We start from the raw sequence: 57,671 nt of genomic DNA, 5'->3' as shown, positions 1-57,671 counted from the left end.
TACCTGCAACCCACACACAAACATTATCCGGTAGCCGAATATATTACTCCCGAACAATTTGCACTCTACAAAAAGAGAGGATTGGAAAAAGGATTTCAGCAAGTGGAAAGCGCTCCATTGGTACGCTCCTCTTATCATGCGGAAAAACAGATTCATTTTATACAAAAAAAAGAAGTAAAATAGAAAACATTTAAACCTGCCAGTTGTTATGATGTAAACGACAAAATCATAATACGGATAATGAGCCATCAAAGAATTTTATCGTCAAGATTCAATATGTCACTGGGATTCATCCCAGTTATAATATCCATCATATTATGCGAGTTTATAACGCAGGACATGTCCATCTACATCGGTGCAGGCGCAGGACTTTTATCTAGCATCCATTCAATAAGGCATAGAGAGACGCATGTTCCGCAAATCATACTTTACTGTACTACAGGAATGTTACTGCTATTGTCGGCAACAAGCCTATTCCTCGTAAACTACTGTCCCCGTTTCATGCTTCCGTTCACGCTGGAAATCAGCGCCATCATCCCCCCGTTCATCATCTACCTCAATAAGAGAAGGTTTCTGGACTACCACATGTCTCAGACACATAAATGCTGTAAGCAGCTTTTTGCACAAGGGGCAGAAGCCGCCATCGTATCCGCACGCGTAATTCTTATCATAAGCTTGCTGCATTTTCTGATTATCTTCCTGGCGATTCTGATTAGTTACCCTTTGGGAGACACTACCCGCCACATTCTGTTTTATGTGGCACCTCCCCTCGTCTTTATATCAGGCATTCTGTTCAACCAGTTCGGCATCTTCTACTTCAATATGGTGATGAACCACACGGTTTTCGTACCGATAGTGAACACCAAAGGAGATGTCACGGGGAAAGCCATCGCCTCAGAAACCATCAACCGGAAAAACGACTATATCAATCCGGTCATCAGGATTGCCGTTGCCTCACACGGCATGCTGTTTCTCCTCCCTCGCCCCCAATGCAACGTTTTCGAGAAAAACAAAATCGACTTGCTGATAGAGGGATACCTGATATACGGAGAAACACTGGAACAGGGTGCACACAGAATATTACGGCAAACGCTTCCCACCGCTCCATTAGATTATCTGCACTTCAACCTCATGTATCATTTTGAGAATGAAGCCACCAACCGTCTGGTCTATCTCTTCACGCTCGACCTGAAGGATGACTCCATCCTATGCAATAAGAATTTCAAGGGTGGAAAGCTATGGACGTTCCGGCAAATTGGACACAACCTGGGACGAAACTTCTTCAGCAGTTGCCTGGAATATGAATTCGAGCATCTGGAAGCTATTATTTATACAAGAGAAAAATACAAGGAATCTTAGAAAGGTCGGGGGTCTTGCCCTGCCACTCCCTCACTGTCTTGGTTTTGATATACTCCCCTTCACAAGTAATGTTCGCTGCAATGCAGAGCTTGGTCTGCGGACGGCAGTTATGAAGAATATCCTCTATCATCTTATTATTGCGATAAGGCGTTTCAATGAAAAGCTGAGTCTGATGTTCATTGTAGGCGCGCTGTTCCAGCATCTTCAGCTTTTTGGCACGCTCTGCCGGTTCAATGGGAAGATAACCGTGGAAGGCAAAGCTCTGTCCGTTGAAGCCGGAACCCATGACAGAGAGGATAATGGAAGAGGGTCCCACCAAGGGGACCACTCTCAAGTTTTTCCGTTGTGCAATAGCCACTACGTCTGCGCCCGGGTCGGCCACGGCCGGACAACCAGCTTCGGAGATTACGCCCATCGGCTGCCCCTCCACCAACGGCTTCAGATAGCCGGAGATGTCTTCGGGTGACGTGTGTTTGTTCAACGTATAGAATGTCAGCGCATCAATATCCATTCCCTTGTCCACCTTTTTCAGAAATCGGCGTGCCGAGCGCACATCCTCCACAATGAAATGGCGGATTCCCAGTATTATCTCCTTATTATAAGGCGGCAACACCGTTTCAATAGGCGTATCGCCCAGGGTGACTGGCAAAAGATAAAGAGCGAGTTCCATTAGCCGTAGATGATATTTCCGTTTTCATCCTTATACTCATCCAAGCCCTTTTCATAGGTAGCCATGGCGCGAAGACTCATACCTACGCTGGAGAAACCTCCATCGTGGAACAAGTTCTGCATGGTGACCTTGCGGGTGAGGTCGGAGAACATCACGATACAGTAGTCTGCACACTCGTCGGCAGAAGCATTGCCAAGGGGAGACATGCGGTTGGCGAAGTCGAACAACTTGTCCATGCCCTTCACACCGGAACCGGCAGTGGTCATCGTAGGAGACTGGGAGATGGTGTTGACACGAACATGGTGTTCGCGTCCGTAGATGTAGCCGAAGCTGCGGGCAATGGATTCCAGCAGCGCCTTGGCATCTGCCATATCATTGTAACCGTAGAACGTACGTTGCGCAGCCACATAACTCAGAGCCAGAACTGAGCCGTAGTCGGCAATGGCGTTGAGTTTCTTGGCTGCTTGTATCATCTTGTGGAAAGAGACAGCGGAAATATCCAGTGTCTTTTCCAACATATCGTAATCCAAATCATCATATGTACGTTTCTTACGCACATTGGGAGACATACCAATGGAGTGCAGCACGAAGTCAACCGGGCCGCCCAATACTTCCATAGAACGTTTGAATACATTTTCCAAATCTTCTACACTTGTAGCATCTGCAGGAATCACCTCGCAATTCAGTTTCTCCGAAAGAGCCGACACTTCACCCATACGCACGGCAACCGGCGTATTCGACAAAGTGATTGTTGCACCTTCTTCTACTGCTTTTTCTGCTACTTTCCAGGCAATGGACTGCTCATTCAGAGCACCGAAAATAATGCCTCTTTTTCCTTTCAACAAATTGTAACTCATACCTATTTTTAGTAAAATTCGGCTGCAAAGATAGGAAGTTTTTGCATAAAAAGCCCGAAAGTGTGCAAAGAAAAGGAAAGAACGACAAAAAATACCACTGCAAAACTACTGCAACGCTTGTGCAGTGTCACTGCAAAGCAGTTGCAGTAATGCTGCAAAGCAGTTGCAGTCACGCTGCAAACCTATTTGCAGTAACGCTGCAACCTATTTGCAGTACTACTGCAAAAAGCATACAGCAGGAATGCAGTAATAATACACTGATTATCAATCAAGAACTTCCTATCCTGCAAATACCTGATGAAAACCGGAACTGCATTTGAACATGAGCGCAAAAAGCCCTATATTTGCAGCAAACTAAAAATAGAGAAAGCAATGAAGAAGTTGATTATATTTGACCTGGACGGAACTTTACTGAACACAATAGCCGATTTGGCACAAAGCACAAACCATGCCTTGCAAGCGCTCGGCTATCCCACTCACCCGGAATCGGCCTATAACTTCATGGTTGGTAACGGAATCAACAAACTGTTCGAGCGCGCCCTTCCGGAGGGGGAAAAGAGCGAAGAAAACGTCTTGCGCGTCCGCAAGGAGTTTGTGCCTTATTATGACGTGCACAATGCTGATAAAAGCGGCCCCTACCCCGGCATCCCCGAACTGCTGGAACAGTTGCAGGAGAAAGGGGTGATATTGGCAGTGGCTTCCAACAAATATCAATCGGCTACCGCGAAACTGATTTCACATTATTTTCCCCGCATACGTTTTACCGCCGTCTTCGGACAGCGGGAAGGGGTCAACGTGAAGCCCGACCCAACAGTGGTGCATGACATTCTGGACATCACCCGTATATCACGTGAAGACGTGTTATATGTGGGAGACTCCGGAGTGGATATGCAAACGGCCGCCAATGCCGGAGTCACCGCCTGCGGGGTCACCTGGGGATTCCGTCCCCGCACAGAACTGGAAGAGTTTCATCCGGCACATATCGTAGACAATGCTACGGACATTGCCGTTATCGCCTCTCTTTGAGAGGGCACTCCCTCCCCCAGTTATCCGAAAGCGCATATTTACATTATGATATTTTTTAGGCGCGGATTACGCGAAAAACGCGGAGTTTTTCTTTGTTTCTCCGTGAAATCCACGTACTTCCACGCCTAAAAAATAATCAGAAAGAAAACAGCCTCAGAACAATTTCCGCATCGCTCCTTTATCTCCCACCACAAGATAGGTATTCCCGTCAATCAGTAAAGCGCGCCCACGTTTCTTCTTTCGGTTTTCCTCGTTATCCACATTCACTCCAATCACCCGTCCATCATAGAAAGTGGAAATGTCCTTAAAGATGGTATGCCCCACAATGATATGTTCGACGTCATAACGTTTCAACATCAGTTGCAGGGAGTCTTGTGCCAATGGATGGTATTTTGCATCCGTCCGTACCAATCCACGATACCAGATAGGGCCGCTATTACCATATAGGAAAGCCGTGAGAGGCGATAGGGCCTTACGTTCCTTCTTGCTCATGAACAATGCACGGCTCATTTCCTCATTTACTGTGGGAATATTCAAGTCACGGTCATAAAACTCCTTTCCCAAACCTGCATGTACATACAGATTAGGTCCGATGGTCTGCATCGTATTACGGGTACCAAGCCATCTGCCAAGTTCTGTGTCCGGACCGAACAATGCCGGATAATCCATACCCAGTTTTCGAGCCAATGTCTTGTACTTTTCTTTGGTATAACGCAAATCATTTGCCGTCACAAGCGGTTCATGGTTACCCAACAGAAACGAGACATGACCACCTGCATCCGCCGCCTCCTTCTCTAATTTATAGAACAGCCAAAATATCTGCGGCACATCTTTGCCACGGTCAAATATATCACCGATAACCACCAGATGGTTGGTTCCAAAACTCCAATGGTAGTCTTTATCAATGACATTGTTGCCCCGCAGCAAGCTCATCACGCAATTCAACTTGCCATGGGGGTCAGACATCACAAACACTTTATCCGGTTGTCTGTATTGCCATTCCGGACGTTTGACCGGATGCAGCTTCACATCAAACGGATAACGCCCTTTGTGGTCCGTGACATGAAGGGTGAAATCCTGAGGAAGTACCGTATAAGCCGTATCTTCTATCTGCCCCCGGGCTGTAACGCTTATGACGCGCACCTTGCCGTCCGGTTCATAAATCACATAAGGTCCGTCTGCCGACAATTCCTCCTTCCTCTCCTTATCCTTCTTCTTACCGTCTAAACCAAGAGTTCCGGCACTTAGGCCGGAACTGATGAAGGTTAGAATAAATACAGTAAAAATTGATTGTCATCCATGACATGGGGTACAGAAATATCCTGAAGTGCAAAAACCAATATCAGCACCGGTGCAATAAAAAGAGCAACGTACCGTAACAGTTTCAAATGTCTCCTTCTGAGCTCCATCCTCTTGATACGTACTTCGACACCTCTCCATCCAGCCTGCGAATCAAACTCCATTTTACGAATTTCGTGCTGTGCATAATGTTCATCACTACAAATCTTTTGGCAAAGCTGCTCATGGCTTTTGCTCTCTTTGCGCCATTTATCCAAAAAACGGTTTTCTTCCGGTGTTACTTCACCGGATAGGTGCCTGGAAATAAGATAAGCTATATGAAAGTATTCTTTTATCATAATCCGGCATGTTTTAGTCTATCTTTAATGATAATACAAGCCAAAATGAAAACATGGTGAATCGATAAAGACTTTTTTTTGAAAAAATAGAAAAAAATGTGCTTTTAGATAAATAACAGAAGGCAATAATAATAATAATCGGTAAGGAATGCACGGAGCTTTTTATAAGCCACTTTTTTAAGAGTATGTACCGTTTCAGGAGAGACATTGAGACGCTCTGCTATTTCTGCATTCTTTTTACCTTCCAGAGCCAACTGCATGATAGCTCTCATTTGGGTAGGAAGTTTCTCTATAGCTTCTGACAGAATCCGGAAAGTCTCTTCTTCCACAATCGCATCACGAAAAAAAGCATCTGTCTTTTTGGCTATAATCTTTTGCTCGTATTCATGAGCTACCTTCGAATGCTCAAGTTCGTTCAAGGCATGGTTACGTACGGCCGTATAAAGAAAAGCTTTCACCTGATGAAGATAAAAGAAATCGTCTCTTATCTGCCACAACTTGGCAAATACGTCTTGTACTATATCTGCTGACATATCCGCATCCTCCATGTATTGGAACGCGAAGGAACAAAGCGCCGCATAATATTCCTTAAAAATATTATGAAACTCTTGCTCATCCAGCTTAATGCTTACAACAGAACGAGACTTATCCTTTTTTATCAGATTTAGCGCCATATTTATGCTTTTCGGGCGCTAATATAGTTAAATTCTCAGAATATAACCAATATAACTATCAATCCTCTAAATCTTTTTCCCATAAATCAATATCGGATGGAGTTTTCCATAAGCTCCACCCGAATGTGTTGTTTTTCATTCCTTCATTTCTATATTCCGTCAGCGTCATTCCCATTTTCCACTTGAAGCATCCCCACACTGTGGGCGGGAGAGAAAGGCACGTACATGAGGGTCAGTTCCCTCCTCCCCCCCGACTCTCGTAATCGACATAAATGCTGATATAATAAATTTACAAATTAAATTCATCTTCATGTCGTCATTCATTTTTTGGCATAAGACCGGTTTCATTTCCAAGAACAAAAGTAATGCTTTCTTTCTAAACGGACGTATGCTTTTCAATGCAGAGGGTGTATTATCCGGTTTTCGTGTACGGAAACGAGCATTTTTGTGCACGATAACGACCAATTTCGTCCGAAATCATTCCATTTACTAATAATTATGCTTTTCAAGTTTGATTAATTGAGAAAAGGTCTTATTTTTGAGCCCGTTTTTTAATTCATACTATTGCAAAACATTATCAATTATCTAATTAAATCACAAAAAATGGAACAAGTTTTCGGTTATATCATCGGCTTAGGAGCAGCAGTGATGATGCCTATAATCTTTACAATTTTGGGATTATGCATCGGCATCAAGTTCAGCAAGGCATTAAAGAGCGGTCTGTTGGTAGGCGTCGGCTTCGTAGGTCTGTCAGTAGTCACTGCGTTGTTGACCAGCAGCCTCGGTCCTGCTCTGAGCCAAGTCGTTGAAATTTACGGTCTTCAATTGAAAGTATTCGACATGGGATGGCCTGCGGCTGCAGCTGTAGCCTATAATACATCAGTGGGTGCATTCATCATTCCGGTATGTTTGGGAGTAAATCTTCTGATGTTATTAACGAAAACAACCCGTACGGTCAATATCGACCTTTGGAACTACTGGCATTTCGCATTTATCGGCGCAGTTGTTTATTTTGCCAGCGACAATATCTGGTGGGGCTTCTTCGCCGCTATCATCTGCTATATCATTACCCTGATCATGGCCGACTATACCGCCGACAAATTTCAGGGATTCTACGACAAGATGGAGGGTATCTCCATTCCCCAGCCTTTCTGCGCAGGTTTCGTTCCATTTGCCGTAGTCATCAATAAAGCATTGGACAAAATCCCCGGTTTTGACAAATTGAACATCGATGCGGAAGGCATGAAGAAGAAATTCGGGCTGCTGGGTGAGCCTTTGTTCCTGGGAATTCTGGTAGGTTGCGGCATCGGTGCCTTGTCTTGCAAGAACGGTCAGGAACTGGTAGACAAGATACCTTATATATTAGGTTTGGGTATCAAGATGGGCGCCGTGATGGAACTGATTCCGCGTATCACCGCTTTGTTCATCGAAGGCTTGAAGCCTATCTCCGATGCTACCCGCGAACTGATTGCCAAGAAATTCAAAGGTGCTGTCGGTCTGAACATCGGTATGAGTCCCGCATTGGTTATCGGCCATCCTGCAACGCTGGTAGTTTCCCTGCTGCTGATTCCCGTAACCATACTGTTGGCTGTCATCCTGCCGGGTAACCAGTTCCTGCCTTTGGCGTCGCTGGCCGGAATGTTCTATCTCTTCCCGTTAGTACTGCCCATCACGAAAGGGAATGTAATAAAGACGTTCATCATCGGACTGGTTGTACTGACCATCGGCCTTTATTTCGTAACAAACCTCGCCCCCTATTTCACACAAGCAGCCCACGATGTATACGAAAAGACACAAGATGCTGCCGTAAATATTCCTGCCGGCTTTGAAGGCGGTGCACTGGATTTCGCATCCAGCCCCTTTGCTTGGGTCATTTTCCACCTGACCTACTCGCTGAAATGGATAGGTTCCGGTATCCTTGCATTATGCACATTGTTCCTGATGATTATGAACCGTCGTGCTATCATCAAATACCAGAAATCAATCAAAAATTAAAAGTTAAAAATTAAATAGTAACGCAATTATGAAAAAGTTAGTACTTGCATTTATGATGGGAGCAGCTGCCATGGCAGCCAATGCCCAAGTGAATTACAAAGTGCAGACCGCCTGCCATCCGCAGGACGTGAAGCATTATGACACGGAACTGCTGCGCAGCAGATTCATGATGGACAAAGTGATGGCTCCGGATGAAATCAACGTAACCTACACCCTCTACGACCGATTGATTTACGGTGGCGCTATGCCGGTGAACAAGACATTGAAGTTGGAAGTGTTCCGTGAACTGGGTCCGGAAATCACTTACTTCCTCGAACGTCGCGAACTGGGTGTCATCAATACCGGCGGTGACGGAGTAGTAACCGTAGACGGTAAGGAATATCCCATGAAATATAAGGAAGCCCTTTACGTAGGCTGCGGAAATAAGGAAGTAACCTTCAAGAGCAACGACGCCACCAATCCTGCCAAGTTTTACATCAACTCGGCTCCGGCCTACAAGCCCTACGTCACCCAGCTGATTACGACCGATGCCAAGCTTCAGAAAGCCAACCCCAAGAAATATGCACTGGGTATCTCCGACCATTATGGAAAAATGGAGGACAGCAACGACCGCATCGTAAATCAGCTGATTGTGAAAGATGTATTGGAAAGAGTGAAAGACGGTGGTACCAACCAGTTGCAGATGGGACTCACGGAACTGGCTCCCGGCTCCGTATGGAATACCATGCCTGCCCACACGCACACTCGCCGCATGGAAGCTTACTACTACTTTAACCTGAAACCCGGCAACGCTATCTGTCACCTGATGGGCGAACCGCAGGAAGAACGTCTGATATGGCTGCACAACGAACAAGCCATCACTTCTCCCGAATGGTCTATCCACGCTGCTGCCGGAACCAGCAACTATACTTTCATCTGGGGTATGGGCGGTGAAAACCTGAAATACAGTGACAAAGACGAAATCAAATACAACGATATGAAATAAAGTTGCCCGTAACACCCGATAGGCATGGACTAAGTCCATGCCTATTTTTGTCATTTTCTACATCCTTTTTACCCGATATTACACCTCGAATAACACACAAGCCCCTGCATTTGCATCAAAATATAAATCTATTATCATGAGTACATTTCAAAACACTACGGGGCGGATGACCAATTACCGCTGGATTATCTGCGCCATGCTATTCTTCGCGACAACCGTCAACTACCTCGACCGCCAGGTTCTTTCATTGACCTGGAAAGATTTCATCTCCCCCGAATTCCACTGGACTGATACACACTACGGCTACATCACGGCTATCTTTTCCATCGTCTATGCCTTAGGCAACCTGTTTGCCGGACGTTTCATCGACTGGATGGGAACGAAGAAAGGATATTTATGGGCCATTGCCGTATGGTCTATCGGCGCTTGTATGCACGCCCTCTGCGGACTTGCCACAGAAATAACCCTCGGCATTGAAAATGCCGCCAACATGATTAGCGCTACCGGTGCATTGGCCTCTACCATAGCCATCACCAGCGTTTATTACTTCATTGCCACCCGTATCATACTGGGCATTGGTGAAGCAGGAAACTTTCCTGCCGCCATCAAGGTGACAGCCGAATATTTTCCCAAAAAAGACCGCGCCTTCTCCACTTCCATCTTCAATGCCGGCTCTACTATCGGAGCACTGATAGCCCCATTGTGTATCCCTACCCTGGCCCGCTACTTCCAACGCATGGGCGTGGGCAACGGCTGGGAAATGGCTTTTATTGTTATCGGCGGATTGGGTTTCATCTGGATGGGACTGTGGATGTTCATGTATAAGAAGCCTGATGAAAATCCACACGTAAACGCTGCTGAACTGACGTATATAGAACAAGACAAAGACAACGAGGAGGATAAAAAAACAGCTACTCCGGCAACCAACGACGAAAAAAGCATTTCTTTCCTGCAATGTTTCAAATATCCGCAGACTTGGGCTGTATTTTTCGGCAAGTTCATGACGGACGGTGTATGGTGGTTCTTCCTCTTCTGGGCACCCGCATACATCTCGGACGTTTACGGATTCTCCTCAGATACTCCCACAGCACAGATGCTTATCTTCATGCTCTATGCCATCACAATGCTGTCCATCTATGGCGGGAAACTGCCCACCATCATTATTAACAAGACTGGCAAGAACCCCTATGCCGCACGCATGCAGGCCATGTTCATCTTCGCACTGTTCCCACTATTGGCATTGTTTGCACAACCATTGGGCAATAAGGAGGTATTCGGCGAACAAGCCTATTGGTTCCCGATTATCATCATAGGTATTGCAGGCGCGGCCCATCAGTCTTGGTCGGCCAATATCTATTCTGTAGTAGGTGATATGTTTCCCAAGAGCACAATTGCCACCATTGTGGGAATCGGAGGTATGGCAGGCGGCATCAGCTCATTCCTCATTAACATGAGTTCCGGTTTGCTGTTCGACTATGCCGACAAGACACAAATGGTATTTCTTGGATTCCAGGGCAAACCTGCCGGATACTTCATCATCTTCTGTGTGTGTGCAGTGTCCTACCTGATAGGCTGGTGCATCATGAAGGCACTGGTTCCGAGGTACAAACCGATTATAGTGGACTAATCAGAAGTCTTTTTATAGATATTCAGAGCCATGCAGAGTTTGCAAAGTGCATTACATGCCTTGCAAACTCCGCACAAAAAAAGCCTTTTCTCACGAAATGGCTTTTCTTCGTTCAATTACAGTCAAAAACAAAAAACTGTAAATGGAACACAATTTAAGATGAAAAAAAGGGAAGTCTCACGACTTCCACAATTCTTCTAACCTTAAATCTAAATCTCTATGAAAAAAACGTGATGCAAAGATAATGGTTTATCTCACACAGCGTTATTAATAAACTATATAAAGAAGCTGAAAATATTTAAAATTTACTAAATAGCGCAGTTGTCAATGACAAACTACCGACAAAAGCTCGGCATAAATAGGATTAAGTTTCAATAGTTGCGGCACTCCTGTCATAAACATCTGCTTACGGGCACGAGTAAGGGCAACATTCAATTTCCGGTCAATCCAAGTACCGTTTTCCTCCGTCATATTTGCCAGAAACTTCAACTGATAGGCCCGATTCACACAGAAAGAGTAGATAATGACATCCCGTTCGCTACCTTGGAAGCGTTCCACGGTGTCTACCAATATATCCTCCAAAGGAGCAATACCCAAAGTGGCAATCTCTTTCTTAATCAAGGCTATCTGACTGCGATAAGGAGTAATTACACCTAAAGTGACAGCCGGATTGAAACCGGAAACAGCAGCATACTGCCGGTAGATGGCCGCTGCCAACCGTGCCACAATCCGCGCCTCCGAATGGTTCATCTTGGCCGACTGTGCCGGCGGTTCGACTGCGGAAGGCAGAAAAGCGACACGACGAGTCAACAAATCGGCAAATTCACAATCACACAACTCAGGAGCAAGGCTCAGCTCGCCCTGCTGGTGTGGCAGACCAACCGGCTCCAGCAGACCACCATAAAAAGCCTGGTTAGGAAACAAAGCTACTTCGATATTCATGCGCCCCTGACGGCAGAGCATGTCATAAGAGGGATGAGGGATAAGGGATGAAGAACGAGAGGTTGATGCCTGGCGATTGACACCCTCTCTGGACAGGTTTCTATAAAGGCGTTCGAAAAGGGAATCTTTCAAATTATACAATCCGATGGCCTGCAATGCTTCGTCACACACTTCCGACTGTTGGGACGACTGCAAGACCACTGCAGGCAGCTGCTTATGGTCACCTATCAAAATAAATTTGCCAATGGCATCCGCACCTGCGGGATTGCGGGTACAGAGCACCCCCAGCAGTTGTGGTTCCAAAATTTGGGTAGCCTCATCCACAATCGCTACATCAAAAGTCTTCAACCGAAAAAGCTCGGTCTTGGAAGAAAGCGTGGCAACCGTACCGACAAAAACACGGCAACGGGCAATGCGCTCCTGCACCTGCCGCCGAGTGGCACAAGATTCCAGCACATTCTCAATCAGATACGGACGGAATGACTCGTCGCAAGACAACTCACTGCCTAGACGGATAAAGTATATTTCCGGCTCAATGGAAGCCAGCGCCTTACTGATTTCGTCTACGGCGCGATTGGTATACGAAAGCAGCAGAATCTGTTTCCCCTCCCGGTAAAAGGCTTCTACCATGCCCCGCAACGCACGGGAAGTCTTGCCGGTACCCGGAGGACCAATTAAAAGGAAATAGTCGCGGGCAGCCTGCGCTTTCAAAGTAATCCGCGAAAAATCATCCGGAGCGGTCGCAATACTGGCATCCAAAGAAGCATCGAATTCGGGAGGGCGCTGCCCCAACAACAAGTCACGCCGTCTTTGGGTGGCAGAAAGAAAAGCGGAAAGTCCCAGATACATGCTACGGAAGGAGGTGTCCATATAGTCGTGCTCTATGGCATAGAGACTAGCAGCAGGCAATACCCCCGCATTCTGCTGCGTGGCACGAAGACGGATGCAAACTTCGTCATCGGATATGCGCTCTATATTGCCTTTAAACACCATCTTGTTGGTAACGTTGTCGGTATCCTTATTCCGTTCATAAAGAACCACCGCATCACCCTGACGGAAATTGGGAAGAACCCGCTCCTGCCGGGAAACAACAGTTTGCTTCGTTCTGAGTGACAAATACGGCTTATGCGCATCTGCCGCATGATTCTCGCAAATAGTCAAATCGTACAGAATTTCACCTGCCTCACATTTCTCAGCCAGAGTGGAAAGCCAGAGGGCGGCAGCACCGGTACGTCCTTCATAATCTACATCTCCAGATTTGGAGGTATAGAGTTCCTTAGTTATAAAGTTATAGAGCGTATAGAAATAACTTTGCTCTAACGACGAAAGAGAACAAATGCGTTGTGCTACAGCATCGATAGAGGGATAAAGGAAACGTTTCCACAAGGTATTGTCCAAACCACGCTCGTTCAAGGTGTCCGGACGAATGTCTTTCAGGCGCTCTGCCGTATACTGCGGGCTATTCCGTAACTGGATGCCATATTCATTGGCTACAATCCGGTTACGCACATCCATCACGCGGCGCACCATTGCCCACGAAGGACGCGCCGGATAGAGCAACGGATAACGGGTATAGAGCAGATAAGCCTTTACACACCGGTGGTCCATTCCCATAGAATACTCCAACACAGCCTGATAGAGCAACATCTGCACCTTATTATTTTCTTTAGGCTCCACCTTGCCCCGAATGGAATACTCGTCCGCCTTGCCTGACTTCATTTCAATGAACGAGGTCATATCCCGCTGCATATAGTCCAGACGCCCTTGCAAGCCCAATGCTTCACAAATGTAAGAGGGTTCCAGCACGGCATCAGTCCTATCGAGCTCATAGCCGGATGCACGGAATGTTTCTGTCACTGTCTGACAGATATTGTCGAAATGGCGCTTGCAATCAGAAAAGAATTCAGCTTCTTTCTCCCGGTCGCGCAGGTCGCCACATGCTGCCAGTTCGATAGGGTAAGAACGGAAGGCCTTCTTCATGCATGCCAGATAATCGGGTACCTCCTTGGCATGAATCCATTCGTCCAGAAAAAGGTTGGCAATATTACCCAACAGTAACGGACGGGTATTGTCCGGCGACTGGAGCCGCGCCAGGATATAGTTAGCCGGATGATGCCCATAATCCTTGAAACATTCGGCAAGCGAACTGATGTCTATCAAGTAATCGGGCTCAAGTATAATAAAGGAAGGAGTGAGTATGCCGGCTTCGTCCACCGCAACATCCAGCAGATTGATCTGGGCATGCCGCCACAGAATCCGGCAGGTTTCTGCAAACTCTTCATTAATTTGAGGTACATTGTAACGGACACGCAACGGCTCATCGGCCACAGTATCTACAGGTAATACATACAAACAGGTATCATCGGCATACTGAAAACAGACACGCATGCGCTTTATCCGCTCTTTGGCGGGCGGCGCCACTATATAGGTGGCATCCGCACGGGGTAACAGGCGATAGAGATCCGCAGGTATCTCCTCCCCCGTCAAGCGCTTTACAAAGAATGCCAACGTTTTGGCATCACGCAGCAATTGTTCACGTTGCGGCTCTGCCTGGCGGTTCAGGATAGCATTGGAAGTCAGCCGGAAAGTATGCAGACGATTTTGCTCCACGGTGGAAAGCCCAGCCTTCGAAGCCACGAAACTGATACGTGCAGAAAGGTCTGTCATCTGCAAACTGCTGTCAGGCATCTGTGTACGGCACAAACGCTCCAACAACTCGCGCAATTGCCGATAGGCCACGTCCAAGGAGATTTCCTCACCGCGACAAGCTTCCAGCAATATACTAAAATATTCCTTTACTTCACAATCCATCATTCGTCTGTCTCCACTTCTTCCACTTCATCAGTCTTTTTATCCTTTATCATCAGGATACTCAACTCATAGAGCAGATAAAGCGGCACCGCCACTACTGTCAAGGTAAACGGGTCACCGGTCGGAGTAATGATGGCCGAGGCAATAACAATAATGACAACAGCATGACGGCGGTATTTCCGCAAGAAACTCTTGTGTACCAGTCCCAGCAAGGAAAGTAGCCATGTCACCAGCGGCAGTTCGAACGCCAGTCCCATGCAAAGCACCAACATCATGAAATTGTCGATGTACGAGTTCAGGGAAATTTGATTCTCGATGGCTGCACTCAACTGATAGGTGGACAGGAAACGCAAAGTCAGCGGATAGACCATAAAATACCCCAGCAACACCCCCATGAAGAACATCACCGTACCTATACCCAGCGCTTTCCTCACCCCTTTGCGCTCGTTTGGATAGAGGGCTGGACTCACAAAGCGCCAAATCTCATAGAAAATATAAGGAGCAGCCGTTACCACCGACATCCAGAAAGCGGTAGACATGTGGACAAAGAACGGTGCGGCAAGATTGATATTGACAAGCTTCACATGAAACTCCTGAGTAAAAAAATCATCCTGCAAATCCAGTTTCTGCCCAATCCAACGCAGCAAGTCATAGAAAATGAAATCATTATGGCAAGGAGCCAGTATCACATTGTCAAACAGATAAGGCATGGCAATAAAATAACCGATAGCCAATACAAACCACACACCGAGTACACGGAACAACACTCGGCGCAACTCGTCCAAATGGTCCCAAAAGGTTAGTTCTTTTTCTGCCATAAAACTAATATATTTACGATTTGCGATTTATGATTTACGACTTAGGCACGCAAGATGAAAGGCAACAAGTCTGTACATACTCCTGAAGTTTACAGAGTATCAAATCGCAAATTGTAAATCGTAAATCTTTTTATTTCTTCTCAGCCGGTTTATCCAAATCTTCCTGAGCCTTGCTTATTTCTTCTTTGGCTTCGTTCACACCATCTTTAAAGCTCTTCACTCCCTTGCCTAAACCACGCATCAGTTCAGGAATCTTCTTACCACCAAATAACAGCAAGATAACCAATGCAATGATTATCCATTCGGAACCGCTGGGCAGAAAGCCTAATAAAAGTAAGTTTGTCATAGTTATATCGGATTAATTATAATGCAAAGATAGGAAAATTAAGGATTAGGGGTGAAGGATTAAGGATTAATTTTATCACAATCCTTCACCCCTAATTCTCAATCCTTCCCTATCATCCTCTATTTCAGTCTTGATAATAAACACGTTTCACCCGAGTAGAGATGCTTGTCAGCACCTCATAGGGAATCGTATCGAGTGCATCAGAAAGAACGGTTATAGGCAGATGGTCACCAAAAATTTCCACACTGTCCCCCTCCTTGCAATCAATGTCCGTCACGTCAATCATACAGACATCCATACAGATATTGCCTACATAGGCTGCCCGTTGGCCGTTTACAAGACAATAGGCATGCCCGTTTCCAATATGGCGGTTCAGGCCGTCGGCGTAACCGATGGGAAGAGCCGCTATACGCGACGGACGGGTGAGATGCCCTTTCCGGCTATAGCCCACCGTATCCTCTTCAGGAACATCACGTATCTGAAGGATGGTAGTCTTCAATGTGCTTACATTATTCATAATAGAATTGTCTATGGGATTGACACCATAAAGACCGATACCCAGACGCACCATGTCGAATTGCGCTCCCGGGAAACGTTCGATACCTGCAGAATTACAGATATGGCGAAGTATCTTATGCGAAAAAGCTCCTTGCAATTCCATGGACGCTTTTTCGAACATTTCTATCTGCCGACGTGTAAAACTGTCGAATTGCTGCGAATCGCTCCCTACCAAATGCGAGAAGACGGAACGGACAATCACGGCATTCTGTCCCTTCAGCCGTTCTATCAGCCGGGGCATATCCTCCGGAGCAAATCCCAGACGGTGCATACCGGTATCCAGCTTTACGTGGATGGGGAAGTTTGTGATACCTTCCTTTTCCGCTTCTTTAATCAGAGCGTCCAGCAGATGGAAGCTATATACTTCGGGTTCCAACTTATAATCGAACATAGTCTTGAAAGCAGTCATCTCAGGATTCATAATGATGATGCTCGCAGTGATACCCGCTTTGCGGAGTTCGGAGCCTTCGTCGGCAACCGCCACGGCAAGATAATCGACATGATGTTCCTGCAAAGTCTTGGCTATCTCATAAGAACCTGCACCGTAAGCGGAGGCTTTCACCATGCAGACCAACTTTGTTTCCGGCTTCAGCTTGCCACGATAATAGTTCAGATTGGCAATCATCGCTCCAAGATTAACCTCCAGAATGGTTTCGTGCACCTTCTTCTCCAATACTTCCGTCAAGGAGTCAAAACCGAACTTACGCGCCCCCTTAATCAGGATAATCTCGTTTTCAAGGCGAAGTTCCCCACGCTGAATGGCGTGTATCAAGGCCGCTGTATCCGGATAAAAGGTTTTCTCTATATTAAAGCGTGCAGCGCAGGAAGATATTTCATTTCCTACACCTATGATGTGTTCAATGCCACGGCTACTTACCAGCTGTGCCACTTGCCGGTAAAGTGCCGGTGTATTCTGACCGGTCTCCAATATATCCGAAAGTATCAAAGTCCGCCTCAATCCCTTACTTTGCGAACGGCGGTAAAGAAAATCGAGTGCAATATCCAATGAGCCAAGGTCAGAATTATAACTGTCGTTAATCAGCAGGCAGTTGTTTTTTCCCTCTTTGACTTCCAGACGCATGGCAATGGGTTCCAGCCTTTCCATACGCTCCGTAATCCGTTCGGCAGGAAGCATCAGATAGAGACATGCGGCCAAACAGTTCAGCGAATTCTCAATGGAAGCATCATCTATGAACGGTAGAGTAAACGTATTGTCCATATCCAGATAGCGGTAGGAAATGACAGTACAGTTATCCTGTTTCTCGACCTTACTTATATATAAAGGACGTTCCATATCTTTCCGGCTCCACGCAATCTCACGTGCAGAAAGCATGGACTTCGCCACACAGTTGCTGACGAACTCATCGTCACCATTATAAATCACTACATCACAATTCTTGAAAAGCGTCAGCTTCTCCATGCATTTCTCCTGCAACGAGAAGAAATTTTCCTGATGAGCCCCTCCTATATTGGTCAGGATGCCTATGGTAGGCTTGATGATGTTCTGCAAAGCTCGCATTTCCCCCGGCTCGGAAATACCGGCTTCAAAAATAGCAAGTTCGGACTGTTCGTTCATCTGCCACACGGACAAAGGCACTCCAATCTGGGAGTTATAACTGCGGGGAGAACGGATAATGGCGCGTTCCGGACAGAGCAACTGGTGCAGCCATTCCTTCACAACAGTCTTGCCGTTGCTTCCCGTAATACCGATGACCGGTATCTGGAACTGATTCCGATGCTGTTCCGCCAGTTTTTGCAGGGCTTTCAGCGGATTGGAAACAACAAGGTAGTTGACAGTGGAAGATTGAAAATGGATAGCGGGTTGCTGCGCATCATTATCAATTTTCAATTCTCCATGCTCAATTAATCTAAAGCTTTCTTCGCTAAGCACAAAATTACGTACTCCACGGGCATATAAATCTGCGATATAGCGCGCACCGTCATTCCTCTTGGTGGTCAAGGCAAAGAATAATGTTTCCTCAGGAAAATTCAAGGAACGGCTGTCTGTGAGCAGCCAGTCTATCGTAGCCGGCGCGTTTCCCACACGCCGTGCGCCAATACTTTCGGTTATGCTTTCAATCGAATACGACATATTTCTCTCTCTTTTTGGAAATCTAAGTACGGGTATTTTCCGTTAAGTTGGTCTATTTTTAACACAATTTGTCCTAAAAAACGCTTATACTCTTCTGAAGCGGGATAAAATGGTTTATGCGACAACATCTTACGGATATTTTCACTTTCTTCCATAATCCGTAACGCATCGGCAGAGATGCAGGAATGCACGAATCGCTCCCAGACATAATCGACAGCAAGCTTAGAAGGATGCGCCATATCGTCGGCATAAAAGCGATAGTCACGCAATTCGTCGAGCAGCAGCTCATAAGCCGGAAAGTAAAAAGCATGTTCCGGAAAAAGTGTCTGAAGTTGCTCGACAGCCAACAGCAAAGTTGCTTTACTTAGGTTATTGGCATGCAATCCATCGCGGACATGACGGATGGGACTAACGGTAAACAATACTTTCAGCTTAGGGTTTCGCAACAGTACATCCGACAACAAGTTCCTATAATCAAACACAATTTCATCCACAGAAAGCTTACGACGTGTAAACTTTGCCTCCGGTTGTTTGTGGCAGTTGGATACCACACGTCCACTCTCTTTGGACTCATAAACCCACGCCGTACCAAAAGTAAGCAGAAGGTAGTCCAATTGAGAGAAGGCAGCATGTGCCTCCCGTAGTCGGGTGTTGATGTTTTCCAACACTTTTTCCTTATCAGAAGAAGAAAATTCACCATGGTGCATAGGGCTATGCCAAAGTTCACGAAAAAGGAAAAGTTCCTCTGTTCCATAACTCTTCCCGGCTTCTATCTCCCGCAATGCGACAGAGATGGAAAGTGGATTATAAATCACCCCGTACGGGTTAACGTTACAACGGAATTTAATGTTCAGCAGCCTTTCCCCCATTTCGGCAGCAAAACAAGAACCGAGCAGCATCAAGTGGTCGGCATGCTTCATCCGGAACAATCCGGCAGGCAGTTCAACTGGGGTACGTAAGTTCATATGTCTTCACTACATTTTATGAGTCGTCATTTCAAGGCAACAAAGATAATGAAAGAAAGCCATGAAATAATTACAAAACGTAATCATTTTATGCTTGCAAACAGCCAAAACAAGAAAAGAACAGACTTATCCACACGAGCAAAATCGGTAAGTTTGCCTACAAGCTTTTGTTCATCTTGCGAACAATGAATTTCATTGATGCGTTCAAGAGAGATTTTCACATCTTGCATGACATTGTGAGGCAAGCAATTCCGCACTGCATCGCATCCCGTTGACGAACCAATGGAAAACTCATGATTCACATGCCGTATTTGCAGCGAGTTTCTCCACGCCTTCGTAGATGTTCAACGGGGCAACAGCATTTTTGATAGGCACCAAATAGGCCAAGTCGGGTGTGCGGGGAGTTATCAGGTAGCTCAACTTGATGTTTTGCGTGGATTGCGCCCCCATAAAGGGGTCATCTTTAAAAGCGAAACTATACACCATCTCTGTCCATGAAGCCAAAGCGAACGAAGCCGTGTTGCGGTTCACACAATGATGCTTGCCGCCACGTCGGTAGTCCAATGACTGATCGAAAATATAGACTTGTGGAGTTACTATAAAAGAAAAGCGTTTCGTCCAGTGGCTTATACGTACTGACAGCTGATGTGTGTTGTCCCGGTATCGCGAAGTAAAGCTATTGTCAGCATCAAGCACAGAATGATAACCAACAGGCAGTGAACCGAATACACCTTCCTCTTCCAGCCTATCGAGCAAATAGCGGTGAGAATCCTTATCCTGAGTTTTGTGCGTAAAATTATATTCAGGCTGAATATAACTATATTCATTCATATAGTATGAATAGCCTACGTGAGTACCCAACACATAAGTTTTATTCGGTTGATTATAGTATTCGTTCTGAAGTATTTGTTGAATACTTACTTTGGAACGCATATCCGCAAGCTTGATTTCACTTTTTTATTGCATGTACCCACAGCTTCCTTAAATGAAAAAGCCGTGTATTTACTTCATCTTTTGACAACAGCCAGGCAAACTTTTGCCAATAAGTTGGCAAAAGTTTGACCGCATGTTGGCAAGACATTGCCAACATATTGGCAGTAATCTGCCCGCTCACAGCTTTTTCATTTACAGGAGCTATCACTTCTCTCCGTTAGGAGTTAAAGATGTCAGAACCGATACCCTTGCGTATGTATTCACAGAAGTATCGGCTTTGGATACTGAACCCGAAGGGCAATCCCCCCTCTTAAACTCCTCCAATAAATGAAAAAGCCATGGAAGATGCGCGATTTTTTCCTTGAAAAGCAAATAGCATCCGTTTTCTTTTGCTATTTTTGCATCTTGTAATCTTCAGATTAGAAATGAGAACAGAACCAACAACATATAACTTGCTTAACACCATTACATTTCCCGAGGATTTACGACAACTCAGCGTAGAAGAGCTTCCTGAAGTCTGTAAAGAATTGAGGCAAGACATTATAAAAGAGGTTTCGTGTAACCCCGGACATTTCGCAGCCAGCCTGGGCACGGTAGAGCTGACCGTTGCCTTGCACTACGTGTTCAACACTCCGCACGACCGCATAGTCTGGGATGTGGGCCATCAGGCGTATGGACACAAGATACTGACCGGACGCCGCGAAGCATTCTCCACCAACCGTAAATTCAAGGGAGTCCGTCCTTTTCCTTCACCGGAGGAAAGCGATTATGACACATTCGCCTGCGGACATGCGTCAAATTCCATTTCGGCGGCTCTCGGCATGGCGGTAGCCGCAACCAAGAAGGGAGAAAAAGACCGGCGCGTAGTTGCCGTCATCGGTGACGGAAGCATGAGCGGCGGTCTGGCTTTCGAGGGACTGAACAACGCTTCGTCCACCCCCAACAACCTTCTCATCATTCTCAACGACAACGATATGTCGATAGACAGAAGTGTAGGTGGCATGAAGCAGTACCTTTTCAACCTGACTACCAGCAACCGCTACAACCAGTTGCGCTTCAAGACATCCAGACTGCTATTCAAAATGGGACTCCTGAACGAAGACCGCCGCAAAGCACTAATCCGCTTTGCCAACAGCCTGAAATCAATGGCCGCCCGGCAACAGAATATCTTTGAAGGGATGAACATCCGCTACTTCGGCCCCATCAACGGACACGATGTGAAAAACATAGCCCGTGTCCTGCGGGACATCAAAGATATGCAGGGACCGAAAATACTGCATCTGCACACCGTGAAGGGAAAAGGCTTCGAACCTGCCGAGAAGAATCCGGACATCTGGCACGCACCGGGCAAGTTCAATCCGGAAACCGGAGAACGCCTCAAGACAGATACCAGCAACTTGCCTCCGCTTTTTCAGGACGTGTTCGGGGAAACACTGGTAGAACTGGCAAAGGAAAATCCGAAAATCGTCGGAGTAACCCCCGCCATGCCCACCGGCTGCTCCATGAACAAGCTGATGGACGCCATGCCCGACCGTGCCTTCGATGTGGGTATTGCCGAAGGGCATGCCGCCACTTTCTCGGGCGGTATGGCCAAAGAGGGAATGCAGCCTTTCTGCAATATCTACTCTTCCTTCATGCAGCGGGCATACGACAATGTCATCCATGACATCGCCCTGCTCCGCCTCCCCGTCGTGCTTTGTCTGGACCGCGCCGGACTGGTGGGAGAAGACGGACCGACACACCACGGAGTTTTCGACTTGGCCTATTTCCGTCCGATTCCCAACCTGACCATATCTTCACCGATGGACGAACATGAATTGCGCCGCCTGATGTACACCGCACAGTTGCCGGACAAAGGTCCGTTCGTCATCCGCTATCCCCGCGGACGCGGCGCATTGCTGGACTGGAAATGTCCGCTGGAAGAAGTACCCATAGGCAAAGGGCGTAAACTGAAAGAAGGCAAAGACCTGGCAGTCATCACCCTCGGCCCCATAGGAAATGTAGCCGCTCGTGCCATAGAGCGTGCGGAAAAGGACAAAGGACTCTCCATAGCCCACTACGACCTGCGTTTTCTCAAGCCGCTCGACGAAGCCCTGCTGCACGAGGTAGGACTCAACTTCCAGCATGTCGTCACCATAGAAGACGGCGTCAAAAAAGGAGGAATGGGCAGTGCCGTACTGGAGTTCATGGCAGACAATGACTATATTCCCCATATCAGACGTATCGGTGTACCCGATGCCTTTATAGAACACGGTACTATACAAGAGTTGCATCATCTTTGCGAGATGGACGAAGAGGGAATCTATAATATATTAATTAAGGACGATGATTGACGAATGAAAAGTCCGGCTACACCCATACAGCCGTCCGTAAGGAAACTCTTCATTCTTCATTCTTCATTCTTTATTCTCTAAAACATTGTGAAAATAATTATTGCAGGTGCCGGCGCAGTAGGCACACACTTGGCTAAATTGCTGTCCCGCGAGAAGCAGGATATCATTCTGATGGACGATAACGAAGAAAGGCTGACTTCCCTAAGTTCCAACTTCGACCTGATGACCGTCGTGGCATCTCCCACCTCTATCAAAGGTCTGAAAGAAGTGGGAGCGGGAGAAGCCGACCTCTTCATAGCCGTCACCCCCGACGAAAGCCGCAACATGACCGCCTGCATGCTGGCCACCAACCTGGGAGCGGAAAAGACCGTGGCACGCATTGACAATTACGAATACCTATTGCCCAAACACAAGGAATTCTTCAAGAAATTAGGCGTGGATTCACTTATTTATCCTGAAATGCTTGCTGCTAAAGAGATTGTATCAGCCGTACGCATGAGCTGGGTACGGCAATGGTGGGAATTCTGCGGAGGTGCCTTGGTACTGATAGGTACCAAGATGCGCGAAAAGGCCGAAATACTGAACATTCCCCTCCACGAACTGGGAGGACCGGAGATGCCCTACCACATAGTGGCCATCAAGCGAGGCAGCGAAACAAAAATTCCGCGAGGTGACGACACTATCCGCCTGCACGATATCGTCTACTTCACTACCACCCGCAAATACATCCCCTACATACGCAAGATAGCCGGTAAAGAAGAATATGCCGACATACGCAACGTGATGATCATGGGCGGCAGCCGCATCGCCGTGCGTACCGCCCAATACGTACCCGACTACATGCAGTTGAAAATCATTGAAAACGACTTATCCCGTTGCAATCGCCTGACCGAACTGCTGGACGACAGTACCATGATTATCAACGGTGACGGACGCGACATGGATCTCCTTGTAGAGGAAGGGCTAAAGAACACGGAAGCTTTCGTGGCTCTGACCGACAACTCGGAAACCAATATCCTGGCCTGCCTCGCCGCCAAACGCATGGGAGTTGCCAAGACCGTGGCCGAAGTAGAGAACATCGACTACATCGGCATGGCCGAGAGCCTGGATATAGGAACCGTCATCAACAAGAAGATGATTGCCGCCAGCCACATCTACCAGATGATGCTGGATGCGGACGTCAGCAACGTGAAATGCCTGACCTTTGCCAATGCCGATGTAGCGGAATTTACCGTTAAGGCCGGCTCGAAGATTACCAAACATCCGGTAAAAGACCTCGGCCTCCCGAAAGGAGCCACCATCGGCGGACTTATCCGTCAGGGGGAAGGCATCGTGGTTATGGGTAACACCCTGATACAGCCGGGTGACCATGTAGTGGTATTCTGCCTGAACATGATGATTAAGAAAATCGAAAAATACTTTAACTAATTGAGAATGAGTAGTTGGTAAATGATTAACTTCAAGACAATCATACGGATTATCGGTATTCTGCTATTGCTGGAAACAGTCATGTTTCTGGTCTGTTCGGGCGTGTCCTTCTACTACAGAGAAAGCGATATGCTCGACTTCTGGAAAGCAGGAGGCATCACAGCAGGGGTAGGCTTATTGCTGGCGGCTCTCGGCAAGGGAGGTGAACGGCAACTGACGCGCCGTGACGGATATGTACTGGTCAGCTTTGCCTGGGTGGCATTCTCTCTTTTCGGAATGCTGCCTTTCTATATAGGCGGATACATACCCGACATTGCCAATGCATTCTTCGAAACCATGTCCGGTTTCAGCAGTACGGGTGCCACCATCTTGGACGACATCGAGTCACTTCCTCATGGAATACTGTTCTGGCGCAGTATGACACAGTGGATTGGCGGCTTGGGAATCATCATGTTCACCATTGCAGTGCTTCCCATCTTCGGAGTCAGTGGCCTGCAGGTGTTCGCCGCCGAGGCAAGCGGCCCTACACATGACAAGGTTCATCCCCGTATCGGTATCACCGCCAAATGGATTTGGAGTATCTATGCCGGCATAACCGCTCTGCTTGTCGGTCTGCTGATGCTTGGAGGTATGGACTGGTTCGACAGTATCTGCCATGCATTTGCCACTACCGGTACCGGTGGCTTCTCCACCAAGCAGGCCAGCGTTGCCTACTACAATTCTCCTTATATAGAATATGTCATCTCCATTTTCATGTTTATCTCCGGCATCAACTTCACCTTGCTATTATTGTTCGTCAACCGGAAATTCAAGAAGTTCATCGGCAATGCCGAGCTGAAATTCTATTTCGGTTCAGTTGTGCTCTTCACTGCCGTCATAGCCATCGTGCTTTACTATACCAGTCCCATGGGGATGGAAGAATCCTTCCGCAAATCCTTGTTCCAGGTAATCTCCCTCCAGACCTCCACCGGTTTTGCGACAGATGACTATATGCAATGGACACCCGTCTTGTGGGGGCTGCTTACCATCATCATGCTGATGGGAGCGTGTGCAGGCAGTACCACCGGAGGCTTGAAGTGTATACGTATGGTAATTCTTACCAAAGTCTCACGAAACGAGTTCAAACACATCCTACACCCCAATGCCATACTTCCGGTACGGATAAACAAGCAGGTAATCTCTCCCTCCATTGTCTCCACCGTACTGGCTTTTTGTTTTATTTATATCTCCATTATAGTCATCGGCACACTGCTCATGATGGCTATGGGTGTCGGGGCTGAAGAATCAATGGGCTGCGTCATTTCCAGTATCGGTAATATGGGACCCGGATTGGGTGAAACCGGACCTGCCTATTCGTGGAATGCCCTGCCCGATGCAGCTAAATGGCTGTTATCCTTTTTAATGCTTCTGGGTCGTCTTGAGTTATTTACCGTACTGCTGCTTTTCACACCGGATTTCTGGAAACGGAATTGATTTAGGATAAAAAGTGTAAAAATAATCATTTTTTGTTATGCGGGGATAGCAAATTGAACAATACTTATTATATCTTTGCGTCCTTGAAAGAGAGAATTGTGGTATGAAGCAATGCATTAAATACTGTTTAATCATAATCTTTGCAGCCCTATTGCACGACAGTGCAACCGGAGCTGCAGATATTTTGTGCGTTCCTGCCACCCGACAAGCAGAATGCTGTACGCTGTCACAAGCTCCTACCACCCAACAAGCAGTCCAGAAGTTCTACGACTTGTTTTCACCAAACTCCCTCTGCATAGAACATGTAGACCATACGCAAGTACCAACCAACAAAAGCGTACTCCTGCGCATGTACATCTACAAGATGCAGCAGCATGCCTATGCACCGGAATGCGACCGTTTGTTGAATCTGTCTCCTCATCCCGTACCCGACGCGAATTATTACGTGTTCGGGCTAAGAAAGATTATCATTTAGAAGGCCTGCAAGCGCAGACGCTTGCCCCTGACCTCGCCGGACAACAAATCAGAGGTTTTGTCCTCCGGTGCGATGTATCTATTATTATATATCTAAAATCTTATCAGGTTTATGAACTTTACTTTGTTAGTGGTCGTCTTATTGACGGCAATCGCTTTCGTGGGTATCGTCATCGCGCTCTCCAATGCGATAGCACCCCGTTCGTACAATGCACAGAAGATGGAGCCGTACGAGTGTGGTATCCCTACCCGCGGTAAATCGTGGATGCAATTCCGGGTAGGTTACTATCTGTTTGCCATCTTGTTCCTGATGTTCGAAGTGGAAACGGTATTTCTGTTCCCTTGGGCAGTCATCACCCGTGAGCTTGGTGTGGCAGGACTTTTCAGCATTTTATTTTTCCTGATTATATTGATTCTGGGCCTTGCTTATGCCTGGAGGAAAGGAGCTTTGGAATGGAAGTAACAAAGAAACCGAAAATCAAATCTATCCCTTATGAAGAGTTTACAGACAACGAAACGTTGGAGAAACTGGTTCGGGAACTTAATGCCGGAGGCGCCAATGTCGCCCTTGGCGTACTGGACGATTTCGTCAACTGGGGACGCAGCAACTCGCTGTGGCCTCTTACGTTTGCAACCAGCTGTTGCGGTATCGAATTCATGGCTCTCGGTGCAGCCCGCTACGACATGGCTCGCTTCGGGTTCGAGGTAGCCCGCGCCAGCCCGCGCCAGGCAGACATGATTATGGTTTGCGGAACAATAACCAATAAGATGGCTCCCGTTCTGAAACGTCTTTACGACCAGATGGCCGACCCCAAATATGTAATAGCCGTAGGCGGCTGTGCCGTCAGTGGAGGCCCGTTCAAGAAATCCTATCATGTGGTGAACGGTGTGGACAAGATTCTGCCTGTAGATGTCTACATTCCCGGTTGCCCTCCCCGTCCGGAGGCATTCTACTATGGCATGATGCAATTGCAACGTAAAGTGAAAATCGAGAAATACTTCGGTGGAGTAAACAGAAAAGAAGAAAAGCCGGAAGAGGAAATACTAATGTGATAGAGTAGTAATGTGACAACATTATCACCTTACAACGTTACCACCTTTTTTTATAATTATGGAAATAAAATACATAGAACCCTCAGCCCTGCACGACGAGATGCTGCGTCTGCGAAAAGAGGAACAGATGGACTTTCTGGAATGCCTCAGCGGTATGGACTGGGGAATGCCCGATGAAAAAGATGCACCGGACACTCCCCGTGGACTTGGCGTGGTCTACCTGCTGGAGTCTACTGTTACCGGCAAACGGGTAGCAATACGCACCGCCACTCTGAACCGGGAATGCCCCGAACTTCCTTCCGTCAGCGACATTTGGAAAGCTGCGGATTTTAATGAACGCGAAGTTTACGATTTCTACGGCATCGTCTTCATCGGCCATCCGGATATGCGCCGCCTCTATCTGCGCAATGACTGGGTAGGCTATCCCATGCGCAAAGACAACGATCCGGAGAAGGACAACCCGTTGCGCATGGACAACGAAGAAACTATTGATACCACCACGGAGTTGAAACTGAACCCGGACGGTAGCGTTAAAAATAAAGAGCTACAACTATTCGGTGATGAAGAATATGTTGTGAACATCGGTCCCCAACACCCTGCCACACACGGTGTCATGCGTTTCCGCGTGTCATTGGAGGGTGAAAACATCAGCAAGATTGATGCCAACTGCGGCTACATCCATCGGGGTATCGAGAAGATGTGCGAAAGTCTGACTTATCCGCAAACCTTGGCCTTGACCGACCGTCTGGACTATCTGGGCGCACATCAGAACCGCCATGCCTTGTGCATGTGCATCGAAAAGGCAATGGGCGTGGAAGTAAGCGAGCGCGTACAGTACATACGTACCATCATGGACGAATTGCAACGAATAGACTCCCACTTGCTGTTCTATTCTTGCCTTGCCATGGACCTGGGGGCATTAACCGCCTTCTTCTACGGTTTCCGCGACCGCGAAAAGATACTCGACATCTTTGAGGAGACTTGCGGCGGACGCCTCATCATGAACTATAACACCATCGGAGGTGTGCAGGCAGACATCGCTCCCGGCTTCGTAAAGAAAGTGAAAGAATTCATCCCCTACCTTCGCGGTATCTTGCACGAATATCACGATGTATTCACCGGAAACATCATTGCCCGGCAACGTCTGAAAGGCGTAGGCATACTCTCACGGGAAGACGCCATTGCCTTCGGAGCCACCGGAGGTACGGGGCGTGCCAGCGGATGGGCGTGCGACGTGCGCAAGCGGATGCCGTATGCCGTATATGACAAGGTGGACTTCAAAGAAATCGTCCGCACCGAAGGCGATTCATGGGCACGCTACCTTATCCGTATGGATGAGATTCTGGAAAGCTTGAAGATTATCGAGCAACTGATAGACAACATCCCGGAAGGAGCCTATCAGGAAAAGATGAAACCAATTATCCGAGTACCGGAAGGCACTTATTATGCAGCCGTGGAAGGCAGCCGCGGTGAGTTCGGCGTCTTCCTCGAAAGCCACGGCGACAAGATGCCTTACCGCCTGCATTTCCGCAGTACGGGCTTGCCATTGGTATCGACCGTAAACACCATTTGCCGCGGAGCTAAAATCGCCGACCTTATTGCCATTGGCGGAACATTGGATTATGTAGTACCAGATATTGATAGATAGTATGTTTGACTTTAGTATAGTAACCAACTGGATACACCAGTTGCTGACTTCCCTGATGCCGGAAGGTCTGGCGATATTCCTCGAGTGCGTGGTGATTGGCGTATGCATCATCTTGATGTATGCCGTGCTTGCCATCATCCTGATTTACATGGAGCGTAAGATATGCGCCTTTTTCCAATGCCGCCTCGGTCCGATGCGCGTAGGGAAATGGGGATTGCTCCAGGTGCCTTGCGATGTCATCAAGATGTTGACAAAGGAAATCATTGACCTGAAATTCTCTGACCGGTTCCTCTACAACCTGGCACCGTTCATGGTAATCATCGCTTCTTTCCTGACATTTGCCTGCTTGCCCGTCAACAAGGGATTGGAGGTATTGGACTTCAATGTAGGAGCCTTCTTCCTGCTGGCTACGTCGAGCATCGGCGTAGTGGGTATCCTGCTGGCAGGCTGGAGTTCCAACAACAAATTCTCGCTGATTGGCTCCATGCGAAGCGGTGCGCAGATTGTCAGTTACGAATTGTCCTGCGGATTGAGCATACTGACAATGGTGGTATTGATGGGAACCATGCAGTTCTCCGAAATCGTAGAAGGACAGGCTGACAGCTGGTTCATCTTCAAAGGACATATCCCTGCATTGATAGCCTTCATCATCTACCTCATTGCCGGAAATGCGGAAACCAACCGTGGTCCCTTCGACCTGCCCGAAGCCGAGAGTGAATTGACAGCCGGATACCACACGGAGTACAGTGGTATGGGCTTCGGCTTCTTCTATCTGGCAGAGTATTTAAATCTGTTTATCGTAGCTTCCGTGGCCGCCACCATCTTTTTAGGAGGCTGGATGCCGCTCCACATCGCAGGCCTGGACGGCTTCAACGCAATGATGGATTACATCCCTGGATTCATATGGTTCTTCGGAAAGGCCTTCTTTGTCGTCTTTCTGCTGATGTGGATAAAGTGGACCTTCCCCCGCCTGCGTATCGACCAGATTCTGAATCTGGAGTGGAAGTACCTGGTACCCATCTCCATGGTGAACTTGATTTTGATGGTATTAATTGTAGTATTCAAGTTGCATTTCTAACCGGTGTAGCACCGGAGCAAGATTTCCTTACGGACAATTTCAATAAAGATAAAAATAATGAAAGACAATCACTCTTATATCGGCAGACTCATACATGGCATCACCTCTCTGCTGACAGGCATGAAAACCACCATGATCGTATTCTGCCGCAAAAAGACCACCGAACAATATCCGGAAAACCGCGCGACATTGAAACTCTCCGACCGTTTCCGTGGCACGCTGACCATGCGCCATAATGACGAAAATGAGCATCGGTGCGTGGCTTGCGGCTTGTGCCAGATGGCTTGCCCCAACGATACCATCAAGGTGACCGGAGAGATGGTTGAAACGGAAGACGGCAAGAAAAAGAAGATACTGGCAAAGTACGAGTATGACCTCGGTTCGTGCATGTTCTGCCAACTCTGTGTAAATGCCTGCCCTCACGATGCCATCACGTTCGACCAGAACTTTGAGCATGCAGTGTTCGACCGCACGAAACTGGTCATCACACTGAACCGTCCGGGCAGCCACGTAGAAGAAAAAAAGAAAACAACCGCTCCCAAAGAAGAGACAACAAAGTAATTCGTAAATAGTAATTTGTAATTAAACAACATGGAAATAACTCTTGAAACAGTAGTATTCTACTTCCTTGCGGCTTTTATCACCGTATTTTCCATTTTGACGGTAACGACTCACCGCATGGTGCGCTCAGCCACCTACCTGCTGTTCGTGCTTTTCGGTACGGCAGGCATCTACTTCCTGCTGGGTTACACCTTCCTCGGCTCCGTGCAGATTATGGTCTATGCAGGCGGTATCGTGGTACTTTACGTCTTCTCCATACTACTTACCAGTGGCGAAGGCGATATCATTGAAAAGTTAAAGCGCAGCAGATTCCTTGCCGGACTGGGTGCCACCGTGGGCGGTGCCATTATCGTAGTATTCATCACTTTAAAGCATAAATTCATTGCCACCACCGACGTGGAACCTTTGGAGGTGAACATCAAAACCATCGGCCACCACATGCTGAGCGGTGACAAATATGGTTATCTGCTTCCCTTCGAAGCTGTCAGCATACTATTGTTGGCATGTATCGTAGGCGGATTATTAATAGCACGTAAAAGATAGGAATTATGATACACATGGAATATTATCTGATAGTTTCGGCTATCATGTTCTTCGCAGGCATCTACGGATTCTTCACCCGCCGCAACACACTGGCGATACTTATCAGCATCGAGCTGATACTGAATGCCACGGACATCAATTTCGCGGTGTTCAACCGTTTCTTGTTTCCCGGAGGCCTGGAGGGATATTTCTTCTCTTTATTCTCCATCGCCATCTCGGCCGCCGAAACGGCTGTGGCCATTGCCATCATGATCAACATCTACCGTAACATCCGCAGCATCCAGGTGAACAAACTGGATAAGATGAAATGGTAAGAGCAAAAGCCGTCAAGCAATGTTTCTTGAATAGTAATAATTGATAAACATAGTATATATGGAATATACAATATTAATCCTTCTACTCCCTTTCCTCTCTTTCCTCGCTCTGGGGCTTGGAGGTAAATGGATGTCACACCGCACTGCCGGACTTATCGGAACTGTGGCATTGGGTGTGGTCGCAGTGCTTTCCTATCTCACCGCAGGAATGTACTTCAGCGCTCCCCGCCTTGCCGACGGTACGTACGAGACACTGACGCCCTATAACTTCAAATGGCTGCCCTTCACAGAAAGCCTCAGCATCGACATGGGCATTCTGCTCGACCCGATTTCGGTCATGATGCTCGTGGTCATCAGCACCGTTTCGCTGCTGGTACACATATACTCTTTCGGCTACATGAAGGGCGAACGCGGTTTCCAGCGCTACTACGCCTTCCTATCACTCTTCACCATGTCCATGCTCGGACTGGTAGTTGCAACGAACATCTTCCAGATGTATCTTTTCTGGGAGTTGGTGGGCGTATCCTCCTATCTGCTGATTGGCTTCTACTATACGAAGCCCGCAGCCATTGCCGCTTCGAAGAAAGCGTTTATTGTTACCCGTTTTGCCGACCTGGGGTTCCTTATAGGCATCCTTGTCTATGGATATTATGCCGGTACATACACCTTCAGCCCCAGTGAGATGGCGCTGGCAAAGGGGGGGGCGGCAATGATTCCGCTTGCCTTGGGACTGATGTTCATCGGTGGTGCCGGAAAGAGTGCCATGTTCCCGCTGCACATTTGGTTGCCCGATGCCATGGAAGGCCCTACGCCGGTCAGTGCACTAATTCACGCCGCTACAATGGTAGTTGCAGGTGTCTATCTGGTGGCACGCATGTTCCCGTTGTTCATAGAATATGCTCCCGGCGTGCTGCACATCGTGGCATACGTAGGAGCCTTCACGGCATTCTATGCCGCCAGTGTGGCATGTGTGCAGAGCGACATCAAGCGTGTACTGGCATTCTCCACCATCTCCCAAATCGGCTTCATGATGGTGGCGCTGGGGGTATGTACATCAGCCGACCCGCACGAAGGAGGACTGGGCTACATGGCAAGCATGTTCCACCTGTTCACACACGCCATGTTCAAGGCATTGCTGTTCCTCGGAGCGGGCAGCATCATCCATGCCGTACACAGTAACGAGATGTCTGCCATGGGCGGACTGCGGAAGTATATGCCCGTCACGCATATCACATTCCTCATCGCGTGTCTCGCCATCGCAGGCATCCCGCCGTTCTCAGGATTCTTCTCCAAAGATGAAATCCTGACGGCCTGCTTCCGGTTCAGTTCCACCATGGGATGGATTATGACAGTGATTGCAGGTATGACAGCATTCTATATGTTCCGCCTCTACTACGGTATCTTCTGGGCCGGCTCGGAGCCGGGACAAAAGTCGGCAAGCGGAGGCTTAGCGCCCGGGCAACAGTCGGCAAGCGATGTAAGCGACAGCCACGTGCCTCACCCCCACGAGAGTCCGCTGGCGATGACCCTGCCCCTGATGCTCTTGGCTGTAGTTACGATAGTCGCCGGTTTCATTCCTTTCGGCCACTTCATCTCTGCCAACGGCACGACATATAGCATCCATCGGGATTGGAGTGTGGCAGGTACGAGTATTGTCGCAGCAGTGATTTCCATCGCCATCGCCACCTACATCTATGCAGGTAGCCGGCAGCCCGTTGCCAATGCGCTGGCACGCCGTTTCAAAGGCTTGTGGACGGCTGCTTACCACCGCTTCTATCTGGACGAGGCCTACCAGTTCGTCACCCACCGCATCATCTTCGGCTGCATTTGCCGCCCCATCGCCTGGTGGGACCGCCATGTGGTGGACGGCTTCTTCAACTTCCTTGCCTGGAGTGCCGAGGCTATCAGTGACGAGATACGCGGTCTGCAGAGCGGACGCATCCAGCAATATACATTTGTATTCTTGCTGGGCACGCTGGCACTGATACTGTTGCTATTGCTATAACCCGAGATTTTTCAATCGTAAATCGCAAATCGTTAAATCGTAAATATAAAGATGAACTTTTTATCATTATTTGTTCTCATCCCCTTGCTGATGTTGCTGGGTCTTTGGCTCAGCCGCAACATCGCACAAATACGTGCGGTGATGGTGACCGGTGCATCGGCTCTGCTGGTTCTTTCTGCGGCATTGACCGTGATGTACCTCCATGCACGCCACGCCGGTGCCACGGACGAGATGCTGTTCCGTGCCGACATGGTCTGGTATCCTGCACTCAACATCCACTATTCGGTAGGTGTAGACGGTATTTCGGTAGCCATGCTGCTACTTTCGGCCATCATTGTCTTCACCGGAACATTCGCCTCCTGGAGGCTGCAACCGCTGACTAAAGAATATTTCCTTTGGTTCACCTTCCTTTCCATCGGTGTGTTCGGATTCTTCATCTCGATAGACCTGTTCACCATGTTCATGTTCTACGAGGTTGCCCTCATTCCCATGTACCTGCTTATCGGCGTATGGGGGTCGGGGCGCAAGGAGTACTCTGCCATGAAGCTGACTCTGATGTTGATGGGCGGCTCCGCCTTCCTGCTTATCGGTATTCTGGGTATCTACTACGGTGCCGGAGCCACCTCCATGAATCTATTGGAAATAGCACAGATGCACAATATCCCCATCGAACAGCAACGTATCTGGTTCCCTCTCACCTTCTTGGGTTTCGGTGTGCTGGGCGCTCTGTTCCCGTTCCACACATGGAGCCCCGACGGTCACGCCTCCGCACCGACTGCCGTTTCCATGCTCCATGCCGGTGTATTGATGAAGTTGGGAGGTTACGGATGTTTCCGCATAGCCATATATCTGATGCCCGAAGCTGCGCAGGAACTGGGATGGATATTCCTCATTCTTACCGGAATCTCCGTGGTATACGGTGCATTCTCCGCTTGTGTGCAAACCGACCTGAAGTATATCAATGCCTACTCTTCCGTCAGCCATTGCGGCCTGGTGTTGTTCGCCATCCTGATGATGAACCGGACGGCTTGCACGGGCGCCATTCTGCAGATGCTCTCTCACGGACTGATGACAGCCTTGTTCTTCGCCCTTATCGGTATGATATACGGACGTACCCATACGCGTGACGTCCGCGAGCTCTCGGGTCTGATGAAGATTATGCCTTTCCTAGCCGTCTGCTATGTAATTGCCGGTCTTGCCAATCTGGGATTACCCGGGCTCAGCGGTTTCATTGCCGAAATGACCATCTTCACCGGTTCGTTCCAGCATCCCGATACGTTCCACCGTGTGTGGACAGTCATTGCATGCAGTTCCATCGTGATTACGGCAGTCTATATCCTGCGACTGATAGGAAAGATTCTCTACGGAACCTGCACCAACAAACATCACCTCACCCTGAGCGACGCTACCTGGGATGAACGTACAGCGGTCATTATCCTCATTGCATGCGTTGCCGCTCTCGGTATGGCACCATGGTGGATTAGCGGCATGATCGGAGACAGCGTATTGCCGATAGTCAATGCACTGTAAATTGTAAACAGAAAATTGTAAAACAGTAAATACATAGTCATGGATTATTCTCAATTCCTCCTGCTCAAAGAAGAGCTTTCGCTGATATTGGTCATCGTCATCCTTTTTGTCGCCGACCTCTTCATGAGTCCGGATGCACACAAGAATGACGGCAAACCGTTGCTGAACACAATGCTGCCAGTTGTTCTGCTGACCATACATACACTTATCACCATCGTTCCCGGTCCTGTGGCCGATGCCTTTGGCGGCATGTATCACAACCAGCCGATACAGAGCATCGTGAAATCCATCCTCAGTATAGGTACACTGATTGTATTCCTGATGGCCCACGAATGGATGCGCCTTCCGGACACTGCCATCAAACAAGGTGAATTCTACATTCTGACACTTTCCACCTTGCTGGGCATGTACTTCATGATTTCCGCCGGTCACTTCCTGATATTCTTTATCGGACTGGAGACAGCAAGCATCCCAATGGCAGCACTGGTTGCCTTCGACAAATACCGCCACCACTCTGCCGAGGCCGGTGCCAAGTATATTCTCACGGCACTGTTCTCCAGCGGATTGCTGCTATACGGATTATCTTTGATTTACGGTACGGTAGGCACCCTCTACTTTGCCGACATACCGGCACGCCTCACCGGCGACCCGTTGCAAATCATGGCATTCGTATTCTTTTTCTCCGGCATGGGATTCAAAATATCACTGGTGCCTTTCCATCTTTGGACAGCAGACGTCTACGAAGGTGCTCCAAGCACAGTGACAGCCTATCTGAGTGTCATCTCCAAAGGCTCTGCCGCCTTCGTGCTGATGACTATCCTCATCAAGGTATTCGCTCCGATGGTGGAGCAATGGCAGGAGGTACTGTACTGGGTCATCATCGCTTCCATCACAATGGCCAACCTCTTCGCCCTGCGCCAGCAGAACCTGAAGCGGTTGATGGCTTTCTCCAGTATTTCGCAGGCGGGTTACATCATGCTGGGTGTCATCAGCGGAAGCGCACAAGGTATGACGTCGCTGGTGTACTACGTGCTGATATATATGTTTGCCAATCTTGCCGTGTTTACGGTCATCACCATCGTGGCATTGCGGGCGCATAAGTTCACGTTGGAGGAATACAACGGTCTGTACGTCACCAACCCGAAAGTGACGTTCCTGATGACGCTGGCCCTGTTCTCTCTGGCAGGCATCCCGCCGTTTGCGGGCTTCTTCTCGAAGTTCTTCATCTTTGCGGCAGCCTTCGAAGGCGGTTTCCATCTGCTGGTATTTATTGCCCTTGCCAATACAATCATCTCGCTTTATTACTATCTGAGGATTGTAAAGGCGATGTACATCAACAAGAGCGACGAACCGATTGCGGCATTCCGCAGCGACTACTATACACGTGCCAGCCTGGCCATCTGTACGCTGGGTATCGTGATACTGAGTATTGCAAGTGCGGTATATCAATCCATCGACAAGTTCTCATTCGGATTATAGCCGGAGGGCATCATCACTCGCCACATGTCACGCAGATTGACACAAAGAATCTTTAGAAGTACTGATAATCAACGACTTTTTCTTGTGTCAATCTGCGTAATTCGTGTTGAGTGTATATTCTGACACGTGCCCGATAAGTCTTCGCGTATCATTTTACCGGAATGTCATGCAAGGACATTCTATCCGATTATCCGGGAAATGCGATGCCGCAAGGCATAATTATCCCAACGGATTCTCGCCTTGGTCACCGTCATTGCCGCCGTCGGGATTGCCGCCGGAAGAATTGCCGCCATTGGCAAGTTTCTCTATATCCGTCCAGTCCACATCTACATCCACCATAGAGCGGGTGGTTATCTGCTTGCTGCTACTGCGTTTCACTTCGGGAATAAAACGTACCCGTATGCCATTAATCTGTGCGGAATTTACTTCAGCAGACGTGGCTACGCCTTTCTTGTTCGTGGCGGTGGTATAATAGAAAGTACCTACCCCTTCAATCTTCACGGTACGTCCCATAGCCATATAGTCGGCCATTACGCCTCCCAGGTTCTTCAGCACGGCATACGTGTCACCGCGGGTAACGGTAGAGAGCAAGGAGAGCTTGTCCGCCACCTTGTCCGTAGCAATAGGCGTACCGATGGTAATTGCTTTCGGATACCACAAATCGTTCAGCTTCGATTGGAATTTCTTGTAAAATGCCATAATAATAATGTTTTAAATGATTAATAATATATAGTTGATTTCTCTTGTCTCACCCGAGAAGCAGAAGTCTTCACCGCGAGGCCTCAGCGATTCAGCCCTCTGCTTTTCTCAAATTCGATGTCGCAAAGTTAGGGTGGAAAAGAAGGGAAAACAAGGAAATGGCATCTACAATCTGTTTTCATAAATCACTAATAAACAAGCTTTTGCAAAACAGTCATCTCTACAAGGGGAAGAGAAATACAAGAGGAACATGGCAGCAATCTCTACAAGCGAGAGGCGCAAATGGCTGATAATGAGACATGACTTTCTAATGAATCTCTACAACAACCGTCAAAGCCGTTCTTCGTTCTACCCTCATGTCACGCCCCTTTCGTTTAAAGGAACAGATTTTATCCGCATATTTTACCATCTGTGACTCTCGTCAACGGAGTTTCCTCCCACCCCCTCCAGAACACCTTCCGGGAGGGGGTACAATGAGTCAGGGAGTGAAAGGCATTCAGTCCCTGAGTGAAAGGCTTTCAGTCCCTGACTGAATCAGGTTCCTTCAATGAGCGAAACGGAAAACTTCCGCAAACGAAGTTTTTCTGAAGATATTTGTAAAAAAAAGCACAATTATCCGCATGGAAGATAAAGCTTCCAATGTCTTTTTCCCCCTACTCTACTTCTCCGAACGCCCTTCGGAAATCTCTGCCCGAGGGCAACTGGAACACCTGCAAGTCGAATTCGGGGATAATCGCCAGCACATGGTCGAAGACATCGGCCTGCACTCCCTCGTATGGCACCCAGTCTTTCAGGGCACAGAAGAAATAAAGCTCCATCGGAATGCCGTGGTCGGTAGGCTGTAGCTGGCGCACCATGCAGGTCAGCTCTTGGTTTACGTCGGGAAGACTTTTCAGATAAGCCGTCAGATAGGCACGAAACACACCCAGATTGGTCTGGCGGCGTCCGTTGACAAGGATGGAATTATCAATGCCGTTTTCCGCATTGTACTTTTCAATCACTACTTCCGTCTGTTCCACATAATCTTTCAGCAGTTGTATCTTGCGATATTTCGCCAGCATCTCCGGTGTGCAGAAGCGGACACTGGTCATGTCGATATTGATGCTGCGCTTCACACGCCGCCCGCCACTCTCGAGCATGCCGCGCCAGTTCTGGAAGGAGTCGCTGACAAGCAGGTAAGGAGGGATGGTGGTGATGGTATTGTCCCAGTTGCGCACTTTCACGGTGTTCAGTGTCACTTCTATCACCGTGCCGTCGGCACCATACTTGGGCATGGCAATCCAGTCGCCCACCTTCAGCATGTCGTTTGCCGAAAGCTGCACGCCGGAGACAAAGCCCATAATGGAATCCTTGAACACCAGCATCAGGATGGCAGCCGAAGCACCCAGTCCGGCAAGCAGCGAAAGCGGGTCGCGGTCTATCAGCTCGCCCACAACCACAATGCCGCCCACCAGCCACAGAATGACCTGCATGGTCTGCAACATCCCCTTCAGGGGGCGGTCGCGGAACTGCTCTCTCTCGCTGTACACACAGTAAACGGCTTTCAGGAAAGAGTTGACGAAGCTCAGGAATGTTATGATAATGTAAATAAGGCAGATGCGACGGATGAAATCCATCGTGGAGGAGGTGGACTCGGCAAATGCCACCGGAACAAATATATAGATGATGATGGGAGCCACCATACGGCTGAGGTGCACCATCACTTTGCGGTCGAACACGATGTCATCCCACGTAGCCTTGGTCTTCTTCACCAGTTGCGCCACTACCTTCAACAGAATCTTCCGGCACAAGGCATCTGCCAGAAAAGCGATGGCAAGTACCAGTGCAAAGGCAATGAACGAGTCGAGCATGTCGGCACTGGAAGGGGATATGCCCCAAGAAATCAAAATATCGTCTATTTTCTTCAGTATTTCCATAATGTAGCCTCTCCCCCCGGCCCCTCCCCCGCAGGGATAGAGGGACGGGGGATACTTTTATTGTGTATCAACTATTATTCTATTCTCTCTTTATGCCGTTCTCCCTTCCTTCTCTCCCTACAGAGTCGGGAGAGAGGCTTAGGAACTCCTGTATATCTTCCTTTAACCACTGATAAAGATAAAGGTTCTTGTAGCCGCTGTTTTTTTTCAGCATCACGGACACATTGACCTGGCTGTTCTCATAACCCGCCAGTTCGTTGCGGAACTGTTCGTCATGCCCTGCCAGGCGCTTTATCTCCTGCTCGCGCTCGCGACGCAAGACGGTACATACCGGGATGAGGAGTTTCAGCACCACATAGTCCATGATATGATGCCCCTGGATATAGAGATAGGTATTGTCCGGAGTCAGTCCCAGACGTTCCAGTTCCGTCCCCAGTTGCTCCACCCGGTCGATATGATGCGGAAAACGGGTTTGCAGTTCGGACAGCTTCGCCGATACCGTCTTTTGCATCTCCTCCAGACTGCGGTAAGGATGGCGCAGGTTTATCTCCTGCAGGCGCACGCAGACGTTGAAGTCGTACATCGGGAAGGTATGCGTGTCGTGCCGGCGATAGAACCAGATATTCCACAGAAACAACGGATAGGCAATCTGCGAATAACGCTTCAGGAAAGCGGAAAAGTCCAGAATATGCCGGTCGTTCAGCGTTGCCTGCACACAGACCTCATGCAGGCTGTCGGCAAAGCAGTGAAAGTTCTCGATGGCATAACCGTACGTCTGGAAGATATAGGGACTCTTGTTTATCTTATGCGATACTTTGGTGGCACCTTGAAGCAGGAAGTCGTAGTCGCTGTCTACACACGCTATCAGGCTGCGCCCCAGTTCCGATGTGTTCAACGTATTCATCAGCACCATCTTCTTGCCCTTTGTCAGAGAGGTGGCAGACGGAAGCATCACCTGGAAATAGCGTTCCTCATTCTCGAACTCGGACAACAGTGTCCGCCAGAAAGCGATGTCGTCATAGCTCTCCACATAGGCCACTATGCGCCTGCGTGCACTCTTGGGAGACAACTTGCGGGCGGCATCCAGATAGGCGGAAGTCAGGTTATGTTTTAAAGAAGTAGACACTTTTGCAGGGATTAGGGATTAAGGATGAGGGACTAAGGATGATATCTCGCTGACTTCGGTGACGGCATCCAGCCAGCCCTCCATGATAACGGCAGGCGAATGGGTGGTGAGGATAAGCTGCACATTGGGATTCAGATTGCGTATCATGCCGATGAGCTTCTGCTGCCATTCGATGTGCAGGGAGGCTTCCGGCTCGTCCATAAACAGCACGCAGTGGTCATCGTCACGCACCAGCACAGTCAGCAGGATGACCAGCATCTGCTTCTCGCCCGAAGACAGTTTGTAGGGCAGCAGGCGTTCACCGTTCTGATAGAAAACGATGTCATTGCTTTTACGGTCTATCTTCTTATGGGTATAGCTGAAAAGCTCGTCAATCATATCCTGGAATTTCCGCTTGGGAAGAGAAAGGGAAGGAGCCAGGCTGCGCTGTTCTTCGTCACCGCTAAGCAATTCTATCATTTTGTTGCCGATGTTCACCTGATAGTCCAGATAACGGCGCTGGAGCAGATAGAGCTGCCAGTCCAGTTCCGACTTCACGTTGGCATCGGCCATGCGTGCCGTAAAGTCGCCCATGATGAGGGGGCGGTCGTAGCTACGGATTACATCATAGGGAATAAAGGTGGCGGCGGAATTGTCGAAGTAGACGCGTACCCCGTTCTTCTCGTCACTCTTCACTTCACCCGATGTCTGTTCCAGATAGTTGACCGAACGGTTCAGGATAGTGGTCTTCCCCACTCCGTTGATGCCGGAAAGAATATTGACGTCAGGACGCAGGTCCCAGGCAATATCGTACCGATGCCACAATCCGTGTATTTCGATACGCTTGATGTAATTGGCTTGTACTTCCATGGTTTCTTGCTTTAACTAAAAGCAAATATACACGATAATCTCTTATTTCCACGCCCATGAACCAGAAAAATCATATCATGAAAAATTTTCTCTTTTCAGAAAATAGTCGTTCTTTTGCACCCGCAAAGAACAAAAGAGTATGAACAAGAACATTCAAGGGCATCTGTTCGCCCTTGCCGCAAATATCTTATGGGGCCTGATGGCACCTATAGGTAAGTCGGCTCTGGTGGAGTTTTCCGCATTGTCAGTAACCACATTCCGTATGGTAGGCGCAGCCGCCTGCTTCTGGCTCCTCTCCTTGTTCTGCAAACGCGAGCAGGTAGACCACCGGGACATGCTGAAGATATTTTTCGCCGCACTCTTCGCCTTGGTATTCAACCAGGGCGTTTATATCTTCGGCCTCTCCATGACTTCGCCCATAGACGCCTCCATCGTCACAACCATGCTGCCTATCGTCACCATGATAGTGGCTGCAATCTATCTGAAAGAGCCGGTCACCGACAAGAAAGTACTGGGTATCTTCGTGGGGGCCATGGGAGCATTTATACTCATCATGAGCAGCCAGACCACCGGTGCCGGCAATGGCAGCCTCATCGGAGACCTTCTCTGCCTGCTCGCTCAAATCAGCTTCTCCATTTATCTGACCGTATTCAAGGGGCTGTCGCAGAAATACTCTCCCATCACCCTGAACAAGTGGATGTTTGTCTATGCCTCCATGTGCTACATCCCGTTCTCTTACCACGACGTTGCTGCCATAGAATGGAGCAATGTCTCCACAGCCGCCCTGCTGCAAGCGGGATATGTGGTTGTGGGAGGAAGCTTCCTTGCCTATATCTTCATAATGAGTGCACAAAGGTTGCTGCGTCCCACGGTAGTGAGCATGTACAACTACATGCAACCCATCGTGGCCTCAACCGTTGCCATCGTCCTAGGATTGGGGGTGTTCAATCCGGAAAAGGGGATAGCCATAGCCTTGGTATTCCTGGGGGTATACATCGTGACACAAAGCAAGTCGCGCAAGGATTTCGAGAAAGAAGGGAAAGAACCATAATGATGAGATATGTCAAGTACTTAACAAACAGATTTATATTATTCACTTAAAACAAAAGGAAAATGAAAAAGATTACCTTGTTTTTATTTATGATGCTCGCTGCAATGGCGGTAAAAGCACAAGTTTATGCAGGAGGAAGCCTTGGCTTCTGGTATGACAACGGAGATGATGGCGGAATTGAAACCACAACATTCACCATTTCTCCCGAAATAGGTTACAACCTCAACTCCAAGTGGGCAATAGGTGTGGCACTCGGTTTCTCTCACATAACCGCCAGCGACGAAACCAAAATAAAGACTACCGGATTTGCCATCGCACCCTACGCACGTTTTTCTTTCTACGAAAACAAGATGGTACGCTTGTTCATTGACGGCGGCTTTGGATTCTCGACCGTAAACAGTGATGTGACAAAGACGATAGACGGCATTGAAGTAGGTTTCAAACCCGGCATTGCCCTAAAGCTGAACGAACACTTCAGCCTAGTCGGCAAGGTGGGATTCTTAGGATATCGGGATGACTATATATCCGGTGCCGACGGACAAGGATTGCTATTGAGCAGTGAAGATTTGTCTTTGGGATTCCACTATGAGTTCTAATCCACTCCCTTCTTCTTGTTTTTATCCCTTTCGCAATTCCGCGAAACAGATACCCAGCAGATTCTTGGAGACACAAAGGAAGTCAGGTTGCCTTGCAGCACCTGGCTTTCTTTATCAACCAGTATCGCCTCAATCTTCGGACTTTCCCTGACTACGCTCCACCATGATGACTCACAGTGTTCCGGCACGCACCCGGCTCAGAGACTCGGGAGTCATTAACAGATAAGATGCCATGTGGTTGACTGAGGCACGCCGGGCTATCTCCGGATAGTCCCTGACGAAACGCGCATACCGCTCACGTGAGGTTTCGAAACGCCAAGAGTCAGCTTTATATTGGGAAAGCATTAAAGACCCCTCCAGCAAATGACGAAGCAGACGGGCTATATGCAGATAGCGCTCAGAGAGTTCGACCAGCCCTGCATACGAAATGCTCCAGATGACGCCTTCCTCCAGAGATTCCAGCTGAAGGCAATTACGGCGTCCGGTGAAAAGGCTGACGATGCACATAGCGCCGTCACCGTCGCAGGCAAAGTTCTCGGTAATGTCCCGGCCTTCTTTGAAATAGAACTGGCGAAGCAGTCCTTTCTCTACGAAAACAATATCCCTGGCTATATCTTTCTCACTAATCAACAGCTCTCCTTTGTGCACCTCACGGCGTACAAACAAACCGGCAATGAGCTCCAGCTCCTCGGAAGGGAGTTCATGAAGGCGGTGGGTAAACCGCCGCGCCACTTCCATGTTGTTTTCCTTAGTCATCGATATAGGGAAAGGGATAATGCCCTTATTTCTTCAGTTCTGCAAAATAAGTGTCCAGCAAGTTCTTGGCAGCTACAAAAGAAGTCAAGTTGCCTTGCAGCACTTGGGTTTCCTCGCCAGTCAGCATCGCTTCAATCTGCGGATTATGATAGAAGCTGTCGCGCAGCTGTTCGTTGATAGTCTCATACATCCAGTATTTGCTTTGTTCGTTGCGGCGGTATTCAAAGTAGCCGTTCTCTTTCACAAAGTCAATGTATTTGTAGACCATATCCCACACTTCTTTCACACCAAGATTATAGAACCCGGAATAAGTCAGCACTTGAGGAGTCCAACCGCTCTCCGGAGCCGGGAAGAGGTGCAGTGCGTTACGGAACTGCGTTGCTGCCAGCCTGGCCCGCTCCAGATTGTCGCCATCAGCCTTATTAATGACAATACCATCGGCCATTTCCATGATGCCTCGCTTGATGCCTTGCAACTCATCACCCGTACCCGCCAGCTGTATCAGCAGGAAGAAGTCTACCATGGAATGTACGGCAGTCTCGCTCTGCCCCACCCCTACCGTCTCTACAAATATCTTGTCGAAACCGGCAGCCTCACAAAGCACAATCGTTTCACGCGTCTTGCGTGCCACACCACCCAGCGAACCGGCAGAGGGACTGGGACGTATAAAGGACTTGGGATGGACGGAGAGTTTCTCCATACGCGTCTTATCACCGAGAATACTGCCTTTGCTGCGTTCGCTGCTCGGGTCAATGGCAAGAACGGCCAATTTGCCACCGTGTTCCTCCAGTACATGCAAGCCAAATACATCAATAGAGGTACTCTTACCAGCACCGGGCACACCGCTGATACCCACACGGACAGAGCTGCCCGAATAGGGCAAACACTTCTCTATCACCTCCTGCGCCAAAGCCTGGTGCTCCGGTTTCACACTCTCCACCAGCGTCACAGCCTGGCTGAGTACCGTAACATCACCTTTCACTATACCCTCCACATAGTCTGATACGGACAGTTCACGCTTCTTCCGTCTGGGACGGTTCTTCAAGTAAGGATTGACCGATGAAGGCTGCTCAATGCCTGCATTGACAACCAAGCCTTTATATGCTTCATTATTTTCGGGATGTTCCATAATTTAATGCGCTAATATGGTTAATGTGCTAATATGCTAATGCAGGCCATGTGCCAATGTGATAAATGCGTTAATAGGCTTTTAGGATAATTGCGACTATCTCCATTAGCACATTTCCCACATTAGCACATTACTTTATATTGATTTCAACTTTCGGCTGCATAGGGTCATTGGTAATCATCAGCAGGCGCAGATGACGACGCTTCTTACCTATATTCTTTTTCATTACCGTTACCCGCAGGCGGGTGCTTTCGCCGGGTTGCAATACACTCTTCTTGAGGTTAACTCCCACTGCCGAGTGGAATACCTGAAGCTTGTTTATCTGTAAAGGAGAACGCCCGGTATTGGTAATGGTGATATCTTGATGTGCTTTTGACTTCTTGGCCAATATCGCACTCATATCAACCTCTTTGGCAGAAAGGCTGATGGCAGGAGCATTTGCCTTCTCCACTTCCGTCATTCCGGAGAAATCCGGCAGAAGAATGGCAGAAACGGGAATCTCGTTTTCATCGCCCACCTTGTCACCGGAAAAGCGAGAAAGATAAACCGACGCTTGAGTCAGTCCAAGGTCAGTCAGTCTTTCCGAATTCAATTTAAGTGTAATCACTCCTCTTTCTCCCTTTTGCAAGACATTGGGCTCTACTTTAGTCTGCAAATAAGGGGGCAGATGCATCAGTACCGGTTCATAAGGACGGTCGGAAAGATTGACCACGCCGATATGAATCACCTGCTGCTCACCATGCTGAATATCTGGGAAGTCGAGACTGTTCTTGTCAATACGTATCTGACCGATAAGAAAAGGATGTGTCTTGGTGAAATCCTTGATTTCCCGAACAACCTCTCCATTGAATTTCAAATAGACCAGATTGGGCTGCGCATTGCTGTAAATGGCCACGGATTTCTGGAAATGTCCCAATGCTTCGGCATCGAAAGTCACATTCACCATTCCTTTTGCTCCCGGTGCAATGGGCGTTTTTGTCCACTGTACCACGGAGCAGGCGCAATCCGGCTCTACTTCTGTAAGCACCAAAGGCTGGTCACCCGTATTGGTGATGGTATATTGCACAGTCACGGGATGCTTCCATTCTATCTGGCCGAAGTCGTGCATCTCTGTATTCGAAGTAAAACGCGCTTGTGCTACGGCAGCCAATACCACACTTACAAGCACATATAAAGTTATCAATATCCGCTTCATCTATTTTTCTTAATATCAAGGTTTCCTAATTCTGCTGCTCTCATTGAGAAACTGTTTTGATTTTATTTCAGCTTCCTTCTGAGGAAACATGAAAAAAGAAAAACAAAACAGTTTCTCAATATTAGTCGGACAAAAATAGGTGTTTTTAGCGAGAGTACCTAAAATAGCGTGGCGCAATTTACTGAAATTGCGCCACGCAGTCATCTTTATCAACAAATCAGATAATGATGAAAAAGTTTCATTTTTTCCGGTATCGAGCCCCTCGCTCCCCCGGTGTGAGAAAAATGCCCTGCACAGAAGAGACCGGGAGAGAGAAGGGTAAGGCCGAAAGGGAAGTTGTGTGAAGACATATTTACACCTTAACACTAATCACACTGATTGACCACGATATCACCTCCCGCCGAATGCGAGGCATACTCCGGAGCATATGCACACTGTATAGTGGCCAGCCCCGTTTCGTATGTTCCGCCACGGGATATGCGATAACTGTGCTCCAAGACATAAACGCCTTTGCCCAAATGGTCGAAGAAGAAATTGGTTGCGGCATCTTCCACTTCTGCATAATAACCGAGGCCATTACTCCAACAATAACCGGAAAGCGAACCTATAGGTTCAAAGCAGGCACCCCGCTGGTCTTTCAACTGAACAAAATCCATAGCACGGTCTAAGCGAATAGTCAAACGGGCCACCACCTTATCACCGACAGACAACCGGGTTCCTTCTGCAACCGGCTGCAAGGACTTGCTGCCTCCGGCCGATATACGTTCCACATAAAGTTTCTTCTCTACATTCAATTCACAGCCCTGCTGCTTTACATCGGATATGGGTGACAGATACTGAGCATAAACAGCTCCCCAGGCAATGCCTGCATCCCGTTTCTCTACTGTGACGGTTTTAGCTTTCAGCTCCGGACTTCCTTGGGCGAAGGTTTCCTTGACATAACCCAGTCCCGGGATTGCCGTCTTTGCAGGCGACAATGTTTCCACAACTTTATCACCTAACGTAATACGTACGTCTCCCCGGCTTTCCAGCAGATTAGTGCCCTGACAAAGCAATGCATAAACAGCATCAGCCGTTGCAACCGGAGAATTCCAGCCGGCAGTCTGCTTCTGTTTCAGCAGCCAGAGCTTCATTTCCTCCACCAAAGCATCGTTGCCACCTGCCATGCGCAAAGCTTCCATTACTTCCACGTGGGCAGGGATGGGAAGCATACCCCAGTTGTATGGATTTGCATGGAAAGCAAAGTATGCGCCCATTTCATCCGTTTGTACCAGATGTTCCTTGAGGGAAGCAATGAATTCATTCGCCTCGGCTGTACGCCCTGCAGCTTTCAGAATGATGGCAGACTGTGCCTTGCTACTCATTGTTCCATCTTTAAGATTGGCACCTACTTTTGATAGGAAATAGCGGTAAGCCGCTTGATTGTCTACCGGCACTTGTTCGCCGCTAAGGGCTATCAGATACAGATATGTCATTGCCGATTCGGAATTGGCAGTAATTCTGGCGCCATTTTTTTCGGCTTTACGAATATTGCGATACTCTTCCAAAGCCTGCCGGTTCAAATAGCCGAAAGCTTTCTGCCGCATGGCGGCAACTTCTTCAGGCAGTTCATTCTTCGTCAGCAAAGGAAGACGAACAAGCAATCCTGTAATATAGCCGGTTATATAGCGACTGCCGGACATTCCTTTATACCAGCTCCATCCACCGTCTTCACCCTGCAATTCTTTCAATTTGGTAAAAGCGGAAAGATTGCGGTTATTCAGTTGGTTGATATCGAACAGCATGGCAATACGTGCCTGCTGTTCAGCCTCAGTAGTAGCTTCCAATACCCACGGAGACTCGCTGAGCAGGATATTCTTCACACCCTGATTCTTCTCCAACCGGCTGAGGAAGGTTTCTTTCGTGCCACCGACAGTCTGCCAACTGTCAAATACAGTCTTAATCCGTGGCTGGCTGTTGGCAATGAAGCCCGCCAGACTATTGGCATACCAAGCGGTAGCCCAAGAAATGGCATTATCATTGCCAGGCAGGCTCAATGCCGGCAAAGCCTGCACGGCATACCAAGCCGGATTCCCGGTGAATTCCACAGTCAGACGACGGTCTGTTGCTGTACGGCTATTACGATTGAAAAGACTGTCTAATGAGAACGTACGGGTCTCCTCGCCGCGGATAGGCATAGCAAGCGTTTCCGTAATATACTCCTTATTGCTTAATACGGGCAACAGATGCTGCTCTCCATCGCTGAACGTACCTCCATCGGCAACCATACGAACACCAAGCAAGTCATAGCGGTCGGACACTTCAAAATGGAAGTTGACGGCAGTATTTCTTCCCGCTTCTACCGAGAATTTCCGGTGCTGGGTAGCAATAACTTTCTCCGTCATAGGGTCGAACAACGTCAATACTGCCGTTCCTTTCATCGCTTTACCCGTCAGATTGGCTATTGTTCCTACTATCTGCGTTTTATCTCCAACGCGGACAAACCGAGGCATATTCGCAGTCAGCATAAACTCCTTGGCAGTTACAACGGAAGCATCCAACATCCCGGTTAGCATATCCTTGGTATGCGAGTAGCCACGGAAATTCCAACGAGTCAGGCTCTGCGGCATCGTAAAGGAAAACGCAAGCTCCCCTTGTTCGTTGGTACGGAGTTGAGGATAAAAAAAGGCTGTTTCGGCAAAGTTGACGCGAAGCCCCTCAATAGGTTGCAAGGCCTCGCCAACCGGTATCGTTTCCGATTCAAAAACAACATCTTCCACTGCGTCTTCCGCTACTTGCGCAGGAGCATATTTCACCTCAACAGCATTCCCGGATTCTTTTTTGGCAGCAAGCATCGGTTGGTTGGCACCTTGTATTCTAAAATTACCGGTCAATGAGCTATTCCGGGTAGTCCCATATCCTACAACGCTTACTTCTTCCAAAAGCGCAGTTTCTTCTACCATCACTATCTGCATCCTTCCATCCATATAAGGAGAACAGAAGCGGTCGAACGACCACACCGGAACCCTCCAAGCCTTCAACGGGAAATAAATGGAGAAGCGATTGCTATTATAACGGCTCGCACCACGGAATGCTCCATACAGATTATCCGGATAGAAGACCCGTAGTATCTGGTCACTCTTATAAATCTTATCCAGTGAAGCGTCGTACATCGTAGCCAACATCTCAGCCGCAGCAGGCATGCCTTGAGGCGTCTTTATGACGAGCTTCCATTCTTCCTCCTGTCCGGGACGCAAACGGTCACGGAACACTTCCCATTTCATGTCAAGAGCACGTTCCGGCTGCCGCTTCTTCAATTCAACCTGATGACTGTACATCTCACCATCTTTCACAAAACTGAAAAGAATGACGACTCCCTTGCCATATGCTTCCTTATAAGGGAATTCCATACGGATAATGGTATCATCCAACCGCAACACACGGCTTTCAACGCGTTTTCTATCACAAAATACATCCATCAGCACGTATGCGTCCCGATAAGAAGTTCCCAAAAGGAAAGCGGCAGGATGCTGTTCGTCAAATTGTTCATTTTCTTTATAATAGAAGAAATCGGTAAACGTAGCCGGACGTTTGTCACTCTTTGAAAAGAGCATGAAAGCATCACCGCCATAATCTCCATTGTTTTCTTCACGGCTTAAGCTGTCACGCACGGAAAGCTCCAGACGATAACTGCCTGAAGGCAGTTTACCCCAAGCAGAGAAATCCTGAAGTCGACCGGGCGTGAAAACACCTTCCAATACAGGTTGTTTCGAATCAACTCCCATCTTTCTATCATTCTTCACCCTATCTTGCTCTACAAATGAATAAAGCCGATAGTGGCCTTCAATGTCTTGAGAAACATCCATCATATTATTCACCCCAAAAGTGAAGAACATGCTATCTTCCTTGCAGACATATCGGGGCAGGCGGACATCAAAGGAATATGCCTTAGGACCTGCCAACAAGTTATACGAAGCAGTTTGCGTCTCACCGGCCTCATCCGTTACCACAGCCTCCACATGATAGGTGTACACGCCCCCGTAACTGTTTGTATCACCGGCCGGAACATCCAAAGTCAAGGGTATGGAAAAATCCCCGTTGACATCCAACTGTATGGTGTCAGACAGTAACGGTTTATCAGCATTGCTCCAATAACCGGGTCTCGGATTCCGGCGGGTCACCGTATATGCCAATGGCACTTCCTGCACCATCATGCCATTGAAAGCCTTGACATTTCCTTTCAGCACCACCTTGTCGCCCAGCCGATATGCTTCCGAAACCGGAGTGAAAGCAATCTCGAACATAGGTCGCTTGTACTCCTCTACCCTAAAAGCAACGGTAGACTGAGGTTCTTTGGTCCGTATGCTGAACATGCCATTCAGGCAAGCAGTCGGAAGTACAAACTCCGTAGCAAAAGAGCCGAAATCATTGGTCCTCACTTTCCTGGTGGCAAGTTCCTTGCGGTTGACATCCAACAAGACAAGCTCATAATCCACCCCTTGCAGTATATGGGCACTATCACTGTTCTGTTTGTAGGCTATTCCTTTTACATGAACAGTCTGCCCGGGGCGATAAAGCGAACGGTCTGTCAGCAATGTCATCTGCCTCCAATCAGCATCCTGAATACCGTAATAAGGATGATTCATATAAATGTTCTGCGGCTTCATGGCTGTATCTCCGCCTTTACGCGCCACATAGCTTCGGATTCCGTCCTGCCAAGGCAACACAGCTCTCCCCCCAGTATCAGTCAATACCTCTGCCATCACTTTTCTGTTCTTCTCATCGTATGAAGAATAGAAACTTACCTTAGCATCAGCAACCGGCTGTCCGCTACAGGCATCCAATGTAACCACTTCCATACGGCCGTCACCCAAATCCAATGTCAGCACCTTGAAGCGGGTAGATACCAAAAACTTATCATCCGTACGGGCTGTTTCTGTATCGGGTACTATTTGAAGAATATAGACTCCTGTTTCCTGAGGCATCATGAACTTGCACACAGTGTCCGAGGCAAGATAAGGAACATCTTCAGGCAATTTATCCTTGCCTGGCAACGGCTTTAAGCCAAAATGCGTGGAAGAAAGCTTCCGGGCATACTTTCTATAAGTATCTTTATTTATACCATGGTTCATCCAAGGTACCTCACCTAAAGTTGTGGCATATAGGTTGAGAGTGAAGCCCCCGACATTCCGATAATGCAGCCTCATATCCACCGAATCACCGGGATAACCGCTTTCATTCATACTTAGAATGAGTTCAGGCTGTAAAATCTGTTCACGGATATTCTTCAACTCATTGATACGCTTATAGGCAGGATAGCGCTTCAAGCCTTCTTCACAGACTTTTAGAGCCTCATCAGCGCGTTTCGGTTCCAAACGGCGTAGGTAGTTGGCTTTATGAATGTAAACCTCGGCACAAACTTCTCGTGAGCCGTATTCCTTTATCAATTTATCCAACACCTCAAGATACTCCCGCTCAGCCTTTTCCTGACGCATTTGGAAAGTGGAATAAGGCTGCCGACTGATACCACCGGCCAGCTTCCAGCTCCAATAATCAAGAGAACAGAGCAACAGGGCATCTTCTGAACCGGCACGGTGGCGATAAGCATTCATCATACCCTGATAGATTCTTTCGATACGGATCTGTACCAAAGAATCCACATTGAAACCATCCAGTTGCCGATAAGCATCCACGGCACGGCTCACCAATAAATGGTACATATCGTGCCCATAGAACCGGCTGCCGTCTTCCAACACCACAAAAGGTACATATTTTTCCGCAGATGTATCGAGCAAGCGGATGGAGTCCTGCAAGGATGCACAGTTATACCTATCTATCTTGTCTACAAACTGACTGATACTCCACTCACGGATATCTTCCGGAACCTCGTCAACATCCAGCAGAGTACGCGACAGCAAGACACGGCGATTCTTCCGCATCAAACCAGCATATTCATATGCCAACAAAGAGTGCAGAATAGCCTTGTTCACCGGATTCCTCTCCGATTGCGCCCAAGATTCCATATATTTCAGACTGGAGTAAAGGCTGTCCGGAGTCACCCCCTTTTGATAAGTCTCCCTGCAAATGTAGGCTTTCAACATTTGCGGAGCATTCTGCTCCTGCCTGCCTTTCCGATAGATTTCATCAGCCAGTTTTATCACTGTTTGAGGCAGGCTTTTCTTTTGAGCCTGCTCCACCTGCTTCCACCACTTATCATACGTCTGCGCATACGATGCCGAAGCGCCCAATGTAACCAGCAGCAACAATATGCTACAAGTTCTTTGAATTACTCTCATAATTATTCGTTTGTTAGTCTTTGTATTAATAACAAAGGAAGTGAATAAAGTTCAAAAAAATGTACTTTCGGATATAAAAAATCTTATTCTGCTCCTACAAAAAACAAGGGATATGTTTCGAAAACATATCCCTTGTTCTATACTTGAATGTTAGTGTACTCACATCTGAAGGCTATAATACCTCATTGCCTCCATCCAATTCTTACCAGCTACGGCAAGAATGTGCTTAAATGAATTTGCAATCTTCTTTTTCATAATCTTAAAAAATTAAACCAATACCTCAAAACTAAAATTCAATACTTCAAAAGGGGAAAATACTTAAAGCATTACGTAACCCCAAATGTTCTTATCGGCCTCACCGACATGCTTAAAAAAACTCTTTAACATTTTCATTTTGTTATCCTCCTAAAATCAATCTTGTTATCCTTAAAAAATCTACTAGTTTTCTATTGTTTTCATGTTTTACAACACAAAAATAAGACCTTTGTTCAAGACGGCAAGTAATAAATTAGAGAAAAACATGTTTCATAACACATTTATTGATTTAAGTCAATTTTCAGGGAGCAAGGAGACAAACCATCGCAGACAAAAAAGGCAGGATGCTTATAAAACACCCTGCCCTTATTCATTATATAAAGCATTCTCTACTTTTCAGGAGTCTGTTCCAGCGTAGCCACCAAGAAATCATAGAACTTGGCAACAGTAGGAATCAACGCACGCTCATCCGGTGAATGAGGAGAACGCAAAGTAGGACCGAAAGAAATCATATCAAGTCCCGGACAAGCAGCACCGATGATGCCACATTCCAAACCAGCATGAATCACCTTCACCGCGGGTTCCACACCAAATTGCTGCTTATAGGACACCTTCATGGCATGCAGGATGGGAGAATCCACATTGGGCTGCCAACCTGAATAGCTGCCGCTCAACTCCACCTTCATACCTGCCATGGCGAAACAAGATGTCAAGCTGTCGGCCAGAAAATCCTTCATCGTGTCGCAAGAGCTGCGAGCCAGAATCTTGATGGCCACCTTACCGCCGTCAATGGTCACAATGGCCAAGTTGGATGAAGTCTCCACCGTATCGGGCACGGTAGGTATCATGCGCATCACACCGTTCTGACAAGCCATCAAGACATTAATCATGTTGTCCTGAATCTCTTCCGGCACAATGGCGGCAGGAAGTTCCACCTCCTCTATCTGCAACAGAATGCCACTTTCGATGGAAGCATATTCTTCGTTGAGCTGCGCCTCGTATTCCTTGATATACTCTTCCAGCCCCTCTGTGTCTTCGGGGTTGAACACCAATACGGCATGTGCTTCACGAGGGATAGCATTACGCATATTTCCACCCTCGAAATTAGCCAACTGCGAGTCGAACTCAATCAGCAGGTCGTGAACGATACGCGCCAGCAGCTTATTGGCATTGCCGCGTCCTTGGTTTATTTCCAGTCCTGAGTGACCGCCGCGCAATCCTTTTAGCGTAATCTTGCGTGCCGTCAGGTCGGCAGCAGGAGTTTCTTCCTTGTATTCCAGCGTAGCCGTGATGTCAATACCACCGGCACAACCGATATAGAGTTCGCCCTCGTCCTCAGAATCAAGGTTCAGCAGAATCTGCCCTTGCATAGTTCCGGGTTTCAGGCCGAACGCGCCATACATTCCCGTTTCTTCATCTTTGGTAATCAAAGCTTCCAGCGGGCCATGCTTCAAATTACCGTCTTCGAGCACCGCCATGATGGCAGCCACTCCCAAGCCATTGTCCGCTCCCAGCGTGGTTCCTTTGGCTTTCACCCAATCGCCGTCAATATAGGTTTCGATGGGGTCTTCGGTAAAGTTGTGTATGGTATCGTTGTTTTTCTGAGGCACCATGTCCATGTGTGCCTGCAAAATAACTCCTTTGCGGTTCTCCATGCCCGGAGTGGCAGGCTTACGGATAATTACATTGCCGGCTTCGTCGACAAATGATTCCAGACCCAACCCTTTTCCAAAGTCAATAAGAAATTCGGTAATTTTTTCCATATACCCTGACGGACGAGGAATCCGAGTCAGTGAATAAAAGTGCTTCCATACATTCTGTGGAGCTAATTGTAGGATTGTATTCATAATATCAAGAATTAATTTTCGCAAATATAGCGTTTATCTTCCAAATCACGAAGCGGAACGAACTCCGTTTTGAAAAGTTCTCCTCATGACATCCTGCCAATATCCGGCAAGACACCCGCATTTACCGCTTCGCAAAAAAACATCACAACCGGGCAATCTCTTCGGTAGTCAGCTTGGTAGCTTGGATGATGGCTTCCGGAGCCAGCCCCATGGCTTTGAGGTTGCGGGCTATTTCCAGACTGCGTTTCCGGAAGCCTTCGGCGATACCTTCAGCACGACCCTCAGCAAGGCCTTCCGCGCGACCCTCGACGATACCCTCTGCACGCCCCTCCGCGCGACCCTCAGCACGACCTTCCGCTCTGCCTTCCATCAATCCTTCCAACTTGGCAGAATCGAGCACATCGTTTTGTATCATGATGGCACTAAGATGTTCGTCGTAGGCATTACGGTCTTGTGCGGACATGGAGTAATATTTCAGCTTTTCGCGAGCTTCCCCCAAGCCGGGAGCATTCGTGTCGGAACGGATGATTCCGTTTTTAAGATACTCCATCCACTCTTCCAGCGGGGTGGTGGCTACTTCGTTGAACTGGTTGACACGGATAAGGATATACTCGGGAAATATCTCGGACGGCATACGGGTGACAATGGCATCTTTCTCCTTAGTGCTGATGCGCAACCGGTCTTTGGTGTGCACACCGATAAAGGTGTTCTGACCGTGATACAGATAGTCGTCACCCTGACCGATGTCGAAGTAGAGGATGCTGATGGAGTAGATTTTCTTCACCTGATAATAACGTTCTCCCAAGGAGATGTGCTCGGTGATGGCCTTCACCACGCCATAAAGAATGCGCTCCAGGTAGTATAATTCGCGGGTGTTCTGAATCTCGATGATGATGATTTCACCCTTGCTGTTCTTGGCTTTGATGTCTACCCGGTTGAACTTGTCATCGGCAGCCTGCTGGTTACCCTCGCTCTCCAGTATCTCGTCGACGGTCACTTTCTCGCCAAGGAAGACGGTGAGGAATCCTTCCAATACATCGAAATTGGCTTTCTGACGGAGCAGGCGCTTGATGGCCCAGTCGAAACGAATGTACTTGTCTTGCATTTCTTCGGATATGGCTGTGAAGTTTTATTGAGTTTCTATTTGTACACAAAAATAAGAGATAGTTGACACATTTACAAAGAAAAAGCAGAAAAAAGGATGAGGCAGGCAGTGAACCTCTAAGTGAGACCGGTAGTTTTTAATGATTCCATCTACGGTATGCAGAACAGCAGTATTTGTTTGGCACCGGGGAATCCTGCCCTTCCCCAGTGCCAAACAAACTGGAATAAAGATATACAAAGAAACCTGTCGTTCAGAAGACAAAGTCGGTCACATACGGCTCTTCTGCGAATCACCCGCACCCGTGCCCTTGTATTTGATCTTTGCAGCATTTAGCTTATAACGGACTGTTAAACTGACACATCGGCTGTTGGGGGCGTTGAACATCCGAATGGTACGCACTTTGCCGGAATATAGCATCCCGTTCTGCTTTTGCGTATCAAAAATATCATCAGCCTGCAGCAGGAAACTCAACCGACCTTTCAGAATTGCCTTGTATAAACTGGCATTCATCATCCAGGTGTCGTCCATCAAACGGGTGTTCTGCATTTCTCCGGTACTCATCCATCGTACACCCACACTCAACTGAAAGTCACCGGGCAAATTCAGACTGTTCTCCCAATTCAGCATCACCAGCGGATTGTCCAGCCGGACAGTTCCTCCTGGAGCTTCCAACTCCATCCATTGCTTGTTGATACTGACCGTCCACGCAGGCGACCAGATACCGATAGAAGGAGAAGCCGTTGCAGAAGCAAACAACATATCGTATGCCTGTGCATTCTTCTGGCTCACCAAAGCGATAATAGGTTCATCGTCCGAGTAGGGTTCACTCGTATTGAAAATATCATCTTTCACATGCTGATAGCCTAATTGTCCCGTCAGCCAACGCCAGGATACGCCCAAACCGACCGAATGGGTCAACACGGGGCGAAGCAATGGGTTGCCTCCCTCGTAAGTATATTGATTGATATAAGACACCTGACTGCTCAGCTGTGAATAAAAAGACCGACGAATTTCCGACCGGTATTGCAACATAAACCGCGTACTTCCGACCGGAAGAAGCAGCGTGGCCGAAGGAAACAAATTGTGGTACACCTTGCTTTGGTCGGATCTCCGTTCTCGATTGACGTAATAATTAAAGTCATCATACTCGTAGCGTATCCCCACCTGTGCATTGACTTTTCCCAACTGTCGGCTAAACTCCGCAAAAGCCGAAGCATTGTTCACCCTGATTTTATCCAGATTATCTTCAAGGATACCTTCATTATTCCGGTAGTCCATAGTCCGGTTTATATGACCGTCTTCCGCTCCCAATACCAAACTTCCTCCCCACACAGGGCGAGTCCACGTCATCTTGGCAGCATAAAACCGATAATCCGTATCACTGGCAGTAGTCACAGTGCGTCGGGACACCTCTTTGGCAGCATCCGCAGTCTGTTCTTCAACCTTGGTTTCAGCCTCTGCCGACTGCCAAATGGCATTTCCGTCAAAATCGACACTCCAACCACCAACTTTTCCCCTATAATAAAAATCGAGTGCATGACGCATATTCTCCGAGCTCCCCCGAGAATCGTTCACAGACGACTCATAAGGCATATCATCCCGGACAACATCCGTACCCACTGTCATATAATCTCTGGCATAGGGACGCTTCGTAGTCCGATAGGTCACACCCAGCGAATGATTGTCATCCAGCACATAATTCATTCCAAGACTACCCGTCAACGAATGTGTCCGACTGTTGGCATCCGTCCGGCTCTCCTGAGTCCAATGTTTGTCCAAATAAGTGTCCTGAACCGCCTGATGAGCCTTCCAATAATAACTGTCTGAATAGAACAACAGTCCGAAGAGGTCGAACTTCCCCTTACGGTAATTGAAGTTGAATTGCTCCAGCCATCCCGCCTTCTTGGTATATTCGGCTTTGGTACGGCTGTTAAAACCAAAACCCTCACCCTGCGCCTTCTTGGTCTGGATGCGTATCACCGCCTTCACCGATGCATCATAACGTCCACCGGGATTCGTCACCACTTCTACGTTCCGGATGTTCCCGCTGGCCAATTGATCCAGTTCCGAGGCATCGCGCACCTTCCGCCCATTGATATAAACCTCCGGAGTTCCCCTGCCCAACACTTTCAGTCCATCGCCATCGTCCACCACGCCGGGTGTCTTGCGCAGAACGTCGTTCGCTGTACCGGCACTTGCCAAGCTGCTGTTCTGCACCTGTGTCACCATAGCGTCACCCTTCAGGCTCGTCTTGGGCAGATGGCCTTCACTACAACCTCATCCAGTAGCCGGGTGTCGGCTTCCAGTATCAAGTCCAAGGTATCTCCAGCCTTGCACCCCCGATACAAAGTGGCATAACCTACGCTCGACACTTTCAACAAGCCTTTATGTTCTTGCACCGACAGACGGAAATTACCATCCGCACCACTCACCGCACCCGTCACGAAGGCCGAGTCGGGCAACGAAAACAATACGATGTTGGCAAATTCCACCGGACTTCCTTGCCGGTCCGTCACTTTGCCTGTCAGAGTCTGTCCTGCCGCCATGGTTGCGGCAAAAAGAAACAGAAATAAAAATGAGAGTCTGTTATTCATATATTTTTTATAATAAGTAACTAATCAAAATTAAGCAGCATAATGGCTAAAGTTAATATTCAGT

The 57,671-nt window shown here is 48.1% G+C and carries 46 protein-coding genes and 1 pseudogene (1 of these 47 running past the window's edge); 23 read left to right on the top strand and 24 right to left on the bottom strand.

The window, feature by feature from the left end; translation table 11 throughout:
- Both lipA and E5355_RS07865 read left to right on the top strand, forming a co-directional pair.
- Nucleotides 1-183 carry the end of a lipoyl synthase gene (gene lipA, locus E5355_RS07870; RefSeq protein ID WP_136009900.1) on the top strand. The gene continues 684 nt to the left of window position 1, outside the view, so the window shows 183 of its 867 coding nt (coding positions 685-867); the start codon falls outside the window, past its left edge; its stop codon occupies nt 181-183.
- Between the two features lie 57 nt (nt 184-240).
- Complete coding sequence (locus E5355_RS07865) at nt 241-1,359, top strand: hypothetical protein (protein WP_136009899.1); 1,119 nt, start codon at nt 241-243, stop codon at nt 1,357-1,359.
- Here the strand turns inward: E5355_RS07865 and E5355_RS07860 are convergent.
- Both E5355_RS07860 and E5355_RS07855 read right to left on the bottom strand, forming a co-directional pair.
- Nucleotides 1,325-2,029 carry an SAM-dependent methyltransferase gene (locus E5355_RS07860; protein WP_136009898.1) on the bottom strand — a complete coding sequence of 235 codons (705 nt, stop codon included), beginning with the start codon at nt 2,027-2,029 and terminating at the stop codon, nt 1,325-1,327. The two genes, E5355_RS07865 and E5355_RS07860, sit on opposite strands and share 35 nt — an antisense overlap.
- A complete protein-coding gene (locus tag E5355_RS07855; protein WP_136009897.1) occupies nt 2,029-2,886 on the bottom strand; it encodes an enoyl-ACP reductase FabI in 858 nt (285 codons plus the stop codon). The genes E5355_RS07860 and E5355_RS07855 overlap by 1 nt, the downstream gene beginning before the upstream one ends.
- 372 nt (nt 2,887-3,258) lie before the next feature.
- Between E5355_RS07855 and E5355_RS07845 the strand changes: the two genes are divergently transcribed.
- Nucleotides 3,259-3,912, top strand: a complete 654-nt coding sequence (locus E5355_RS07845) for an HAD family hydrolase (RefSeq protein WP_136009896.1) — start codon at nt 3,259-3,261, stop codon at nt 3,910-3,912.
- A 153-nt stretch (nt 3,913-4,065) separates the two neighbouring features.
- Here E5355_RS07845 and E5355_RS07840 read toward each other — a convergent pair whose 3' ends face one another.
- The 3 genes from E5355_RS07840 to E5355_RS07830 all read right to left on the bottom strand — a co-directional run bounded on the left by E5355_RS07840 (nt 4,066) and on the right by E5355_RS07830 (nt 6,223).
- The gene (locus E5355_RS07840) at nt 4,066-5,199 is read right to left on the bottom strand and encodes a metallophosphoesterase (protein WP_136009895.1); all 1,134 of its coding nucleotides are present in this window, start codon (nt 5,197-5,199) and stop codon (nt 4,066-4,068) included.
- Nucleotides 5,178-5,549, bottom strand: coding sequence for a hypothetical protein (locus E5355_RS07835; protein ID WP_246866908.1), 372 nt, complete (start codon nt 5,547-5,549; stop codon nt 5,178-5,180). The genes E5355_RS07840 and E5355_RS07835 overlap by 22 nt, the downstream gene beginning before the upstream one ends.
- A gap of 104 nt (nt 5,550-5,653) precedes the next feature.
- A complete protein-coding gene (locus E5355_RS07830; protein ID WP_136009894.1) occupies nt 5,654-6,223 on the bottom strand; it encodes an RNA polymerase sigma-70 factor in 570 nt (189 codons plus the stop codon).
- Nucleotides 6,224-6,826: 603 nt separating this feature from the next.
- Between E5355_RS07830 and E5355_RS07820 the strand changes: the two genes are divergently transcribed.
- From E5355_RS07820 to E5355_RS07810, 3 genes are all read left to right on the top strand, one after another.
- Nucleotides 6,827-8,218 carry a PTS galactitol transporter subunit IIC gene (locus E5355_RS07820; protein WP_136009892.1) on the top strand — a complete coding sequence of 464 codons (1,392 nt, stop codon included), beginning with the start codon at nt 6,827-6,829 and terminating at the stop codon, nt 8,216-8,218.
- 28 nt (nt 8,219-8,246) lie between these two features.
- Nucleotides 8,247-9,203 (top strand): 5-dehydro-4-deoxy-D-glucuronate isomerase, encoded by a 957-nt coding sequence (gene kduI, locus E5355_RS07815; protein ID WP_136009891.1) that lies wholly within the window; start codon nt 8,247-8,249, stop codon nt 9,201-9,203.
- A gap of 136 nt (nt 9,204-9,339) precedes the next feature.
- A complete protein-coding gene (locus tag E5355_RS07810; RefSeq protein WP_136009890.1) occupies nt 9,340-10,830 on the top strand; it encodes an MFS transporter in 1,491 nt (496 codons plus the stop codon).
- 324 nt (nt 10,831-11,154) lie between these two features.
- On the opposite strand, the gene E5355_RS07805 is transcribed toward E5355_RS07810, so the two are convergent.
- From E5355_RS07805 to E5355_RS07780, 6 genes are all read right to left on the bottom strand, one after another.
- The gene (locus E5355_RS07805) at nt 11,155-14,583 is read right to left on the bottom strand and encodes a DEAD/DEAH box helicase (protein WP_168354299.1); all 3,429 of its coding nucleotides are present in this window, start codon (nt 14,581-14,583) and stop codon (nt 11,155-11,157) included.
- Nucleotides 14,583-15,401 carry a twin-arginine translocase subunit TatC gene (gene tatC, locus E5355_RS07800; protein WP_136009888.1) on the bottom strand — a complete coding sequence of 273 codons (819 nt, stop codon included), beginning with the start codon at nt 15,399-15,401 and terminating at the stop codon, nt 14,583-14,585. The genes E5355_RS07805 and tatC overlap by 1 nt, the downstream gene beginning before the upstream one ends.
- Nucleotides 15,402-15,531: 130 nt before the next feature.
- Entirely contained in the window at nt 15,532-15,747 is a 216-nt protein-coding gene (locus E5355_RS07795; RefSeq protein ID WP_136009887.1) for a Sec-independent protein translocase subunit TatA/TatB, read from the bottom strand.
- A gap of 124 nt (nt 15,748-15,871) precedes the next feature.
- A complete protein-coding gene (locus E5355_RS07790) occupies nt 15,872-18,397 on the bottom strand; it encodes a bifunctional UDP-N-acetylmuramoyl-tripeptide:D-alanyl-D-alanine ligase/alanine racemase (RefSeq protein WP_136009886.1) in 2,526 nt (841 codons plus the stop codon).
- Nucleotides 18,373-19,362 carry a GSCFA domain-containing protein gene (locus tag E5355_RS07785; protein ID WP_136009885.1) on the bottom strand — a complete coding sequence of 330 codons (990 nt, stop codon included), beginning with the start codon at nt 19,360-19,362 and terminating at the stop codon, nt 18,373-18,375. The genes E5355_RS07790 and E5355_RS07785 overlap by 25 nt, the downstream gene beginning before the upstream one ends.
- A 291-nt stretch (nt 19,363-19,653) precedes the next feature.
- Nucleotides 19,654-20,193, bottom strand: a complete 540-nt coding sequence (locus tag E5355_RS07780; RefSeq protein WP_136009884.1) for a hypothetical protein — start codon at nt 20,191-20,193, stop codon at nt 19,654-19,656.
- Nucleotides 20,194-20,720: 527 nt separating this feature from the next.
- Here E5355_RS07780 and dxs point away from each other — a divergent pair.
- The 14 genes from dxs to E5355_RS07710 all read left to right on the top strand — a co-directional run bounded on the left by dxs (nt 20,721) and on the right by E5355_RS07710 (nt 36,214).
- Entirely contained in the window at nt 20,721-22,628 is a 1,908-nt protein-coding gene (gene dxs, locus E5355_RS07775) for a 1-deoxy-D-xylulose-5-phosphate synthase (protein WP_136009883.1), read from the top strand.
- Nucleotides 22,629-22,715: 87 nt separating this feature from the next.
- Nucleotides 22,716-24,056, top strand: a complete 1,341-nt coding sequence (gene trkA / locus E5355_RS07770; RefSeq protein WP_136009882.1) for a Trk system potassium transporter TrkA — start codon at nt 22,716-22,718, stop codon at nt 24,054-24,056.
- 21 nt (nt 24,057-24,077) lie between these two features.
- Nucleotides 24,078-25,529: a TrkH family potassium uptake protein gene (locus E5355_RS07765; RefSeq protein WP_005835219.1), complete on the top strand. Its 1,452-nt coding sequence runs from the start codon at nt 24,078-24,080 to the stop codon at nt 25,527-25,529.
- A gap of 103 nt (nt 25,530-25,632) precedes the next feature.
- Nucleotides 25,633-26,004, top strand: a complete 372-nt coding sequence (locus E5355_RS07760; RefSeq protein WP_005823953.1) for a hypothetical protein — start codon at nt 25,633-25,635, stop codon at nt 26,002-26,004.
- Between the two features lie 111 nt (nt 26,005-26,115).
- Entirely contained in the window at nt 26,116-26,466 is a 351-nt protein-coding gene (locus E5355_RS07755; protein ID WP_004289129.1) for an NADH-quinone oxidoreductase subunit A, read from the top strand.
- Nucleotides 26,457-27,056: an NADH-quinone oxidoreductase subunit B gene (locus E5355_RS07750; RefSeq protein ID WP_136009881.1), complete on the top strand. Its 600-nt coding sequence runs from the start codon at nt 26,457-26,459 to the stop codon at nt 27,054-27,056. The genes E5355_RS07755 and E5355_RS07750 overlap by 10 nt, the downstream gene beginning before the upstream one ends.
- 55 nt (nt 27,057-27,111) lie before the next feature.
- The gene (locus tag E5355_RS07745) at nt 27,112-28,704 is read left to right on the top strand and encodes an NADH-quinone oxidoreductase subunit D (RefSeq protein ID WP_168354298.1); all 1,593 of its coding nucleotides are present in this window, start codon (nt 27,112-27,114) and stop codon (nt 28,702-28,704) included.
- 1 nt (nt 28,705) lies between these two features.
- Complete coding sequence (nuoH, locus tag E5355_RS07740; RefSeq protein WP_136009879.1) at nt 28,706-29,782, top strand: NADH-quinone oxidoreductase subunit NuoH; 1,077 nt, start codon at nt 28,706-28,708, stop codon at nt 29,780-29,782.
- Nucleotides 29,783-29,839: 57 nt separating this feature from the next.
- The gene (locus E5355_RS07735) at nt 29,840-30,343 is read left to right on the top strand and encodes a 4Fe-4S binding protein (RefSeq protein WP_136009878.1); all 504 of its coding nucleotides are present in this window, start codon (nt 29,840-29,842) and stop codon (nt 30,341-30,343) included.
- Nucleotides 30,344-30,373: 30 nt separating this feature from the next.
- Entirely contained in the window at nt 30,374-30,886 is a 513-nt protein-coding gene (locus tag E5355_RS07730) for an NADH-quinone oxidoreductase subunit J (protein WP_136009877.1), read from the top strand.
- A gap of 5 nt (nt 30,887-30,891) precedes the next feature.
- Complete coding sequence (nuoK, locus tag E5355_RS07725) at nt 30,892-31,200, top strand: NADH-quinone oxidoreductase subunit NuoK (protein ID WP_136009876.1); 309 nt, start codon at nt 30,892-30,894, stop codon at nt 31,198-31,200.
- Nucleotides 31,201-31,258: 58 nt separating this feature from the next.
- On the top strand, nt 31,259-33,205 hold the full coding sequence (gene nuoL, locus E5355_RS07720; RefSeq protein WP_136009875.1) for an NADH-quinone oxidoreductase subunit L: 1,947 nt from the start codon (nt 31,259-31,261) through the stop codon (nt 33,203-33,205).
- Between the two features lie 51 nt (nt 33,206-33,256).
- Complete coding sequence (locus E5355_RS07715; RefSeq protein ID WP_136009874.1) at nt 33,257-34,735, top strand: complex I subunit 4 family protein; 1,479 nt, start codon at nt 33,257-33,259, stop codon at nt 34,733-34,735.
- A gap of 39 nt (nt 34,736-34,774) precedes the next feature.
- Nucleotides 34,775-36,214, top strand: a complete 1,440-nt coding sequence (locus E5355_RS07710) for an NADH-quinone oxidoreductase subunit N (RefSeq protein ID WP_136009873.1) — start codon at nt 34,775-34,777, stop codon at nt 36,212-36,214.
- 219 nt (nt 36,215-36,433) lie between these two features.
- Here E5355_RS07710 and E5355_RS07705 read toward each other — a convergent pair whose 3' ends face one another.
- A complete protein-coding gene (locus tag E5355_RS07705) occupies nt 36,434-36,913 on the bottom strand; it encodes an HU family DNA-binding protein (RefSeq protein WP_136009872.1) in 480 nt (159 codons plus the stop codon).
- Nucleotides 36,914-37,163: 250 nt separating this feature from the next.
- On the opposite strand from E5355_RS07705, the gene E5355_RS19380 reads away from it, so the two are divergent.
- Complete coding sequence (locus E5355_RS19380) at nt 37,164-37,328, top strand: hypothetical protein (protein ID WP_168354292.1); 165 nt, start codon at nt 37,164-37,166, stop codon at nt 37,326-37,328.
- Nucleotides 37,329-37,566: 238 nt separating this feature from the next.
- On the opposite strand, the gene E5355_RS07695 is transcribed toward E5355_RS19380, so the two are convergent.
- From E5355_RS07695 to E5355_RS07685, 3 genes are all read right to left on the bottom strand, one after another.
- Nucleotides 37,567-38,829, bottom strand: a complete 1,263-nt coding sequence (locus E5355_RS07695) for a mechanosensitive ion channel family protein (protein ID WP_168354291.1) — start codon at nt 38,827-38,829, stop codon at nt 37,567-37,569.
- A 79-nt stretch (nt 38,830-38,908) separates the two neighbouring features.
- A complete protein-coding gene (locus E5355_RS07690) occupies nt 38,909-39,955 on the bottom strand; it encodes a DUF4435 domain-containing protein (protein ID WP_136009869.1) in 1,047 nt (348 codons plus the stop codon).
- A gap of 18 nt (nt 39,956-39,973) precedes the next feature.
- Entirely contained in the window at nt 39,974-40,804 is an 831-nt protein-coding gene (locus E5355_RS07685) for an AAA family ATPase (RefSeq protein ID WP_136009868.1), read from the bottom strand.
- A 139-nt stretch (nt 40,805-40,943) separates the two neighbouring features.
- On the opposite strand from E5355_RS07685, the gene E5355_RS07680 reads away from it, so the two are divergent.
- Nucleotides 40,944-41,855, top strand: coding sequence for a DMT family transporter (locus E5355_RS07680; RefSeq protein ID WP_136009867.1), 912 nt, complete (start codon nt 40,944-40,946; stop codon nt 41,853-41,855).
- Between the two features lie 62 nt (nt 41,856-41,917).
- Entirely contained in the window at nt 41,918-42,451 is a 534-nt protein-coding gene (locus tag E5355_RS07675) for an outer membrane beta-barrel protein (protein WP_136009866.1), read from the top strand.
- 21 nt (nt 42,452-42,472) lie between these two features.
- Here E5355_RS07675 and E5355_RS20310 read toward each other — a convergent pair.
- From E5355_RS20310 to E5355_RS07635, 9 genes and pseudogenes are all read right to left on the bottom strand, one after another.
- Nucleotides 42,473-42,594 (bottom strand): annotated as a pseudogene (locus tag E5355_RS20310) (methylmalonyl Co-A mutase-associated GTPase MeaB); the annotation flags it as partial.
- A gap of 28 nt (nt 42,595-42,622) precedes the next feature.
- A complete protein-coding gene (locus E5355_RS07670) occupies nt 42,623-43,207 on the bottom strand; it encodes a Crp/Fnr family transcriptional regulator (protein WP_136009865.1) in 585 nt (194 codons plus the stop codon).
- Nucleotides 43,208-43,232: 25 nt separating this feature from the next.
- Nucleotides 43,233-44,336 (bottom strand): methylmalonyl Co-A mutase-associated GTPase MeaB, encoded by a 1,104-nt coding sequence (gene meaB / locus E5355_RS07665; RefSeq protein WP_136009864.1) that lies wholly within the window; start codon nt 44,334-44,336, stop codon nt 43,233-43,235.
- Nucleotides 44,337-44,466: 130 nt separating this feature from the next.
- The gene (locus E5355_RS07660) at nt 44,467-45,531 is read right to left on the bottom strand and encodes a DUF1573 domain-containing protein (protein WP_136009863.1); all 1,065 of its coding nucleotides are present in this window, start codon (nt 45,529-45,531) and stop codon (nt 44,467-44,469) included.
- A gap of 365 nt (nt 45,532-45,896) precedes the next feature.
- The gene (locus E5355_RS07655) at nt 45,897-51,806 is read right to left on the bottom strand and encodes an alpha-2-macroglobulin family protein (RefSeq protein WP_136009862.1); all 5,910 of its coding nucleotides are present in this window, start codon (nt 51,804-51,806) and stop codon (nt 45,897-45,899) included.
- Between the two features lie 644 nt (nt 51,807-52,450).
- Complete coding sequence (locus tag E5355_RS07650) at nt 52,451-53,908, bottom strand: aminoacyl-histidine dipeptidase (protein ID WP_136009861.1); 1,458 nt, start codon at nt 53,906-53,908, stop codon at nt 52,451-52,453.
- Nucleotides 53,909-54,050: 142 nt separating this feature from the next.
- Nucleotides 54,051-55,013 (bottom strand): Rpn family recombination-promoting nuclease/putative transposase, encoded by a 963-nt coding sequence (locus E5355_RS07645; RefSeq protein WP_136009860.1) that lies wholly within the window; start codon nt 55,011-55,013, stop codon nt 54,051-54,053.
- 267 nt (nt 55,014-55,280) lie between these two features.
- Nucleotides 55,281-57,242, bottom strand: a complete 1,962-nt coding sequence (locus E5355_RS07640; protein WP_136009859.1) for an outer membrane beta-barrel protein — start codon at nt 57,240-57,242, stop codon at nt 55,281-55,283.
- A gap of 11 nt (nt 57,243-57,253) precedes the next feature.
- Nucleotides 57,254-57,607 (bottom strand): carboxypeptidase-like regulatory domain-containing protein, encoded by a 354-nt coding sequence (locus E5355_RS07635; RefSeq protein WP_136009858.1) that lies wholly within the window; start codon nt 57,605-57,607, stop codon nt 57,254-57,256.
- Nucleotides 57,608-57,671 lie beyond the last annotated feature (64 nt).

Source organism: Bacteroides muris (ex Afrizal et al. 2022) (assembly GCF_004793475.1).
Lineage (GTDB): Bacteria > Bacteroidota > Bacteroidia > Bacteroidales > Bacteroidaceae > Bacteroides > Bacteroides muris.
Note: the sequence above shows the minus strand (reverse complement) of the source record. Positions and strands in the feature narration are given on the sequence as shown.

Excerpts from the sequence above, each read along its gene's own strand:
- nuoL (WP_136009875.1), top strand. The coding sequence starts at position 31,259 with ATGGAATATACAATATTAATCCTTCTACTCCCTTTCCTCTCTTTCCTC.
- E5355_RS07670 (WP_136009865.1), bottom strand. The coding sequence starts at position 43,207 with ATGACTAAGGAAAACAACATGGAAGTGGCGCGGCGGTTTACCCACCGC.
- E5355_RS07765 (WP_005835219.1), top strand. The coding sequence starts at position 24,078 with ATGATTAACTTCAAGACAATCATACGGATTATCGGTATTCTGCTATTG.
- meaB (WP_136009864.1), bottom strand. The coding sequence starts at position 44,336 with ATGGAACATCCCGAAAATAATGAAGCATATAAAGGCTTGGTTGTCAAT.
- E5355_RS07865 (WP_136009899.1), top strand. The coding sequence starts at position 241 with ATGAGCCATCAAAGAATTTTATCGTCAAGATTCAATATGTCACTGGGA.
- E5355_RS07750 (WP_136009881.1), top strand. The coding sequence starts at position 26,457 with ATGGAAGTAACAAAGAAACCGAAAATCAAATCTATCCCTTATGAAGAG.
- E5355_RS07680 (WP_136009867.1), top strand. The coding sequence starts at position 40,944 with ATGAACAAGAACATTCAAGGGCATCTGTTCGCCCTTGCCGCAAATATC.
- nuoK (WP_136009876.1), top strand. The coding sequence starts at position 30,892 with ATGATACACATGGAATATTATCTGATAGTTTCGGCTATCATGTTCTTC.
- E5355_RS07785 (WP_136009885.1), bottom strand. The coding sequence starts at position 19,362 with ATGAACTTACGTACCCCAGTTGAACTGCCTGCCGGATTGTTCCGGATG.
- E5355_RS07715 (WP_136009874.1), top strand. The coding sequence starts at position 33,257 with ATGAACTTTTTATCATTATTTGTTCTCATCCCCTTGCTGATGTTGCTG.
- nuoH (WP_136009879.1), top strand. The coding sequence starts at position 28,706 with ATGTTTGACTTTAGTATAGTAACCAACTGGATACACCAGTTGCTGACT.
- E5355_RS07760 (WP_005823953.1), top strand. The coding sequence starts at position 25,633 with ATGAAGCAATGCATTAAATACTGTTTAATCATAATCTTTGCAGCCCTA.
- E5355_RS07675 (WP_136009866.1), top strand. The coding sequence starts at position 41,918 with ATGAAAAAGATTACCTTGTTTTTATTTATGATGCTCGCTGCAATGGCG.
- kduI (WP_136009891.1), top strand. The coding sequence starts at position 8,247 with ATGAAAAAGTTAGTACTTGCATTTATGATGGGAGCAGCTGCCATGGCA.
- E5355_RS19380 (WP_168354292.1), top strand. The coding sequence starts at position 37,164 with ATGGCAGCAATCTCTACAAGCGAGAGGCGCAAATGGCTGATAATGAGA.
- E5355_RS07730 (WP_136009877.1), top strand. The coding sequence starts at position 30,374 with ATGGAAATAACTCTTGAAACAGTAGTATTCTACTTCCTTGCGGCTTTT.
- E5355_RS07635 (WP_136009858.1), bottom strand. The coding sequence starts at position 57,607 with ATGAATAACAGACTCTCATTTTTATTTCTGTTTCTTTTTGCCGCAACC.
- E5355_RS07810 (WP_136009890.1), top strand. The coding sequence starts at position 9,340 with ATGAGTACATTTCAAAACACTACGGGGCGGATGACCAATTACCGCTGG.
- E5355_RS07695 (WP_168354291.1), bottom strand. The coding sequence starts at position 38,829 with ATGGAAATACTGAAGAAAATAGACGATATTTTGATTTCTTGGGGCATA.
- E5355_RS07835 (WP_246866908.1), bottom strand. The coding sequence starts at position 5,549 with ATGATAAAAGAATACTTTCATATAGCTTATCTTATTTCCAGGCACCTA.
- tatC (WP_136009888.1), bottom strand. The coding sequence starts at position 15,401 with ATGGCAGAAAAAGAACTAACCTTTTGGGACCATTTGGACGAGTTGCGC.
- E5355_RS07660 (WP_136009863.1), bottom strand. The coding sequence starts at position 45,531 with ATGAAGCGGATATTGATAACTTTATATGTGCTTGTAAGTGTGGTATTG.
- E5355_RS07805 (WP_168354299.1), bottom strand. The coding sequence starts at position 14,583 with ATGGATTGTGAAGTAAAGGAATATTTTAGTATATTGCTGGAAGCTTGT.
- E5355_RS07790 (WP_136009886.1), bottom strand. The coding sequence starts at position 18,397 with ATGTCGTATTCGATTGAAAGCATAACCGAAAGTATTGGCGCACGGCGT.
- E5355_RS07650 (WP_136009861.1), bottom strand. The coding sequence starts at position 53,908 with ATGAATACAATCCTACAATTAGCTCCACAGAATGTATGGAAGCACTTT.
- E5355_RS07640 (WP_136009859.1), bottom strand. The coding sequence starts at position 57,242 with ATGGTGACACAGGTGCAGAACAGCAGCTTGGCAAGTGCCGGTACAGCG.
- E5355_RS07685 (WP_136009868.1), bottom strand. The coding sequence starts at position 40,804 with ATGGAAGTACAAGCCAATTACATCAAGCGTATCGAAATACACGGATTG.
- E5355_RS07860 (WP_136009898.1), bottom strand. The coding sequence starts at position 2,029 with ATGGAACTCGCTCTTTATCTTTTGCCAGTCACCCTGGGCGATACGCCT.
- dxs (WP_136009883.1), top strand. The coding sequence starts at position 20,721 with ATGAGAACAGAACCAACAACATATAACTTGCTTAACACCATTACATTT.
- E5355_RS07710 (WP_136009873.1), top strand. The coding sequence starts at position 34,775 with ATGGATTATTCTCAATTCCTCCTGCTCAAAGAAGAGCTTTCGCTGATA.
- E5355_RS07645 (WP_136009860.1), bottom strand. The coding sequence starts at position 55,013 with ATGCAAGACAAGTACATTCGTTTCGACTGGGCCATCAAGCGCCTGCTC.
- E5355_RS07735 (WP_136009878.1), top strand. The coding sequence starts at position 29,840 with ATGAAAGACAATCACTCTTATATCGGCAGACTCATACATGGCATCACC.
- E5355_RS07830 (WP_136009894.1), bottom strand. The coding sequence starts at position 6,223 with ATGGCGCTAAATCTGATAAAAAAGGATAAGTCTCGTTCTGTTGTAAGC.
- E5355_RS07705 (WP_136009872.1), bottom strand. The coding sequence starts at position 36,913 with ATGGCATTTTACAAGAAATTCCAATCGAAGCTGAACGATTTGTGGTAT.
- E5355_RS07845 (WP_136009896.1), top strand. The coding sequence starts at position 3,259 with ATGAAGAAGTTGATTATATTTGACCTGGACGGAACTTTACTGAACACA.
- E5355_RS07795 (WP_136009887.1), bottom strand. The coding sequence starts at position 15,747 with ATGACAAACTTACTTTTATTAGGCTTTCTGCCCAGCGGTTCCGAATGG.
- E5355_RS07855 (WP_136009897.1), bottom strand. The coding sequence starts at position 2,886 with ATGAGTTACAATTTGTTGAAAGGAAAAAGAGGCATTATTTTCGGTGCT.
- E5355_RS07755 (WP_004289129.1), top strand. The coding sequence starts at position 26,116 with ATGAACTTTACTTTGTTAGTGGTCGTCTTATTGACGGCAATCGCTTTC.
- E5355_RS07780 (WP_136009884.1), bottom strand. The coding sequence starts at position 20,193 with ATGAATGAATATAGTTATATTCAGCCTGAATATAATTTTACGCACAAA.
- E5355_RS07820 (WP_136009892.1), top strand. The coding sequence starts at position 6,827 with ATGGAACAAGTTTTCGGTTATATCATCGGCTTAGGAGCAGCAGTGATG.
- E5355_RS07655 (WP_136009862.1), bottom strand. The coding sequence starts at position 51,806 with ATGAGAGTAATTCAAAGAACTTGTAGCATATTGTTGCTGCTGGTTACA.